The organism is Streptomyces sp. NPDC047022 (assembly GCF_040644155.1).
Taxonomy (GTDB): Bacteria; Actinomycetota; Actinomycetes; order Streptomycetales; family Streptomycetaceae; genus Streptomyces.
The window spans coordinates 1-57,671 of record NZ_JBEYVV010000007.1 but is presented as its reverse complement, the minus strand read 5'-3'; the positions used below and the strand labels follow the sequence as shown (position 1 = coordinate 57,671).

Below are 57,671 nucleotides of genomic sequence, written 5' to 3'. Positions count from 1 at the left end.
GGGCGGCACCCTCCGGGCGATCGAGGAGCTCGAGCCCGCCTACGCGGCCCCGCCTGCGGCCCGCCGGGATGCCTGACCGCCGAGGGCCGGCGCACATTCGTGGGCCGGTACGGCCGGTCAGCGGTGCGGCTCGGCCCGACGTGATCGCGGCTTTCCTGAAGTAAGCGGTCGTTAACTGGTGACTCGGTGCCTCCGATCGGGCATACTCCAAGCGCTACATTCGCTGGTCAGCCGCTTCCGAGACCCGGTGCGGCGAGCATCGGCGAGACCAAGTGAGACCCGGCGGCGCCACCCCACCCAAGGAGGCGTGCGCCGATTCCCCGAAAGGGAGGAGAGCGTCGCCATGCCCGACCGCGCCCCGCAGCCGGTGGACCGTCAACTGCCCACGGACGAGGCCCGGGATCTGATCTCGCTCGTACGTGACATCGCGCAGAACGAGATCGCCCCGAAAGCGGCCGAGGAGGAGGACGCCGGACACTTCCCGCGCGACGTCTTCCGACTGCTCTCCGAGTCCGGGCTGCTCGGCCTGCCCTACGACTCCGACTACGGCGGCGGCGACCAGCCGTACGAGGTCTACCTCCAGGTTCTCGAGGAACTGGCCGCGGCACGCCTCACCGTGGGCCTCGGGGTCAGCGTCCACACCCTGGCCTGCCACGCCCTCGCGCACTACGGCACCAAACAGCAGCAGGCCGAGCATCTGCCCGCGATGCTCGGCGGCGGCCTGCTGGGCGCCTACTGCCTGTCCGAGGCGTCCTCCGGGTCGGACGCGGCGTCCCTGCGCACCAGGGCCGCACGCGAGGGCGACGACTGGCTGATCAGCGGCACCAAGGCGTGGATCACCCACGGCGGGATCGCCGACTTCTACACCGTGATGGCGCGCACCGGCGAGGACGGCCCGCGCGGGATCAGCGCCTTCCTGGTCCCGGGTGACAGCGAGGGGCTCAGCGGAGCGGCGCCCGAGAAGAAGATGGGCATGAAGGGCTCGCCCACCGCGCAGGTCCACTTCGACGGCGTCCGGGTCGCCGACGCCCGACGGCTCGGCGAGGAGGGCCAGGGCTTCGCGATCGCCCTGTCCGCGCTGGACTCGGGGCGGCTCGGCATCGCCGCCTGCGCCATCGGCGTGGCCCAAGCGGCGCTCGACGAGGCCATCGCCTACGCCACGCAGCGGCGGCAGTTCGGGCGGCCGATCGCGGACTTCCAGGGACTGCGCTTCATGCTCGCCGACATGGCGACGCAGATCGAGGCGGGCCGGGCGCTGTATCTGGCAGCGGCGCGTCTGCGGGACGCCGGCCGGCCGTTCGCCAAGCAGGCCGCCATGGCCAAGCTGCACTGCACCGACACGGCGATGAAGGTCACCACCGACGCCGTCCAGGTGCTCGGCGGGTACGGATACACCGCCGACTTCGCCGTCGAGCGCTATATGCGGGAGGCCAAGGTGCTGCAGATCGTCGAGGGCACGAACCAGATCCAGCGGATGGTCATCGCCCGCCACCTCGCCGGCCCCGAGACGCGCTGACCCGGACTCCGTCCGGACGCGATTCAGCCCCCCGAGAGCCGGTCCAGGCCGGTCGGGGGTGCCGCGAGGCGTACCCATTCCGGGTCGTGGCGTCCGGGCAGGGTGCGCCCGTCATCGGCCCAGGTGCGCATCAGGGCGCGGTAGATGGGCGGGTCCGGGACCCGTGGCGGCGCGGGTGTTCCCGTGGGCGCCGGGACGAACACCCGTCTCGGCCGTTCGGCCGCTCCGTACATGGGAGCAATGGGAGTCATACCAGGGCAACGCCCTGGCCCGCGCACAGGTCACCGGTCCGGTCAATCGAGAGTGAGTTCCCCCGGGGCCCGTACGGGGCACGGAGCGCGTTCCTCGCGTGGAATTCCCGGCCTCACTCCTGCGGGTTCCGGGCGTACCGGCGCAGGTCGGACCGGCGGAACCGGCGCCTGGCGTACCGGCAGCGGCCGGACCGGCGAAACAGGTGTACGGCGTATCGGCGGGGACGCTCCGGCGGACCGTGCCGTCAGCCGGTCACGCGGCCTGGTGCCGCATCGCCGGCATCCGCACCGGGCGCGAGCCCGGGCCGCCGACGTGGGAGAAGGGCTGCGTCCGCCAGTCGAGCCCCAGAGGCAGCGTCAGCAGCAGCGCGGTGTCCTGCTCCTGGGGCGTGGCCGACGCGTCCGCGGGCAGGGCGTCGGACGCCGCCTGGCCCGTACCGGGGCAGACCGTGAGACCGAACGGGTCCCACGGCGAGGCGCACAGCGCGTGCTCGGGCAGTACGTCCTCGTCCGCGAGAAGCGCGATGGGCTGAGCGCAGTCCGGGCAGATCACGCGGTACATCTCGAAGGTGTCGTACTCGTCGAACTCGTCGTCGGCGGGTTCGACGCCCTCCGGCTCGGGCTCCGGGGCCTGCTGCCGTTTGGACGCGATTCGGCCAGGGCGCTTCGGACTCTGCATGGATTCTCCCCCTCGGACTGGGCCGGCCGGGCGCTGTGGCCTCGACCACAGCAAGCACTTCCCGCCTCGTCCCGGCGGTAATCACGAGGACGTCACGAAGGCCGGTGGCGCCCTGTGTCGTTCGTCACACGCCCTCCGCAGATGCCGGATGCCGCGGTCCGGCCCGCGGACGGCGCACAAACCTCTTCCCGGGACATCACAAACCGGGTGTGACCTGCGCGGCCGAGGTATCCGCGGGGAACCGGCGCACTGTAGGTTCTAGCGCCATGGAGGAGCTGGACCGACAGATCGTGCAACTGCTCGTCAAAGACGGGCGGATGAGCTACACCGACCTGGGCAAGGCCACGGGCCTGTCCACGTCGGCCGTGCACCAGCGGGTGCGTCGGCTGGAGCAGCGCGGTGTCATCCGCGGATATGCCGCGGTCGTCGACCCGGAGGCAGTCGGGCTGCCGATGACCGCCTTCATCTCCGTGAAACCGTTCGACCCCAGTGCCCCCGACGACATCGCCGAACGCCTCGCCGGTGTTCCGGAGATCGAGGCATGCCACAGCGTGGCGGGCGACGAGAACTACATCCTCAAGGTCCGTGTCGCGACACCCCATGAACTGGAGGAGCTGCTGGCGCGCCTGAGGTCGCTCGCGGGTGTCTCGACCCGCACGACGGTCGTGCTGTCCACGCCGTACGAGGCGCGACCGCCGCGCATCTGAGCGACCTGCGTGCGGGGCGGGCCCGGTGAGGCGCGAGACTGTTCCCATGAACGAGCGCACCGCCCCGCCGCAGACCGTTCTGCTGCGCCGAGGAGAAGTCCACAGCCCCGCCGATCCCTTCGCGACGGCCATGGTCGTCGAACGAGGACAGGTCGCCTGGGTCGGCTCCGAGGGCGCCGCGGACGCCTTCGCGGACGGTGTGGACGAGATCGTGGACCTGGACGGCGCGCTCGTCACCCCGGCGTTCACCGACGCGCACGTGCACACCACCGCCACGGGCCTCGCGCTCACGGGACTCGACCTGTCCGGCGCGCCCTCCCTGGCAGCCGCCCTCGCGCTCGTCCGTGACTTCGCCGCCGCCCGTCCCGCCGACCGCGTGCTGCTCGGCCACGGCTGGGACTCGGCCCGCTGGCCCGAGGGCCGTGCCCCCCGGCGGGACGAGCTGGACGAGGCCGCCGGCGGTCGTCCGCTCTATCTCAGCCGGATCGACGTGCACTCGGCCGCCGTGAGCACGGCCCTGCTGGATCTCGCGCCGGGCGTGCGCGACAGGGCCGGATTCACCGACGGGGAGCCGCTCACCCGCGACGCCCACCACGCCGTACGCGCCGCCGCGCTCGCCGCCGTCACCCCCGCTCAGCGCGCCGAGGCCCAGCGAGCCGCCCTCGCGCACGCCGTCTCGCTCGGCATCGGCTCGGTCCATGAGTGCGCGGGCCCGCAGATCTCCTCGGAGGACGACTTCACCGGACTGCTGCGGCTGGCCGCCGAGGAGCCCGGGCCCCGGGTGACCGGCTACTGGGCCCAGGACGGCGACGAGGGCGTCACCAGGGCGCGTGAGCTGGGCGCGGCCGGAGCGGCCGGCGATCTGTTCGTGGACGGCTCCATCGGCTCGCACACCGCCTGCCTGCACCAGCCCTACGCCGACGCCGCCCACACCGGCGCGGGCTACCTGGACGCCGACGCCGTCGCCGGGCATGTCGTCGCGTGCACCGAGGCCGGGCTGCAGGCCGGCTTCCACGCGATCGGCGACGCCGCCGTCACCACCGTGGTCGAGGGCGTGCGCGCCGCGGCCGAGAAGGTCGGCCTCGCCCGCGTCCGCGCGGCCCGGCACCGGATCGAGCACGCCGAGATGCTCACGCCCGGGACCATCGCCGGCTTCGCCGAACTCGGCCTCACCGCCTCCGTGCAGCCCGCCTTCGACGCGCTGTGGGGCGGTGACGACGGCATGTACGCCCAGCGCCTGGGAACAGGACGGGCCCGCTCCCTGAACCCGTTCGCGGCGCTGCTGCGCGCCGGCGTTCCGCTCGCCTTCGGGTCCGACAGCCCCGTCACCCCGCTGGACCCGTGGGGCACGGTGCGCGCGGCGGCCTTCCATCGCACCCCCGAGCACCGGGTCTCCGTGCGTGCGGCCTTCACCGCGCACACGCGCGGCGGCTGGCGCGCGATCGGGCGGGATGACGCGGGTGTACTCGTTCCGGGCGCACCCGCGGACTACGCGGTGTGGCGCACCGACGCGCTGATCGTCCAGGCCCCCGACGACCGGGTGGCGCGCTGGTCCACGGACCCCCGTTCCGGCACCCCCGGGCTGCCCGATCTGACCCCGGGCGCCACTCTCCCCGTCTGCCTGCGCACGGTGGTGGGCGGCCGGACGGTGTTCATGCGTCCGGGCGAGTGATCTCCCGGGGTGGCGCGCGTGCGACAAGCCCCCGCGGCGCTGTCGCGCGACCTGGGAATCCTCGGGCCTGACCAGGCCACCTGTTGAAAAACCGCAGGCCGGAGGGCTGTTGACAGCCAGCCGCAGGGGGCGGGTAGGTTCGGCCGGGTCCACCACCGGACGTCCGACCGGAGAACCTCCGCGCAGTCGCCGCAGCGCCGCTGGGTCAGGGTGGTGCGCCATACCGGCGCGCCGCCGCTGGGAGCCAGGCTCAGCGCCCGCGCCACGGCGAGGGCAACGTTCCGGCCGGTTGGGAGGGTGCGACCCGGGTGGGGCCCGGACGCTCAGTAGACAACGGCTTTTGGTCGACCCGCAGCCAGCGGGTCCCTGGTCGGCCCGAAGGGCGCCGGGCCCGATCCGCAGTCCGGCCGCGGTGGCAGGGCGCGGCGGGCTCGATGCGGATCAGGGCCCAGGATCTTGCCCGTACCGCCGGGACGCGGAACAAGAAGACGGGCACTCTTACTCGACTCTTGCCTAATCGACACCCCTGTACGAACCTCCGGACACGTCGGCGCAGATTGGGGCCACTAGGGTGGACCTCTGCGAACGGACCTGAAGGGGCAGTAGTGAACGACGGCGACGCGACCCGCACGGCAGGAGCCCAGGGGAGGCAGTTCGGCCCGCTCGGCACCGCCTTGGTGATCATTCCGACCTATAACGAGGCGGAGAACATCAAGACGATCGTCGGCCGGGTGCGGTCCGCCGTGCCCGAGGCGCACGTGCTCGTGGCCGACGACAACAGCCCCGACGGCACGGGGAAGCTCGCGGACGAACTGGCGGCCGACGACGACCACGTCCAGGTGCTGCACCGCAAGGGCAAGGAGGGCCTGGGCGCCGCCTACCTCGCCGGCTTCCGGTGGGGCCTTGAGAACGGCTACGGCGTCCTGGTCGAGATGGACGCCGACGGCTCGCACCAGCCGGAGGAGCTGCCGCGTCTGCTGACGGCGCTGGGGAGCGCCGACCTGGTGCTCGGCTCCCGCTGGGTGCCGGGCGGCCGGGTGGTCAACTGGCCCAAGTCCCGTGAGTTCATCTCCCGCGGCGGAAGCCTCTACTCGCGTCTCGCCCTCAGCCTGCCGCTGCGCGACATCACGGGCGGCTACCGTGCCTTCCGCCGCGAGACCCTCGAAGGGCTCGGCCTCAGTGAGGTCGCCTCCCAGGGGTACTGCTTCCAGGTCGACCTGGCCCGGCGCGCCGTCAAGGCCGGCTACCACGTGGTCGAGGTGCCGATCACCTTCGTCGAGCGTGAGCTGGGCGACTCCAAGATGAGCAAGGACATCCTCGTCGAGGCGCTGTGGCGCGTCACGGCGTGGGGCTTCGGGGACCGGGTCGCCAAGCTCAAGGGCGGCCGCAAGTCCTCCTGAGCGCACAGCGCTGCGTGTCAATCGCGGGCCGCTCCCTTCCGTCACTCGTACGGGTTCACAGGGAGCGGCCCGCGGTTTCACAGCCGAGGGTGATCGATCTCTTATCCCGTGCTGAGCGCGCCGTGTGCACACTGGGACCATGACGACTGGCGCACCCGCTTCTCCCTATCCCGCCCGCCCCCGGCGCTCCAAGCTGCGTACCTACCTGCCGCTGGGCATCGCCCTGTGGCTGGTGCTGGAGATCTGGCTGCTCACCCTGGTGGCGGGCGCGGCCGGCGGGCTCACGGTGTTCCTGCTGCTGGTTGCCGGATTCGTGCTGGGCTCCGTGGTCATCAAGCGGGCCGGCCGCCGCGCCTTCCGCAATCTGAGCGAGACGCTCGGGGCCCGCTCGTCCGGCCGGGCGACGGAGGGCGGGAGCGGCAACGGGCTGGCGATGCTGGCCGGTCTGCTTCTGATGCTGCCGGGCGTGATCTCGGACGCGGTGGGCCTTGTGCTCCTCATACCGCCGGTCCAGAAGGCGGTGAGCCGCTTCACCGAGCGGACCATCGACCGCAAGCTCAGCGCGGCTGCTCCGGGAAGCCTCGGCGACGCTTTCCAGCAGGCTCGTATGCGCCGTCCCGACGGAAAGGTCGTGCAGGGTGAGGTGATCAGGGACGAGCGGGGCGAGCCCTCGGGCGCCCCTCAGGAGCCCCGCCCGCCGCTGACCCCCTGACGCGCCGGGAAAGCGAAAAGCGGGCGCCGTACGTCGAAATGACGCACGGCGCCCGCTTTTGCCGATCACGGGCCCATAGCAACCCATTGGGCCCCATCGGGGGTCACGCGCACTTCCGGTGGGAACTACGCGGACTTGCGGCTGTCCCGCGGGTGGACCGCGATGTTCATCGCACCGGAACGGAGTACGGCCAGGCGCTCCTCGAGGACCTCTTCGAGTTCCTCACGGGTGCGCCGTTCCATCAGCATGTCCCAGTGTGTACGCGCGGGCTTGGCCTTCTTCTCTTCCGGGCCGTCGCCGTCCACGAGGAGTGCCTGGGCCCCGCAGACCTTGCACTCCCACTCCGGCGGGATCTCCGCCTCGACGGAGAAGGGCATCTCGAAGCGGTGCCCCTTCTCGCATGCGTACTCCACGGCCTGGCGCGGGGCCAGGTCGATGCCGCGGTCCGTCTCGTAGCTGGTCACCACGAGGCGCGTGCCGCGAAGAGCTCGCTCACTCATGAATCGTGCCTCCCGGGCTTGTCGCCCACAGGACAGGTGTCGCTGTCGTCGTCATCCGGTCAACGTCCGGTCGGCGGTAAAGATTCCCGTTCCGGGTCATGCGTCGCCGTCGTAGCCGCCCCTTGTTGTACCCACCAGCGCCCGGTTTGTCACATCTGCTAGCAGATGTCACCCAGCGTTTCGTCTCCTTTGACGCGCAGTAACGGTACGCCTGGCAGGCCAAACGCGTACACTACCGCCCTTTGCCGTCAGGTGCTAAATCCTTTCGGGGAGTGGATTGCCCGCGTCGAGCACCGCCTGCCGCACCGGGACCCGGGCCAGCAGCACGAACCCGATCGCGAAGAAGACCACCAGGGAGATGATCGAGTCCCGGTAGCTTCCGGTCAGCTGATAGGCGAGCCCGAACAGAAGGGGGCCCAGCCAGCTCATGCCGCGGTCGCTCAGCTCGTACGCCGAGAAGTACTCGGCCTCCTTGCCCGCGGGCACGAGATGCGAGAAGAGGGACCGGGACAGCGCCTGGCTGCCGCCCAGGACCATGCCGATGCAGGCCGCCAGGACGAAGAACCACACCGGCGCGCCCGCGGGCAGGAAATAGCCGGCGCCGAGCGTCGCGGTCCACGCTACGAGCGAGCCGAGGATGGTGCGCTTGGCTCCGTACCTGCGGGCCAGCCGCCCCATGCCCAGCGCTCCGCCCACCGCCAGCACCTGCACCAGCAGCACGGCGACGATCAGCGTGGACTGGCTCAGGCCCAGCTCGTCGGACCCGTACACCGACGCCTGGGAGATCACCGTCTGGATGCCGTCGTTGTAGATGAGATACGCGGCCAGGAAGGAGAGGGTCAGCGGGGTGCCGCGCATGTCCCGGAACGTGGCAACCAGCTGCCGCCATCCGTGTACCGCGGGACCCGTCGCCGTGTGCGCCGTACGGCGGTCACGCAGCCGCCTGAGCGGGATGACCGTGAACGCCCCCCACCAGACGCCGGCCGCGGCCAGGCAGATTCGGACCGCGGTGGCCTCCGAGAGGCCGAAGGAGCCGTGCTGCGTGTACAGGATCAGGTCCGCGATCAGCATCATGGAGCCCGCCCCGTAGCCGAAGGCCCAGCCGCGCGAGGAGACGGCGTCGCGCTCCTCGGGCAGTGCGATCTGCGGCAGATACGAGTTGTAGACGACCATCGAGACGGCCATCGCCGCGTTCGCGACGATCAGCAGGAGGCCGCCGAGCAGATAGCGGTTCCCGTCCAGGAAGAACATGCCCGCCGTGGCCGCGGCCCCCACATACGCGCACAAGGCGAGCAGGCCCTTCTTGCGGCCGCCGCGGTCGGCCGCCGCTCCCACGAGCGGCATCAGTACGATCGCGAGGATGACGGACGCCGAGACGCAGTAGGCGAAGAACGAGCCCGCCCGCACCGGGATGCCCAACGGGTGCACATAGCCGTGGGCGTCCGCCGCCGACTTGGCCACCGCCGTGAGGTACGGGCCGAGGAACACGGTCAGGACGCTTGTCGAGTAGACGGCGCAGGCCCAGTCGTAGAAATACCAGCCGCGCTGTTCGCGTCTGCGCTCGGCGGCCGAGTCGTCCGCCACTGACGGCATGGTGTCTATACCCACCTGTGCCCTCGCTTCCCCGGTAGTCGTGCGCGGGGCGTTCAGACCCAGGTGCCTCGTTCCTCAAGGACCTTGCGCAATGTGTCGATGTGGTCGGTCATAATGCCATCCACTCCTATGTCCAGCAGCCTGTGCATACGGTCAATCTCGTTGACCGTCCACACGTGTACCTGCAGGCCAAGGGCGTGGGCGGTGCGCACAAAGCGGCGGTCGACCACGGGAATGCCCGACTGGGCCTCGGGGACCTGCGCGGCGATGGCCGAGCGGCGCAGCGCCGCCGGTATGCCCCAGGAGCGAAGCCGCAGGCCGAGCACGCCGCGCGTGCCGTACGACGTCGCCAGGCGCGGCCCGGCCAGTTGCTGGGCGCGAGCCAGGCGAGCCTCGGAGAAGGACCCGACGCAGACCCGGTCCCAGGCGTTGCGGCGCTCGATCAGATCGAGCAGGGGGCGCAGCGCCGGCTCGGCCTTGGCGTCCACGTTCCAGCGGACCTCGGGGAGTTCGTCGAGCAGTTCCTCGAAGAGCGGCACGGGCTCGCTCCCCGCCACGCGCGCCTGCCGCACGTCCTGCCAGGGCAGATCGGCGATCCGCCCGGCGCCGTCCGTGACCCGGTCGAGCGTCGAGTCGTGGAAGGCCACCAGCTTGCCGTCCGCCGTGGTGTGGACGTCCGTCTCGATGTAGCGGTAGCCCGCCGCCACTGCGCGGCGGAACTGGGTCAGGGTGTTCTCGAGGCCGTCCGCGTCCCCGCCCCGGTGGGCGAAGGCGATGGGGCCGGGATGGTCGAGGTAGGGATGGCGAATCGCGGTGGTCACCCGGGCAGTATCGCTCCTTCCGGTTTCCCGGTGGCAACGATTGTGCTGCGGCCCGATGCCGGGGGAACGGCGAACACCCGCAGGAACAGCTGGGCGAGCGGTCCGATGGACAGCGCGTACAGGACGGTGCCGACTCCCACGGTGCCGCCGAGGAAGTAGCCGGTGGCCACGACGGCGATCTCCATCGCGGTACGGATCGCCCGGATCGAGCGGCCCGTGCGCCGGTGCAGCCCGGTCATCAGACCGTCGCGCGGGCCGGGGCCGAGGTCGGCCGCGATGTAGAGGCCGGTGGCCGCGCCGTTGAGCGCGACCCCCAGGAGGAGAAGGGGTATGCGCAGCGCGAGGGCCCGCACGTCGGGGAGTACGGCGAGGGTGGCGTCCATGGCGAACCCGATCACCAGGACGTTCGAGACGGTGCCGAGACGGGGTCGCTGGCGCAGCGGGATCCACAGCAGCAGGACGGCGGCGCCGACGATCGTCAGCACCACTCCCATGCTGAGGCCGGTCAGCTTCGCCAGGCCCTGGTGGAGGACGTTCCACGGCTCCAGTCCCAGACCCGCTCGTACGAGGAGGGCGGAACTGGCCCCGTACAGCACGAGACCCGCGTACAGCTGGACCAACCGCCGCCCGAGACGGTTCCTCATGGACAGGCCGGCAAACACAATTCATCCCCCCAGTGGTGACAGTGGACTGACGCATGTCACTCTGTGGCTTGGAAAGAGAAGTCATCCATGGCCAATTCGGGGAAGGTGGACTGGGAATCATGGCGCAGTGGACCTCGGCGATGGGGGCGGCGCAGCTCGCCCGTCTGCTCAACTCCCAGCAGGAGCGCCCCACGGGACCCGGCACCCGCCGCCCGGCCGCCTACCGAGCGCTGGCCGACGGCGTCCGGCTGCTCGTGCTGGAAGGCCGTGTGCCGGTCGCGGCCCGGCTGCCCGCCGAGCGTGAACTGGCACTCGCCCTGTCGGTGAGCCGGACGACGGTCGCCGCCGCGTACGAGGCCCTGCGCGCCGAGGGCTTCCTGGAGTCCCGGCGGGGAGCGGGCAGCTGGACGGCCGTTCCGGCCGGGAACCCGCTTCCGGCGCGCGGGCTCGAACCGCTCCCGCCCGAGGCGCTGGGCTCGGTGATCGACCTGGGCTGCGCGGCACTGCCCGCCCCGGAACCGTGGCTCACCCGCGCGGTGCAGGGCGCGCTGGAGGAACTGCCGCCGTACGCGCACACGCACGGCGACTACCCGGCGGGACTGCCCGCCCTGCGCGCCACCCTCGCCGACCGCTACACGGCACGCGGCATCCCGACCATGCCCGAGCAGATCATGGTGACCACGGGTGCCATGGGCGCCATCGACGCGATCTGTCATCTCTTCGCCCCGCGCGGCGAACGCATCGCGGTCGAGTCGCCGTCGTACGCCAACATCCTCCAGTTGATGAGGGAGGCGGGCGCCCGGCTCGTCCCGGTCGCCATGTCCGAGGGGCTCGGCGGCTGGGACCTGGACCGCTGGCGCCAGGTGCTGAGGGAGGCCGCGCCACGGCTCGCCTATGTGGTGGCGGACTTCCACAACCCAACGGGCGCGCTGGCCGACGAGAACCAGCGCCGCCGCCTGGTGGAGGCCGCACGCTCCGCGGGGACCGTCCTGGTCGTCGACGAGACGATGAGCGAGCTGCATCTGGAGGACGGTCTCGAGATGCCGCGCCCGGTCTGTGCCTTCGACCCGGCGGGCTCGGCCGTGATCACCGTGGGGTCGGCCAGCAAGGCGTTCTGGGCCGGCATGCGGATCGGCTGGGTACGGGCAGCGCCCGATGTGATTCGCAGCCTGGTCGCGGCCCGCGCCTACGCCGACCTGGGCACGCCCGTGGTGGAGCAGCTGGCCGTGAACTGGCTGCTCAGCGCCGGGGGCTGGGAGCAGGCGGTGGAGCTCCGGCGCGAGCAGGCCAGGGAGAACCGCGACGCCCTGGTGGCCGCGGTGCGCCGGGAACTGCCCTCCTGGGAGTTCACGGTGCCGCGCGGCGGCCTCACGCTGTGGGTGCGTTCGGGCGGACTGTCCGGGTCCCGGCTCGCCGAGGCGGGGGAGCGGGTCGGGGTCCGGGTGCCGTCGGGGCCTCGGTTCGGCGTCGACGGCGCTTTCGAGGGGTATGTCCGGCTGCCGTTCACGGTCGGCGGCGCGGTGGCGGACGAGGCGGCGGTGCGGCTGGCCGCCGCGGCGCGTCTGGTGGAGACGGGCGCGTCCGGTTCGGGGGAGGCCCCGCGCACCTTCGTGGCCTGACGCGAGCTGTTCCCGTCCGCTCCGTGTCATCCGTCCGGCGGCACCACCTGGACCGCGCCTGGCGCCGCGCGCTTCGCAGGGCCGGCGCCGCCCCCGAAGGGCGCGTCGTAGCCTGCGGGAGCGTCGTGGCTGGCCGCGCAGTTCCCCGCGCCCCCGAGCAGCATGCTTCGCGCGCAACCCCATGACGGCACGGATGGGGCCTCGGGACCCTTCGGACAGGGGCGCGGGGAACTGCGCGAATCGCGGCCACCGGCCCGCACCTGACCACGTTCGGTCGGTCGCTGGATGGGGGCGCGGGGAACTGCGCAAAAGCCCGCCACCGGCCCGCCCCGGCAAGGGGCCCGTCAGCTCTCCGCCGGTACCGCCTCGACCGCGACCGCCTCGGTCGCCTTGACGGCCTCGCTCCGCCGTGGCAGCAGCCCCAGGACCGCCTGCCGGTGCAGCTCGCTCGTCGAGTCGTCGTACGGGTCCGGGGTGGCGGGCACCTGGAGGCGGTGCACGGGGCCCGAGCCCAGCCGGGCGTAGCCCCGGCCCGGCGGGACGTCTCCGGTGGGCGTGGTGTGCGGCGGTGCGCCGAGTACGGCCTCCAGCTCGTCCGGGGCCGCCGGGCCGAGCGCGACGCGGGCACGGGTGTACCGGCGTACCGCATCCGACAGGCCGTCCACGCCGTCGAACTGCTCGGCGACGACGACCGTGACGCCCGCCGCCCGACCGTGCCGCAGCGGCACCTGCAGCAGGGCCTGGGGGTCCGGGCGCCCCGCGGCCACGGCGAGATGCCCGAGCGCGCCCGGCCGGTCCAGCAGGATCCACAGCGGGCGCCTGATGTCGTCCGGCGGTGGATGCCCGGCCTGCCGGGCGCGGTTCGCCGCGATCAGCCGCCGTTCCGTCTCGTTCGTCGCCCACTCCAGGCTCGCCACGGCTCCCGCGAGCCCCGACTCCACGGCCAGTACGCCGTGCCGGCCGGTCAGACAGGCGTACTCACCCGTGCCGCCGCCCTCGACGATCAGAACGTCCCCGTACTGCAGCGCCTGCAGGGCGATGGACCGCACCAGCGTCGTCGTACCGCTGCCGGGTCCGCCGACGATCAGCAGGTGCGGCTCGGTGGATCGGGCGCCCGTGCGCCAGACGACGGGAGGGACGTCCCGCTGCTCCTCGCCGTCCGTGAGGGGGAGGGTGCGCTGCACGCAGGTCGGGTCGGTGAAGCCGAGCACGGTCTCGCCCGGTGAGGTCACGAAGCGCTGCGCGGCGATGTCGGTGGGCAGGGGCGGCAGCACCTTCACCGTCAGCTCGTTGCCCTCCTCGTCCCACTGGAAGTGGTACTCGCGACCCCGGCCCGACTTGGCGTGCAGAAGCTGTTCGATCCGCGACCGGGACTCGGCCTCGCCGTCCCTGAAGTACGCGGGGTAGCGGATGCTCAGGTGTGAGACGCGGCCCGAGTCGTCGAAGTCGTACGAGGAGAACGCCTGGGTCCAGTCCCCGCCGTGCGCGTACAGCGGGGCCGGGTCCTCGGCGGCCGAGAAGTAGGGAACCAGGGCCTCGTAGAGCGACCGCAGGCGGGCGGTCTGCGCGTCGCTGGGCTCCTTGGTCGCGGGGGAGGTGCTCTCACGACCGTGCCAGGCCGCCGCGGCCATGAGACCGACGCCGGCCAGCAGCGGCCCGTACGGCACCAGTGCCACGACCAGGATCACCGAGGCGACCAGGAAGAAGAGCGGTCCCCGCCGGTCCTTCGGTGTGTCCGCCCACTTGCGCCGTCCGGCCCCCGCCAGTCGGCGCAGCCCGCGCGTGATCGTGATCAGCGGGTGGAGGATGTCGGTGGCCCCGCCGGCCGCCGTCCGCGCCAGCTCCCGGCTGCGGGCGATCCCCGCGCCGCCTGTGCTCAGGATGCGGGGGAGAGGGCGCCGGGCCACGTCGTTCTCCAGGGGGTGCGTGCGGACGGGAGCGGGGTCAGAAATTGAGCCCGCTGAGGAGTCCCGCGAGACTTTGGCCGCCGGCCTTGATGCTGGGCGCGATGGCCGTGCTCGAAAGGTAGAACCCGAAGAGCCCACAGACGGTGGCGTGATGGCCTTTGAGCCCGTCCTTGCGGCAGAAAAGGAAGACGCAGGTGCCGAGCAGGACGACGCTCGAGATGTTCAGAATCATGGGCTTTCTCCTGGTTCGTGGGGGCGGTCACCATGAGTTCTTCCAGATTCACAGAATGTATCCATACGATAAAAGGTGCAACTGGGTGAAATTGTTGACATTTCGCCCGTCCGGTCGAGTGGCCCTGCTTCCGTAGGCGGGTCCGGGGTGCCCGAGGGGTGTTGTGCCGATCTTTGCGTGGTGTGGTTCCTGTCATGTGGTGTCGGAGCCAGTACGCTGGCGATTCACCCGTACGGCGGCACCGCTCGCCGCCGTGGGTGTCCGGTGTACGACAGCCGCTCGCTGTCGTACGCTCCCGCAGTCCCCAGCAGTGGCACAGTTCCCGCTGGTCCAGCAGCAGTGCAGTCCCCGGTAGTGGTAGTGAGAGGCGGTCCGGCCGATGAGCGAAGCCCCCGACCCCGAGGTCGTGGAGCTGGCGACCAAGATCTTCGATCTTGCGCGCCGAGGCGAGACCGAGGCGCTCGTGGCCTATGTCGAGGCGGGCGTTCCGGCCAACCTCACCAACGACCGCGGCGACTCTCTGGTGATGCTCGCCGCCTATCACGGGCACGCCGGCGCCGTCCGGGCCCTGCTGGAACGCGGTGCCGACGCCGACCGGATCAACGACCGAGGCCAGACCCCGCTCGCCGGAGCGGTCTTCAAGGGCGAGGTTCAGGTCATCCGGGTACTGCTGGGCGCCGGCGCGGACCCGGCCGCGGGTACTCCGTCGGCCGTCGATACCGCACGCATGTTCGGTAAGAGCGACCTGCTCGAACTGTTCGGCGCACAGTGATCCGAATGCTCTGACCAGCAAAAACAACGAAAACGGGGGAGGCGGTACGGGGCCGCCCGAAATATGGTCGCGGCAGCGCAAGAGGCCGGGTCATCATGACGTCGTGATTCACGGACGCGATGGCTGGGCAGGTGTTGCCGCACCGCGCGGACCGTGATGCGGTCCGCAGGGCCACCGACGAGAGGCAGAGGAAGATGGTCTACAGCAAGCACGAGACGGCGGGCGCCCCGACGTGTTGTCACGCGGCCAGGTAGTGCGTGTCCCCCGGTTGCGTCAACGCTTGATGTGAGGCTTTTTCCCATGTTCGAACCGGTCATAGCGCCCAGCGGTACCCTGCTCGGCCTCCTCCAGCGGGGCCGTGGCGACGGCACCCTGCACGCGCTCACCGCACCGCGCGCCGAGGCGCTCGCGGCCCTCAACCACTGCGTGCTGAACGACCCGCGCCGAGACTGGCAGGTCGAGAACCGCTCTCTCTACTACGCCCGGCTCTACCTCGATCTGCACGGCGAGCTGGACGACATCGAGGCGCATCTCTTCAGCGCCGAGGACATCCTCGACACCGAGGACTGCCGCACCGGGCTCGCCCTCGCCGTCCTGGGACACCTCGCCTCGTACGGCAGGCGCGACGCGCTCGCACTGCTGCGCAGGTATGCCGCCTCGGGCAGCAACTGGGCGTGGGCCCTGGACGAGCTGGCGCTGAGGGACGACGACGCGGGGCTGCGTGCCCTCGCCGCCCCCGTGCTGGCCCGCTTCCCGGCCGACGCGGAGGGCGAGGCCGAACTCGCCCTCGCCGTGCGGGACGCTTTCGAGCCACGGCCGTGGCGGCTGTGGGCCGACGATCCACGCGAGTCCATCGCGGCACGTGTGCGTGCCGCCCGGGAAACCGGCTCCTTCGACCGCTGGCAGCGACAACTGCGGCCACAAGGGCCGCGGCCCGGCTGGAGCGTCCAGTCCGTCTTCGACTGGGCCCAGCAGGGCATCGAACGCGGTGCCATGCTCCATGTTCCCGCCGCCCGCTGCCTCGTCGCCGTGGCAGGCCCCGAGGACCGGCCCGAGATCATCGAGGCCGCCCGCAGCGGTGGCGACGGAGCCCGGTGCACGGCGCTGCGCTACCTCGCCGACAGCAACGATCCCGATGCCCTCGACCTGATCGAGGCGGCTGTGGCCGACGGGTCCGCTCTCGCCGGCGACGCGGCCGTGGACGCGTTCGAACGCATGCGCGGTGTCGCCGCCGTCGACCGGGCGCGCGGCTGGGCCCGTCGGCCCGACGCCCTCGGCTCGGCGGCCGGGCGCGTGCTCGCCTGCCGGGGCGGCACACAGGACCGCGACCTGGTGCTCGCGGCACTGCGTGAAGCCGTCCGGGGCGAGGGCCCCGACGCCACGACTCTCTGGACCCTGGTCGACGGCACCGGACGCCTCGGCATCGCCTGTGCCGCACCGGTGCTGCGCCACATCTACCGGGAGACCGCGTCGTCCCATCTGCGAGGCCGTGCCGCCCACGCCCTCGCCGCGACCGACCCCTCCTTCCCCGCAGGATTCGCCGTCGAATGCCTCTGGGACTGCGAGGAGTCGACCCGCGAGCTCGCCGCACGGCACGCCGAGACCGGGGATGTACGTGTCGTCGAGCGGCTGCGCCGGCTGGCGGCGGATCCGGCCGAGGAGGCCGAAGTCCAGACCGCCGTGCGCAGCCGGATCGGGCCGGATGCGCCGACCGTGTGAACGTTCGGTGACTCGGGAGTCAGGAACGCATGGACACGGGCTGACCTGCCAGGCGGTGCAGCCCAACGCTCATGGGACGTTTCCCGGCCGGAAAGATCCAAGTTGACGCGGCCACGTCCGGCACGGCGAGAACACGGGTATGCGTGTCGTCATCGTGACCGAATCCTTTCCCCCCGATGTGAACGGCGTGGCCCACTGCGCGCTCCAGACCGCCCGGCACCTCGTCGATCGCGGTCACGCTCCCCTCGTCGTCGCCCCGGCCACTCCCAAGTCCCTGGCTTCTTCGCCCGGGCAGGGAGCAGGCGCCATCAACGGCGGCGGGCCCGAAGCCCTCGCTCCGTGCCCGGTCGTCCACGTCCCCTCCCTTCCGCTCCCCGGCTACCCCCAGGTACGCGTCGCCCTGCCCAGCCGACGTGTCGCCGCGGCCATCACCGAGCACCGCGCCGACATCGTGCACCTGGCCAGCCCCTTCGTCCTCGGCGTCCGCGGAATGGCCGCCGCCTCCCGGCTGGGCATCCCGGCCGTCGCCATCTACCAGACCGACCTCGCCGGTTACGCCCGTACCTACATGGGTGCCGGAGAGGCCGCGGCCTGGCGGCGCATCCGCTCCGTGCACGCCGCCGCAGACCGGACCCTCGCGCCCTCCAGCGCGGCCCAGATGGACCTGGAGGCACACGGCGTGCCCCGGGTCCGGCTGTGGCCGCGCGGTGTCGACACCGTCCGCTTCCGCCCCGACCTGCGGGACGAGGCGATGCGCCGCGAACTCGCCCCGAACGGCGAACTGATCGTCGGCTACGTGGGCCGCCTCGCCCCCGAGAAGCACGTCGAACTCCTCGCAGGGGTCTGCGGCCTGGAAGGCGTACGCGTCGTCGTGGTCGGCGACGGGCCGAGCGAGACCACCCTCAGAGCCGCCCTGCCCGGCGCCGTCTTCCTCGGCCGCCGCACCGGCGGTGAACTCGCCCGGATCTTCGCCTCGCTGGACGTCTTCGCGCACACCGGCCCGTTCGAGACGTTCTGCCAGACCGTGCAGGAAGCCATGGCGAGCGGAGTGCCGGTCGTGGCGCCCGCCGCGGGCGGACCGCTGGACCTGGTGGACCACGGCCGCACCGGACTGCTCGTACCGCCCGGCGACGCCGACGCGGTGCGCGACGCCGTGCGCTCCCTCGTGGCCGACCCGGACAAGCGGATGATGTTCGGGGTCGCCGCGCGCACCACCGTCGAGGGCCGCACCTGGGCTGCCGTCGGCGACCAGCTCATCGCGCACTACACGGACGTGCTCGCCGAGCGCCGGACGGCGGTGGCCGTATGAGCTTCGCGACCGAACGGGGCTGCGGCGGTCTGCGGATCGTACGGCTCGCCAACTTCGTGGCGCCCGCGTCCGGCGGTCTGCGCACCGCCCTGCGCGAACTGGGCAAGGGCTTCAAGGAGGCGGGGCACGAGCCCGTCCTTGTCATCCCCGGCGAGCGCCACACCGACGAGGAGACCGAGCAGGGCCGGGTCATCACCCTGCCCGGCCCGCTGCTGCCCGGCACCGGCGGATACCGGGTCCTCACGGACAAGCGGCGGGTCGCCGCCCTCCTGGAGGAACTGGACCCCGACCGCCTGGAGGTCTCCGACCGTACGACCCTGCGCTGGACCGGGAAGTGGGCGCGGCGCGCCCGGATACCCGCGGTGATGGTCTCCCATGAGACCGCCGACGGCGTCCTGCGCACCTGGGGCCTGTCGGAGAACCTGTCCCGCCGAGCCGCCGACGCCCTCAACACCCGCACCGCGCACACCTACGCGCGCGTGGTGTGCACCACCGAGTTCGCCGAACGCGAGTTCGTGCGGATCGGGGCCCGCAATGTCGTCCGGGCGCCGCTCGGTGTCGACCTGGTGCAGCGGCACCCCGCACTGCGCGACTCGGGGCTGCGCGACCGGTACGCGCGCGCGGACGAAAAGCTGCTCGTGATGTGCTCCCGCCTCTCGGTGGAGAAGCGCCCCGGCACGGCCCTCGACGCCCTGGAGGCGCTGCTACGGCGCGGGCGGCGCGTGGTGCTGGTCGTCGCCGGAGACGGCCCGCTGCGGGTCCGGCTCGAACAGCGGGCACATGAGCGGGGGTTGCCTGTGACCTTCCTCGGCCATGTCGTCGACCGCGACCTGCTCGGCTCGCTCCAGGCCACCGCGGACGTATGCCTGGCCCCGGGACCCGCCGAGACGTTCGGACTGGCCGCCCTGGAGGCCATGGCCTGCGGCACGCCCGTGGTGGCCAGCGCCTTGTCCGCGCTGCCCGAGGTGATCGGCTCCGCCGGCGCCACCGCCGTGAACACGGGCGAGGCCTTCGCCGACGCCATCGAGCTGATCACGGAGCGGTCCGAGCGGGACCGCCGGGCTGCGGCACGCGCGCGTGCCGAGTGCTTCGGCTGGAAGACGGCCGTGGACGCGTTCCTCTCCGCGCACGACGCGCAGCCGTCCGGCACGCTCCATGTCCTGGACACCGCCCGGGAGGGCGCGGCATGACACCCCTGCGGTTCGTAGCGCTCGGCGACTCGCTGACGGAAGGCGTGGGCGACCCGGTCGGAGACACCTGGCGGGGCTGGGCCGAGCTCCTCGCCGGGGGACTCGCCCCCGACGGGGCTCCGGCCGGGTTCACCAACCTCGCCGTCAGCGGAGCCCAGACCCGGGACGTCCTGGAACGGCAGACCCCGGCGGCGCTGGAGCTGAGCCCGGACGTCGTCTCCGTCGTCATCGGCGTCAACGACACCCTGCGCTACACCTTCGACATCCACGCCGTCGCCGCACGGCTCGACAAGGTGTACGCGGCCTTCAGGGCACAGGGCGCGGTCCTGCTGACGGCCTGTCTGCCCGACCCCGGATCGATGCTCCGGCTGCCCGGGTCGCTGGCGCGTCCACTGGCACGGCGCCAGCGGGCTGTGAACACGGTCGTGCACGCGCTGTCCGAGCGGTACGGGGCGGTGCATCTGCACGCGGCGGAGGGCGGCTGGGTCACTGACCGCGCCATGTGGAGCGCGGACCGGCTGCACCCAGGGGAACGTGGGCACCGGCAGCTCGCCCTGCACTTCCACGCGCTGCTGGCTCAGGCGGGAGTCGCGACCGGCAGCGCGCCTGCGGCCGAGCCCGAGTTCCCCCCGCCCACCCGCTCGGCGAGCCTGTGGTGGCTGGCCACCGCCGGCACGGGCTGGGTGGCGAGACGGTGCACCGATCTCCTTCCGCAACTGCTCACCCTGGCCGCCTCCGAGGTACGCCACAAGGCCAGGGGGACCAGCGCCCGCCTGGACCTGACCGCCTCCCACGCGGTGGCATCCGCCCTGGCCGCCCTGACTCCGGCCGACCAGCCGGACCCGGCATGACCACCCCGGCGCACGGCCCCGCACCAAGGCCGTGCGCCGACCGCACCATATGCGCGCGAAGCGCGCCCTCAAGCGACGCGGGGAACCGCGCGAGAACCCGGACGCGCCCGCGGTCGACGACATACGGGGGGTGTGCTTGATGGGGGCGCGGGGAACTGCGCGAGAACCTCGACGCACCCGCGGCCGACGACGCACGACAGCGAGCTCGACAGGGGCGCGGGGAACTGCGCAATCCACCACGACGCACCCGCAGGGACCACCGCGGACCCGCCCGGTCACGACGAACCCCACCCAGCCCGCCCCACGGCCACAAACCGCACCGAGGTCCCCGCCACCGCCTGCGCCGCCCCCGCCAGATCCTCCTTCCGCACCACCGCGACCACCGGATACCCCCCAGTCGTCGGATGATCCGCGAGAAACACGACGGGCCTGCCGTCCGGCGGCACCTGCACCGCCCCCAACACCATCCCCTCACTGGGAAGTTCCCCCACCCGAGCACGAGCACGCTCCAGCGCGGGCCCCTCGGTGCGCAGCCCGACCCGGTTGCTCGCGGACGACACTCGGTACGCGCGCGTGACGAACGTCCGGACGGCGTCCGCGGTGAACCAGTCGTCGCGCGGCCCGAGCGTCACCCGCAGCACCAGCTCGGCGGGCGGCCCGGGCCACGGAACGACGTCCACGCCGGAGCCCACGCGCGCGTGGACACCCCCCTGGAACGGCCTGCCCAGCGGCAGCACGGCCCCGTCCGTGAGCGGCGCCGGGCCGAGTCCGGAGAGCAGGTCCGTGGAGCGGCTCCCGAGGACCGGCTCGACGGCAACTCCCCCCGCCACGCCCACGTAACTACGTACTCCCCACCGGGCGCGCCCGACGTCCAGGAGCGCACCCCCCGGTACGCGCACCGGCGCTCCCCACGCGACAGGGCGGCCGTCGACGGTCACCGGGCACGGCGCACCGCCGACCACCACGGTCACCTCGGAACGGGGCCGCACGGCGCAGCCGTCGAGCGTGGTCTCCAGAACCGCCGCCTCAGGAGGGTTGCCGGCCAGCCGATTGACCAGCGCCGCCGCAGGCGGGTCGAGGGCCCCCGAGCGCGGCACTCCCAGATGGGCATGGCCGGGCCGTCCGAGGTCCTGCACCGTGGTCAGGGCCCCGGCCCGTACGACGCACAGAGCCCGGTCCGCCATCAGAACCCCACCTGCATGAAGCGGACACGGGCACCCGGAGCGAGCAGCGCGGCCGGCACGCGTGCGTGGTCCCACAGGACCGCGTCGGTGCTGCCGATGAGCTGCCAGCCACCCGGCGACGAGCGCGGGTAGACACCCGTGTACGGGCCCGCGAGCCCCACCGCCCCAGCCGGGACGGCCGTACGCGGGGTTGCCCGGCGGGGCACCTGATACCGGTCGTGCAGACCGGTCAGATAGCCGAAGCCGGGCGCGAAACCACAGAACGCCACGCGGAATTCGGCCGCCGCGTGGATCCGCCCCACCTCCTGCGGTGCGACACCCCACAGGGCGGCCACCTCCGCCACATCGGGGCCGTCGTAGCGTACGGGGATCTCGACCGGATCCCCGGCACGCGCCGTGACCGGCGGGATGTCCCAGCCGGCGATGCGGGCCGCGAGCCGGGAGGGCTCGGACAGGCCGTCGAGCAGCACCGTACGGGCCGCAGGGACGATCTCACGTACCGACAGCTCACCGGCGGCCCTGCGGCGCAGCAGCTCGGCGTGCAGGGCCTGGGCCTCCCCGCCCGAGGGGAGCTCCAGGAGCAGCGCGTGGTCGCCCACCGGCAGAGCCCTCATGCGAAGGGCTCCACGCGGACGCCGGATGCCTCCAGCCCGGCACGCACCCGGCGGGCCAGTTCGACCGCGCCGGGTGTGTCGCCGTGCAGGCACAAGGAACGCGCCTGCACCGGGATGTCGCGTCCGGAGCGGGCGGCGACGACCCCTGAGCGGGCCAGACGCACCGACCGCTCCACGACGGCTCCCGGGTCGGTGACCACCGCACCGTCCTGGCCGCGTGGCACGAGAGTGCCCTCCTCGGTGTAGGCGCGGTCCCCGAACGCCTCGGTTACGACGGGGAGCCCGGCCTTCTCGGCCACCTCCAGGAACCGTGAACCGGGCAGTCCGAGCACGGGCAGCGCGGCGTTCGCGAGGAGCACACCGTCCACCACGGCCTCGGCCTGCCGCTCGTCGTGCACCACCCGGTTGTAGAGAGCACCGTGCGGTTTGACGTACGACACCCGGGAGCCTGCGGCGCGGGCGAAGATCTCCAGTGCGCCGATCTGGTAGGCGACCTCGGCCGTCAGCTCGCCGGGCGGCACGTCCATCGCGCGCCGCCCGAACCCGGCCAGATCGCGGTAGGAGACCTGGGCGCCGATCCGTACGCCCCGCTCGGCCGCCAGCTCGCACACCCGCCGCATGGTGGCCGGGTCCCCGGCGTGGAAGCCGCAGGCCACATTGGCGCTCGTGACGACGGACAGCAGCCGCTCGTCGTCGGTGAGCCGCCAGCGGCCGAAGCCCTCGCCGAGGTCGGCATTCAGATCGATCATGGTCTCTCCCGTTCGGCGACGTCAGGCGACGCGGTACTGCTCGTCGCGGGCGTCGGTGATGAACATCTGCCCCGGCGCGTGAGTGATGGCGAACGGCGGCCGTGAGGCCGTCACCGCGGCCTGCGGGGTCACGCCGCAGGCCCAGAACACCGGTATGTCGTCCGGCTCGGCGTCCACGGCGTCACCGAAGTCGGGCCGGCCGAGGTCTTCGATGCCGAGGGCCGACGGATCGCCGCAGTGCACGGGGCCGCCGTGCACCGCCGGGAGCAGACCGCTCTCCCGGATCGCGGCGGCCAGGTGCCGCTCCGGCACCGGGCGCATCGACACCACCATGGGCCCGTGCAGCCGCCCCGCCGGACGGCACTGGCGCCCGGTCACATACATCGGGACGTTGCGGCCCTGCTCGATGTGGCGCATGGGGACCCCCGCCTCGATGAGCGCCCACTCGAAGGTGAAGCTGCACCCGATGAGGAAGGACACCAGATCGTCGCGCCAGTACCTGAGCACATCCGTCGGTTCGTCGACCAGCTCGCCGTCCTGCCACACCCGGTAGCGCGGCAGATCGGTGCGCAGATCGGCGCCGTCGGCGAGGACCGTGGTGAAGGATCCGGCGTCGGTGACGTCCAGGACGGGGCACGGCTTCGGGTTGCGCTGGCAGAACAGCAGCGTGTCGTAGGCCCAGTCGGCCGGTACGGAGATCAGATTGGCCTGGGTGTGACCCGCGGCGGCACCCGCGGTGGCACCGGTGAGCCCCTTCCTCAGCCGGGCCCGGGCGTCCTCGGGGCTCCACGTGTGCGCGTTCTCGTCGATGACGCGCAGCGGGCGGTCCGCCGTCTGTCGGCCTTCCGCCGGGTTCACCGCAGCTCCGTCCCGCGCGTCTCCGGCAGCCCCAGCAGCGCGAGGGCCGCGAGGCCGTACCCGACGGCGCCGAAGACCAGCGCGCCGCCCACGCCCCAGCCATCGGCGAGGAAGCCCACCAGGGTCGGGAAGACGGCGCCCACGGCGCGGCCGGTGTTGTAGGTGAAGCCCTGCCCGGTGGCGCGCACCGCGGCCGGGTACAGCTCGCTCAGATAGGACCCGAAGCCGCTGAAGATCGCGGACATGCAGAACCCGAGCGGGAAACCGAGCACAAGGAGAAGCGCGTCCGCGCCGCTGGGGATGTTCGCGTACGCCAGCACGCAGACCGCCGACAGCAGGGCGAACAGCCAGATGGTCCGCCTTCGGCCGAGCAGGTCGGTGAGGTGGCCGCCGGTCAAGTAGCCGATGAAGGCCCCGGAGATGAGGAAGGCCAGGTAGGCGCCGGTGCCGACGACGGACAGCCCGCGTTCCGCCTTCAGATAGGTCGGCACCCACGTCGCCAGCGTGTAGTAACCCCCCTGCACACCGGTGGAGAGCAGGCTCGCGAAGAGCGTCGTGCGCAGCAGGCCGGGCGCGCCGGCCCTGCCCGGTGTGAAGATCGCCGCGAACGACCCCTTCCGCTCGCTCCGTTCGCGCTGGGCCGCCGCCTGCGGCGCGTCGTGCACCCGGCGGCGGATCCAGATCACCAGCAGAGCGGGCAGCGCTCCCGTCCAGAACATCACGCGCCACGCGAGGTCGTCGCCCAGGAAGGAGAACACCAGGGTGTAGACGACGGCGGCCAGCGCCCATCCGACTGCCCAGGAACTCTGGATCGCGCCGAGCGTCCGGCCCCGGTGCCTGCTGCTCGCGTACTCGGCGACCAGGACCGCGCCGACCGCCCATTCGCCGCCGAATCCGAGGCCCTGGAGGGCACGGAAGACAAGCAGCCACTCATAGGTGGGCGCGAAACCGCAGGCGACCGTGAAGACGGCGTAGGTGACCACCGTGATCATCAGGGCCCTGACCCGTCCGATGCGGTCGGCCAGCACGCCTCCGACGGCGCCGCCGACAGCCGAGACCACCAGAGTGACCGTCGTGAACAGTCCCGTCTGGCCGCTGTCCAGACCGAAGTACGCCGCCAGGGCGACCATGCTCAGGGGCAGGGTGAAGTAGTCGTACGAGTCGAGGGCATAGCCGCCGAAGGCGCCCGCGAAGGCCCGGCGGCCTCCCGGGCCGAGGGCGCGCAGCCAGCCGAACGGCCCCTCGTCGGCGACGTGTTCAATCGCTGCCGGGCGGGCGTCGGCGGCCGGGGGGCGGGAGGGAGGGGTCGTGCTCATGGGCACCTCGCAGGGAGAGACGGAGGGTGCTTTCGGGATGAGCCGTGAGTCGCGGTGCTCCGAGCGGGACACGGTGAGCGCCGTGCAGAGCACCGTAGAGGATTGTTGAACGATTCTTCAATACCCGTGTTGTCTCGCCCTCGTGTCTGCGCTTGAATTCCGGTCATGACGGAGCAGCTGACGGGACTGGCACAGGACCGCGCCCTGCTGGGGCGCACCAGCACCGCGGAGCGGGTCTCGGACATCCTCAGAAGCCGTATCGCCGAGGGCTACTTCCCGCCCGGCACCCGCCTCTCGGAGGACGGCATCGGCGGCGCGCTCGGCGTCTCGCGCAACACCCTGCGCGAGGCGTTCCGGCTGCTCACGCACGAGCGGCTGCTCGTCCACGAGCTGAACCGCGGGGTCTTCGTACGGGTGCTGACGGTCGAGGACGTCGAGGACATCTACCGCACCCGGGGCCTCGTCGAGTGCGCCGTCGTGCGCGGTCTGGGGGACCCGCCCTACGTCCTCGACGGCCTTGCCAGGGCCGTCGAGGAGGGGCGGCGGGCGGTGGAGGGCGGCGACTGGAACAGCCTGGGCACGGCCAACATCCACTTCCATCGGGAACTGGTGGCGCTCGCGGGCAGCGAACGCACGGACGAACTGATGCGCAGCGTCTTCGCCGAGCTGCGCCTGGCCTTCCATGTCGTGGACGACCCCCGACGGCTGCACGAGCCGTATCTCGAACGCAACCAGCAGATCCTCAAGGCGCTGCGGACGGGCGACCGCGCCGCGGCCGAGGCACAGCTGGAGATCTATCTCCGCGACTCGCTCCAGCGGGTCATCGAGGTGTACAGACGGCGCGTCGGCGGCGAGGAGTAGACGCTGCCGAGGAGCGCCCCACAGATACGGCCACCCAGAAGCGCCCCGACAGGGGCGCGGGGAACTGCGCGAAGTACCACGACGTTCCCGCAGGTATCGGCGCACAGGAGGGCCTCGGCAGGGGCGCGGGGAACCGCGCAAAGAACCACGACGCACCCGCAGGTGTCGCCGCACAGGAGCCCGCTCGATGGGGGCGCGGGGAACTGCGCGAAGAACCACGACGCACCCGCAGCGAACAGCGGACCGCACACCCCCACCCAGGCGCGGAGCGCACCGGCGCCGTTTGGTCCGATGTCAGACTCAGGACCTAATCTGTGCACCGTGACTTCGCCTGCAACGACGGACAGCGTTCCGCCCCAGCTCAGCGCGGGGCCGCGCCCGGCTCCGGGCCCGGCCGCCGACGAGGGGCTGGCGCGGCGGCTGCGCGCGCTCGCCTGCACGGCGCCGTTGCACGACCTGGACGCGCGCAAGGCGAACCTCGCGGGCGAGTACTCGGTGTACGGGATGTCCGAAATCGCCCTCGCCGCCATCGACCTGGTCACGCTGAACATGGACTTCGACACGGGTGCGGACCATGACCAGATAGTCGCCCGGCTCATCCCGCGCATCACCGCTCAGGCCCCGCGGCGCCCCGCCGAGGAACACGAACGCGTGGCCCGCTGGGTCCTGGAGAACCTGATCAACGTCGGCAGCGTCGACCGCGGCTTCCGTGCCGTCTACGGCATGTTCGCCCCGGATGGGACATATGTCCGCCGGGACTACGACTTCAAGCTGATCGAAGAGGTGCCCGGTTACGGCGGTGGCGTCTACCTCCGGACCACCGACGAAGCGGTCAACGTCCTCGTCGGAGCGCTCGACACGGACGTCACCAGCGCGCAGATCGCCGCCGAGGTCAAGCTGGAGGTGCTGATCAGCCGCGGACGCCTGGCCGACGCCCAGCTCGCCGCCGAGCAGGCGCGCTACCGCACCGTGCAGTACTCGGAGTCGCTGCGCAGGGCCCTGGAGGCGACTCGGCGCAACGTCCGCGCGGTGGACTGGCTGAACGCCGTGCCCGACATGATCGCCGAGGCACTCGACCACGTCGCCGACCGCTACCGGCACGAGAACGCGATCCTCACCAACATCCGCAAGGCCCGCGACGAATCCGAGGACCCCGAGCAGAAGCGGCGCGCCGCCGAGCTGGTCGACATCGTCAAGGACTGCATCCGCCGGCACACGCAGCTGCAGTCCCGGCTCCTGGAAGCGGGGCCGCTTTTCCGCGCAGAGCAGGACCGGCAGGCGTTCGCCGCACCCATGGCGACCTCGGGCACGGACCTCTACGGGCATCTCCTCGCGCCATTGCTGCCCCTCCCGATGGAGCAGGCGATCCGTGTCACGGACGCCTTCTTCGCGCACGGGACCGGCCTGCGTACCCCCGGGTCCGTGCGGATCGGGGACCTGGTCGAGCTGCTGCTGACGCCTCCGGTGGAGCGCGAGCACCTCGGGGCCGAGATGCCCGAACCCGATCTGATCGCCACGCCGGACGACAGCCGGTTCAGCGAGGAGCAGATGGCCGCCGCGACGGACCTGCTCGACCTGCCGGCGGACGCACCGCGCCGGCTGTCCGGACTGCTCGCCGAGGCACGCCGCCAGGATCCGGAGCTGCCGTACCTGGTGGCCCTGCTCGCCGTGCACGCGGCCAGCCCCCCGGTCGGCACGGCCTACCGGCAGGGCGAGGAGAAGCTGCTGTTCGCCGTGGACGACGGTACGGAACTGGACGACCCGGAGTTCGGCGGCGCGGACCTGATCGTCGGCACCGCGCTGCTGGACGCGGCGGGTATGGCGGCGGACCGTACGGAAGCGGCATGACCAGCAATCAGCACCCCTGCACCAAGGAGCCCCGACCGTGACCGAGCACGTCGAGTGGAGTGAGCCGGCGCCCGCCGCCGTGCCGGTGAGCACCGCCGTCACCCCCGCCGACGCCGCCGACGCGGCCCGGCTCGTCGCCTTCGGGCTGCAGCCCAAGCTCCAGCCGGCCCGCGACCAGGGGTACACGGAACTGCTGCGCCGCTACCGCGAGGACCCGCCGTTCGCGCGGCTCGCGGATGCCGTGGCGACCGGGCTGGGACTCGTCGTCCTGGAGGTGTCCCCGCGTGCGGGTATGGCGGTGACCGCCGCCGAGGACTCCGTGTTCGCCGTCCGCATGGGCGACTACGCGCGCCGCACCTCGGCCGACTCCGGCGACCGCTTCCTGCACGGCCTCGCCCATCTCGCCGTCGCCGCCCTGGCGTATCCGCGCCCCGAGGACCTGGCCGACGACGGATACATCGGACGCGTCAGCGTCAACGGAGTCGACGCCTTCGTACGCCAGGCATGCCGCCGTCTGGAGGAGCGGGCCGAGGAGCAGGGCGAGAACACCGACCCGGCGACTGACGCGCCGGGGCTGGAGACGGCCTGGCGGATCTGGGCCAGACGCAGCGCTACGGGTGCGACCAAGGACGCGCGCAGGCTGGCGGGTTCGACCACCGGAATCGTCAGCAAGGCCGTCGTGTTCCTCACGGACTCCGGGTTCCTCCAGCGCACGGGCGACGACAACGGTGGCACCTACCGCACGACGGCCCGCTACCAGCTCCAGGTGCGCGACATGGCGGGCAGCGCCGCCATGGCCGAACTCCTCGAACTGGGCGTCGTCCCGGTGACCGACGGCACCGCCAGCCTGCTGCCCGCCGAGGACACGGAAGACCTGGAGCTGGTGGCCGACGCCGGACTGCCGTTCCACTCCGGGAGCTCCTGAAGGCCCGTCGGCCTCAGAACCTCCCCGCGTTTTTGACGACTTACCAAGCCTTACTACGAGAGTCCGCCGCCATGTACGAGCTGTCCCGGGTCCGCCTCTACTCCATCGGGCCTGCCGGTGCGCGCTATGCCGACACCGTGCTGGACCTGCGAGGAGTGGGCGATCCGGTGCCCGACCCCGCGCCCGCCCAGGCGGAGTTCTTCGAGGAGGAGCCCCTCGGCCCGCCGCGCCGGCCCGCACCTGCCGGTGTGCTCTTCCTCGAGAACGGCGGCGGCAAGTCCGTCCTGCTCAAACTGATCTTCTCGGTGATGCTGCCGGGTCACCGCAACACGCTCGGCGGAGCCAGCTCCGGCGTGCTGCGCAAGTTCCTCCTCGCCGACGACTGCGGGCATGTGGCCCTGGAGTGGCAGCACACGCTGACCGGCGAGTGCGTCGTGGTCGGCAAGGTGAGCGAGTGGCGAGGCCGCCAGGTCTCCAACGACCCGCGGAAGTTCGCGGAAGCCTGGTACTCCTTCCGGCCGGGCCCCGGGCTCAGCCTGGACAATCTGCCGGTTGCCGAGTCCACCGCGGTTCGGCCGCCCGCCGAAGGCGCCTCGGGCGCGACGGGCCGCCGCCGGACGATGAAGGGCTTCCGGGACGCCCTCATGGAGTCCGGCAAGGCCTACCCGCACCTCGAAGTGCACTGGGAGGAGATCCACGACCGCTGGAACGAGCATCTGACGGAACTGGGCCTCGACCCCGAACTCTTCCGCTACCAGCGTGAGATGAACGCCGACGAGGGCGAGGCGGCAGGCCTCTTCGCGGTCAAGAAGGACTCCGACTTCACGGACCTGCTGCTGCGCGCGGTCACCGACACCAGGGACACCGACGGACTGGCCGACCTGGTCAGCGGCTTCGGCAACAAGCTGGGCCGGCGCGCCGAACTGATCGCCGAACGCGACTTCACCGCCGGGTCGGCGGACCTGCTCGGACGCATCGTGGACGCCGCCGGGACGAGGGCGCGGACACGGGACATCCACGCGGGCGCCGAGCGACGGACCCGCTCCCTCGCACGACGGCTCTCGGGGCGCGGGGTGCAGGAGCGGATGAGGGCCGCCGACCTGGCCCAGCGGGTCACCGCCGCCGCGTACGCGGTCACGCATGCCGAGGGCGCCCGCGAGCGCAGCTCCCTGGTCGCGGCGGAACTCGCCTACCGCCACGCCTCACTGGCGCTCGCCGGAGCGGAAAAGGCCGCCGCCGCGCAGAAGCGTGAACTCGCCGACGCCCGCCAGCTCTACTCCGCCTGGCAGGCCGCCGAAGCCGTGCTGCGTCATCGCGCCGCGGCCGACCGCTCAGCCCGCGTGGCCGCCGCCATCCGCGAGGCCGAGCGGGACGCGGCCCCGGCGCTCGCCGCCCGCGCCAAGGCGGCGGTCGATCTCGTAAGGGCTCTGCACGCCGCCGCCGGGAGCGCCGAGACGCTCGCCAATGAGGAGGAGGAGCGGTCCGCCGCCCTCCAGGAGTCCGGTGAGGCGGCCCACCGGGACTCGACCGCCGCCGCCACCCAGGCGCAGCGCGCCCGCAGCGAGGCCGGACACCTCCGCCAGCGTCTCGAGGAGGTGGAGCAGGAGACCGCCGAGGCCGTGCGTGCGGGCTGGCTCGACGACAGCGCGCCGGACGCCGACCCCGCACGGGCGGCGCTCGCGGCGAGCGACGCCGAGAAGACGGCCGTCGCGGCGTGGGACGTGGCGCGGGAGACGGCCCGCCGGACCTCCGAGCACGCGCGCGAGGCGGCATCCGCCGAGTCGCGCGCCGAACTGACCGCGGCCCGTGCGGCGGACGCGACCACGGCTGCCGAGCGCGCGTACGAGGCCGAGCGCGGTACCGCGCAGGTGCTGGCCGCGGAGGAGCGGCTCGCGGAGTTGCTGAGCCTGTCCGGCGGCGGCGCGCGGAACCGGGTTCCCGGCCCCCGCCGTGACGGGGAGACGGGCATGTCCGGCGCACCGGCACCGGAAGAGGGCGCCTTCGGCGCCGAGGAACTGGACGGCTTCGCCGACGAACTGCGAGAACTGCTCGACGACTCCGTCTCCTCCGCCGAGCGGCAGCTGTTCGAACTGCGGACCGCGGCGGCCGACGACGCGCGCATCCTGGGCGCCCTCGGTGACGGCGGACTGCTCCCGCCGGGCCCGGACGTACTGGCGACCGTCGAGTTCCTCGGCGAGCACGGCATTCCCGCCCTGCCCGGCTGGCGCTACCTCGCCCAGGCCGTCGACCCCGCCGACCACGCGCGCGTACTGGCCGCCCGCCCCGAACTGGTCGACGGTGTGATCATCACCGACCCGGACTCGCACGCCCGGGCCCGCCAGGCGCTCAGCGACGCCGCACTGCTGCCGCGCTCCGCCGTCGCCGTCGGCACGGCCGCCGCGCTGCTCGCCCCGGCTCCCGCCGCCGACACGGGCGGCGGCAGCGGCGATGTGTTCCTTGTGCCCCCGAACCCCGCCATGCACGACGAGCACGCCGCCGACGAGGAGCGGCAGGCACTGCGCGCCCGCGCCACCGAGCGGGACGAGGAGATCCGGGCACTGGCCGCGCGGCTCGGCAAGGACCGCGAACTGGCCGCCCGGCTGTCCTCCTGGCGCACCGGCTGCCCCCGGGGACGGCTCACCGAACTCACGACGGCCGCCCAGGAAGCGCGCGCGTTCGCCGAGGAGACCGAGCGTGAACTCGCCGAGGCCCGTACGGTCCGGGCCGAGGCCGACGAGGCGGCCGCCGAGGCGGCCCAGGTGCGAGACGAGCGGCAGGAAGCGGCCCAGAAGGCCAGACGCGCCGCCGACGCGCTCGCCGGGCTGGCCTTCCGGCTGCGCGAGCGCGCGGGATGGCAGGTCAAGCTGCGTGAACTCGCCGACGAGACAGCCCAGTCGGAGGCCCGCGCCCAGTCCTTCCTGGAGCGCGCCCGAGCCGCCGACGAGGACCGGCGCGCCGCCCAGCGCGCCGCCGACGACGCACGCCGCACCGCGCGTGCCCTGCGCGCCGAACGTGCGGAGATCGCGGGCGCTCCCGACGACGTACCGGCCGACGCGGCCGATGAGGGTGACGCGGGCGATGCGCCCAAGGCGGCCCTTCCCACCCTGCGCGAGGCATACCGCGCCGCCTCGCAGGTGTACGAGAAGGTAGGTGTCGGCGCCGACCTCCGTGCCGAGCAGGCGCGGGCGGAGAGCGACGACTCGGCCGCCGTGGCCGAACTGGAGCGGCTCAGCAACAAGGTGCGTACGCGCGCCGAGCAGCTCCTTCAGTCGCCGGACGGATCCGACGGGCCGTCCCGGCAGGCCGCCTCCGCGCGCGCGGAGGAGCTTGTCCAGCTGCTGGAGACACGTATGTCCACGGCGAGCGAACAACTCGGCCGGCTGCGCGGCGAGGCCGAGCGGCACGCCCCCACCAGCGGTGAGACCCACACCGAACTGCCCGGGGAACTGGAGCCCCGCGACACCGAGCACGCGCAAGTCCTGCTGCGCACGGCGACCGGTGAACTCGCCGCCCGCACCGAGGAACTCGACGCGGCGCGTGAGGCCCACTCCGGACTCCTCTCCGCCCACCGGGCCGCCGAGGACGCGGCCGGCGGATTCGACGAGATCGCCGCGATGCTCCGCGACCTGCTGCGCGAGCACGCTCCCGACGAGGAGCGGGAGGAACCGGAGCCCTACGCGGGCACCCTCGAGGAAGCCCGCCAGAGCGCCGCCGAGGTCCGCAGGTCCCTGCGCGGCTGTGCCGCCGACTTGTCCGCGGCCGATGCGGCCGTCCGTGAGGCCTCCGACGTACTCGTCCGGCACGCCAACTCCACACGCTACGAACAAGTCCGCACCCCGGCCCGCCAGCAGATCCGCGAACTGCCCGCGTCCGCGCTGCCGGAGCACGCCCAGAAGTGGGCGGATGCATTCGCGCCCCGGCTGCGTGTGCTGACCGACGAGCTGGCGCAACTGGAGCGCAACCGGGACTCGATCGTGGACCGGCTGCGGGGCCTGGTCGAATCGGCACTCGCCACGCTGCGTTCGGCCCAGCGCCTGTCCCGGCTCCCCGAGGGCCTGGGCGAGTGGTCAGGGCAGGAGTTCCTGCGCATTCGCTTCGAGGAGCCCGACCCGGCCACCCTCATCGAACGCCTGGGCGAGGTCATCGACGAGGCGACCAGGGCAGCCGTCAGGAAGAACTCCGACCTGAGACGCGACGGTATGTCACTGCTGCTGCGGGGCGTGAGCGCGGCCCTGGAGCCGAAGGGCGTGGCTGTCGAGATCCTCAAACCGGACGCCGTACTGCGTGCCGAGCGAGTCCCCGTCGGTCAGATGGGCGACGTGTTCTCGGGCGGCCAGCTGCTCACGGCCGCCATCGCCCTGTACTGCACCATGGCGGCGCTGCGCAGCAACGACCGCGGCCGTGACAAGCACCGCCACGCGGGCACACTGTTCCTGGACAATCCCATCGGACGAGCCAACGCCACCTACCTTCTGGAACTCCAGCGGGCCGTGTCGGACGCGCTCGGCGTTCAGCTCCTCTACACCACCGGTCTGTTCGACACGACCGCGCTCGCCGAGTTCCCGCTGGTGATCCGGCTGCGCAACGACGCCGACCTGCGCGCCGGACTGAAGTACATCCGTGTCGAGGAACACCTTCGGCCGGGACTGCCGGGGCAGGCTCAGGCCGGAGAGGCGGTACACAGCGAGATCACCGCGACCCGGATGTTCAAGCGGCCTGCCGTGGACGCCCCGTAAAGGAGGCGGGGGCGTGCCGTCGCGCGTCCCGTGGCCCTACGGCCCAGGAGTGACCGGCCGAGGGCCGGTGCCCACGGCGCCATGGCCGTCTCGCGCCCGATCGGTCGGGTGGGCGAGGGCCGCGGCGGTCAGGGGTGGGACAGCTGCCCGGCACCGCCCTGCCCGCGTATCCGCTCCCCGCGTCGCTGCGCGGGCCGGCCCTGGTCGCGCGCCGTACGGCGTTCGCGGCGCAGGGTCCGGGCCGTGCTGCTCGGGGCAGACACCACGCCGTGGCGCTGGTTCCACACCTGGCGCGTGATCCAGACGTCGAGCACGCCCCAGGTGGCCACCACCGTGCTGACGACGCTGCTGAGCACCATGGGGAACGCCAGCCAGGAACCCGCGAGCGTGCACAGGAATGCGGTCACCGCCTGGATCAGCGTCACCGCGATGATGAGCACCGCCCTCACCGCCGCCGTGCGCACGGGATCCGGCAGCCGCCGTCGCCGCGCCGGCTCCTCGACCCACAACGGCCGGTAGTACGGCCTCTCGTATGGCTCGTACCGCTTTTCCCGCGCGGCCGCACCCGGCCCGTCCGCGGGGCCGCGCCCCCGCGGAATCGCTCTGGTCCCGCTCGCCGGAATGCCGCGATCCCGTGCCCGCGGACCCCTTCGCGCTGTCTCATGCGCCGCCGCTCCCGTCCCGGGAGTCCCGCGTCGCTCCGCCGTGCTCATCAAGTCGTCACTCCCCACCGCCCGCAGACCGCTCGTCCCGGCGCCACCCGACCCCGGCTCATCTCTGGCTGCCCGGCTTACGCCCCTTTAAGCCACCTGAGTGCGGCATGCGGCGCCTGTGGCCGATTCCGCCCCCGATACCCGTACTGAGAAGACGAGCGAGGGGCCATGAAGATTCCCGGCGGACGAAGGTTTCCGGACAACCGGCTCGGCGCCCGAGCCGGATGGCCCGTGATGCCGTGACCGCCCCGGGCGGCAATCTCCCGTAATGGCAGGACAACTGCCCATGTCCTGGGCGCCGTCCGGGGACCCCGCGGCAGAACGCCCCTTCGAGATATTCACCAGTGAGTAGTAGGCTCGCGCCGTTTGTTGACGCACATGTGTGCCCCCGGTCCGGAGGGGGGTCGAGCTGGGGGAGGCCATGCGGTTTCGCGGGAAGTCGATCCGCCGGAAGATCGTGGCGCTGCTTCTCGTGCCGCTGCTGTCCCTCACAGCCATCTGGGCCTTCGCGACAGTGCTCACCGGCCGTGAGGCCCAGTCGCTCTTCGACGTGTCGCACACCATCGAGAGGATCGGCTACCCCACCGAGGACACCGTGCGCGTCCTGCAGCAGGAACGACATCAGACCCTCGTCTACCTCGCGGACCCGCGCGCATCCGAAGCTCTCACCGCGCTCCATCGCAGCCGCGCCGCCACGGATCAGGTCGTGGCCGAACTCCGCCGCCACGGCCAGGAGCCCGGCGTGCAGGGCGACATGGGGCCGGACACGGCCGAACACCTGACCTCCGTCCTGGACGCCCTCGACGGCATCGGTTCCCTGCGCCGCAGCGTCGAGGACGGCACCGTCGACCGCTCCCAGGCCCTCGACCTCTACGACCGCCTGGTCGACCCCTGTTTCACACTCCTGACCGGCCTGCACGTCCTGGACAACGTCGAGGTCGACGAGCAGGGCCGTGCGCTCGTGGGCGTCTTCCGCGCCCGTGAACTGCTCTCCCGAGAGGACGCGCTCCTCGGTTCCGCGCTGGTCGACGGCCGGATCACCCGCGCCGAGATCCGCGACATCTCCGACCTCGTCGCCCAGCGCAGCGTCATGTACGACGTCAGCCTGCCGCTGCTGCCGGAGTCGGAGAGCGACCGCTTCCAGCGTTACTGGAACGACGCCGACACCGCTGCTCTGCGCGTGGCCGAACAGAACGTCGTCTCCGCCGACGCCGGCACCCCGCACGGCGTGAGTGCCAAGGGCTGGGACGAGGCGGCCGGCGGAGCCCTCGACCAGCTCGACAGAATGAGCACACAGGCGGAGAAGCGATATCAGGAACGCGTCCACCCCTATGCCATGGACGTCATCGGCAAGGCCGTCGTCGTGGGCGTCCTGGGCCTGTTCGCCGTGCTCTTCTCGCTCTTCATATCCGCGCGCGTCGGCCGCGACCTCATCCGTGACCTGCGCCGGCTGCGCCGGGAGGCCCATGAGGCCTCCGGGGTACGGCTGCCCAGCGTGATGCGGCGGCTGTCGACCGGCGAACACGTGGACATCGAGACCGAGGTACCACGCCTCGAGTACGACAAGACCGAGATCGGCGAGGTCGGCCAGGCACTCAACACCCTCCAGCGCGCGGCGGTCGAGGCCGCGGTCAAGCAGGCAGAGCTGCGCGCGGGAGTTTCCGAGGTCTTTGTCAACCTCGCCCGGCGCAGTCAGGTCCTGCTGCACAAGCAGCTCACCCTGCTCGACATCATGGAGCGCAGGACCGAGGACACCGAGGAACTCGCCGACCTGTTCCGGCTCGACCACCTCACCACCCGCATGCGCCGGCATGCCGAGGGCCTGGTCATCCTCTCCGGCGCCGCCCCCTCCCGGCAGTGGCGCAAACCCGTCCAGCTCATGGACGTGGTACGAGCCGCCGTAGCCGAGGTCGAGGACTACGAACGCATCGAGGTGCGCCGGCTGCCCCGGGTGGCCGTCACCGGACCCGCCGTCGCCGACCTCACCCACCTGGTGGCCGAACTCCTCGAGAACGCCACGGTGTTCTCGCCCCCGCACACCGCAGTCCAGGTCATCGGCGAACGCGTCGCCAACGGGTTCACCCTGGAGATCCACGACCGCGGCCTCGGCATGACGGCGGAAGCGCTCCTGGACGCCAATCTGCGCCTCGCCGAAACCCCCGAGTTCGAACTCTCCGACACCGACCGACTCGGGCTCTTCGTGGTCAGCCGACTCGCACAACGGCAGAACGTCAGGGTCTCCCTCCAGCCGTCCCCCTACGGCGGCACCACGGCCATCGTCCTCATCCCCGAGCCCCTGCTGACGGACGAGATCCCCGACACGAACGGCATCGGCTTCCGTCTCGACCGTCCACTGCCCGAACCGGAATCCGGCACAGCGCTGGAGCGCGCCACGACGATCCCGCAAGCGCCCGGTGAACTTCCCGGTATGCCGGCCACGATCCTGGACGGCCCGGTCGAACTGGAGGCCCCCGTCGATCTGGACGCGCTCGACGGCTTCCCCGGCGCCCTCGACGACGAGGACAGCGAACGCGGCGGAATCTTCCGCCCCCGCCGCTCCCTCGCCGAGGCACCGGGCGAGGAGCACCAGTCGGCACACGGCACGCGCCGTGAACCGGCCCGCTCCGGAGACACCGGACATTCGGGTGCCCCGATCCCGCTTCCCCGGCGCGGTACCCCCAGACTCGTCAGCTCGCACGGCCGCCCGGTGACAGGCCCGGGACCGCGGCGCTCAGGAGGCGAAGTGGATCCTGACCCCGGCGAGCGCCGTCTCACGGGGCACCGGGAGGCCGGGCGTCCGCAGGGCCGCTCCGGGCACACTCCCGACGGCTCCGTAGGTCCGACGACCGGGAACCCCGAGATGCCGGCTCTGCCGCAGCGGCGCCGCCCCCGTCCCCCGGCCGCCCCCGACGAGGCCCCCTCGCACGAGAACGCCGCGAGCAGCCCGGCAGAATCGGACACGGGCGCACTGCCCCGCCGTGTACGGCAGGCCAGTCTCGCCCCGCAGTTGAAGGAAGACCCCGACCGGCACGCCGAACGTGATGGATCCCGCACCGCGAACCGGGCGGAAGTCACCGAGCGCGACGCCGACGAAGTACGAAGCCGCTTCGCCTCGCTGCAGCGGGGCTGGCAGCGCGGACGCGAGGAGAACGCCGCGGGCGACGACGCCCGGGACGGCTCAGCACGAGGAACGACAAAGGGAGACGGTCGATGACCGCACCGAAGGCCGCAGGGCCCAACGCCGCCGAAAAGGCGACGGGAGAGCTGAACTGGCTCCTCGACGACCTGGTGGAGCGTGTCGCCAATATCCGCAAGGCGATCGTGCTCTCCAGCGACGGTCTGCCCACAGGGGTCTCCAAGGAGCTGAGCCGGGAGGACAGCGAGCATCTGGCCGCGGTCGCCTCCGGATTCCACAGCCTCGCCAAGGGCGTCGGCCGGCACTTCGACGTCGGCGGCGTCCGCCAGACGGTCGTCGAACTCGACGAGGCTTACCTGTTCGTCACGGCCGCGGGCGACGGAAGCTGCCTCGCGGTCCTCTCGGACGCCGAAGCCGACATCGGCCAGGTCGCATACGAGATGACGCTGCTGGTCAGGCGGGTCGGCGTACATCTGGGCTCCGCGCCGCGCAGCGATGTGCCCTCGGGCGGGTAGTGAGATGGCATGAGCGGAGACGATCAGGGAAGCAGCCACTGGTTCGACGACGAGGCCGGGCCGGTGGTCCGGCCGTACGCGATGACACGGGGCCGCACCAGCCATGCGGCCCAGCACCGGCTCGACCTGATCGCGGTGGTCGTCGCCGAGCCCCATGAGGAAGGCCTGGGAGCCGACCCGACGCTGTCGCCGGAACACCTGGACATCGTCGACCTGTGCCGGGGCACCCCCCAGTCCGTCGCCGAGCTCGCCGCCGGACTCGACCTGCCCATCGGCGTAGTGCGCGTGATGGTCGGGGACCTCGTGGACGGAGAACTGGTGCATGTCACACGTCCCGTGCCGCCCGCGGAACTGGTGGACGAGAGCATCCTGCGCGATGTGATCAACGGCCTGCGGGCCTTGTGAGCCGGGGTCGCCGCGCGCTCCGGGGGAGCGCGCGGCAACCCCCGTACGCGGGACGGGTGGCGCGGCGCGGCCTTCTCGCGTGCGGGCCGCGAAGGCGATGGCCCGCCCGTTATGATCTGAGCGATCGTCGACGGCCGACCGCGGTGTGCCGGGCACCCCGCGGACATGGTGTGGGACAGCGCGATCGGAGAGACGGACGTGACCACGGGCTGGCAGTTCTGGGTCGACCGCGGCGGTACCTTCACCGACATCGTGGCGCGCCGCCCGGACGGCCGCCTGCTCACCCACAAGCTGCTGTCGGACAATCCCCACCGCTACGCCGACGCGGCCGTCGCGGGCGTACGCGAACTTCTCGACCGCGACGAGCCGATCGAATCCGTCCGCATGGGCACCACCGTCGCCACCAATGCCCTTCTGGAACGCAAGGGTGAACGCACCCTCCTCGTCATCACCCGCGGCTTCCGCGACGCCCTGCGCATCGCCTACCAGAACCGCCCGAGCATCTTCGCCCGTGCGATCCAGTTGCCCGAAGCGCTCTATGAACGGGTCGTCGAGGCCGATGAACGCATTCAGGCCGACGGCACGATCCTGCGCACACCCGACCTGAACGCCCTCACCGTCCCACTCCAGGAGGCGTACGACGACGGGATCCGCGCGGTGGCCGTCGTCTGCCTGCACAGCCATCTGCACCCTGCCCATGAGCAGGCGATCGGCGCGCTCGCCGCGCGCATCGGCTTCCCGCAGATCTCGCTCTCGAGCGAGGTCAGCCCCCTGATGAAACTGGTCCCGCGCGGTGACACCGCCGTCGCCGACGCCTACCTCTCGCCCGTGCTGCGCCGCTATGTCCAGCATGTCGCCGACGAACTCGCGGGCGTACGGCTGATGTTCATGCAGTCCAACGGCGGGCTCGCCGAGGCCGGGCAGTTCCGCGGCAAGGACGCAGTGCTCTCCGGGCCCGCGGGCGGCATCGTGGGCATGGCGCGGATGTCGGGGCTCGCCGGCTACGACCGGGTCATCGGCTTCGACATGGGCGGCACCTCGACCGATGTCTCGCACTTCGCCGGCGAGTACGAACGCGTCCTCACCACCCAGATCGCCGGCGTCCGGCTCCGCGCTCCCATGCTCGACATCCACACCGTGGCCGCGGGAGGCGGCTCGGTACTGCATTTCGACGGCTCCCGCTACCGCGTAGGGCCGGACTCGGCGGGAGCCGACCCCGGTCCCGCCTGCTACCGCGGCGGAGGCCCGCTCACCGTCACCGACGCCAATGTGATGCTCGGCCGTATCCAGCCCGGCCACTTCCCGGCGGTGTTCGGTCCCGACGGCGATCAGCCCCTGGACGACGCTCTCGTCCACGCGCGATTCACCGCGCTCGCGGAGAGGATCAGCGAACGGACCGGCGACGACCGCACGCCTGAACAGGTCGCGGAGGGCTACCTGCAGATCGCCGTCGCCAACATCGCCAACGCGGTGAAGCGGATCTCCGTGCAGAAGGGCCACGACGTCACCCGCTATGCGCTCACAACCTTCGGCGGGGCGGGCGGTCAGCACGCGTGCATGGTCGCGGACTCCCTCGGTATCCGCACCGTCCTCGTGCCGCCCATGGCGGGGGTGCTCTCCGCGCTCGGCATGGGGCTCGCCGACACCACGGCCATGCGAGAGCAGTCCGTCGAGGCTCCCCTGGAGCCCGGCTCGATGTCCGGCGTACTGGAGACGGCCGACGACCTGGAGCGCGCCGCCCGCACCGAACTCCTCGCCGAGCAGATCCCCGAGGACCGCATCCGGGTCACCCGCCGGGCGCACCTGCGGTACGACGGCACGGACACCACCCTGACCGTCGAACTGGCCGAGCCCGACACGATGAGACGCGCCTTCGAAGAACGTCATCGCGTCACGTACTCCTTCACGCTCGACCGCCCCGTCGTCGTCGAAGCCCTCTCCGTGGAAGCCACTGGCATCACCGAACCCCCCGATCTCTCCGCGCTCGCCCCCTACGAAGGCAGCTCAGCCGCAGCCGGGACCGCACGCCTCCACACGGGCGGCGTCCGGCGCGACGTACCCCTCCACCGCAGGGAACACCTGCCCCCCGGCGAAACGGTCACCGGCCCCGCGATCATCGCCGAGGACGGTGCTACGACCGTCGTCGACGACGGGTGGCGGGCCACGGCCACCGACGACGGGCATCTGGTCATGGAACGCACGGCGGTCACAGAGAGTTCCGAACTGGACACGGAATCCGACCCGGTTCTCCTCGAGGTCTTCAACAACCTCTTCATGTCCATCGCCGAACAGATGGGCGCCCGCCTCGAGTCCACGGCCCAGTCCGTCAACATCAAGGAGCGCCTGGACTTCTCCTGCGCACTCTTCGACCCCGAGGGCAACCTGGTCGCCAACGCCCCGCACATCCCCGTGCACCTCGGCTCCATGGGCACCAGCGTCAAGGAGGTCATCCGGCGGCGGGCGGGCCGGATGCGTCCCGGCGACACCTACGCGGTCAACGACCCGTACCACGGCGGCACCCATCTGCCCGATGTCACCGTCATCACGCCCGTGTTCGACACGGAGGGTGAGCGGATCCTGTTCCACGTCGCCTCACGCGGCCATCACGCGGAGATCGGTGGCATCGCTCCCGGCTCCATGCCCGCGCACAGCCGCACCATCGACGAGGAAGGCGTTCTCTTCGACAACTGGCTGCTCGTCGAGAACGGCCGCTTCCGCGAGGAGGAGACGTTCCGCCTGCTCACCGAGGCTTTCTGCCCGTCACGTAATCCCAGGACCAACCTCGCCGATCTGCGTGCCCAGATCGCCGCCAACCAGAAGGGCGTCGACGAGGTGGGCCGGATGATCGAGAACTTCGGGCTCGACGTCGTCCAGGCCTATATGCGGCACGTTCAGGACAACGCCGAGGAATCCGTCCGCCGCGTCATCGACGCCCTGGACGACGGCGAGTACGCCTACGAGACCGACTCCGGCGCCGTCATCCGCGTCCGCGTGCGGGTCGACCGCGACACCCGGTCGGCGACCGTCGACTTCACCGGTACGTCGGCACAGCTCGACACCAACTTCAACGCACCCTTCTCGGTCGTCAACGCCGCGGTCCTGTATGTGTTCCGTACGCTCGTCGCCGACGACATCCCCCTCAACGACGGCTGCCTGCGCCCCCTCCACATCGTCGTGCCGCCCGGTTCCATGCTCGCCCCCGAACCTCCGGCGGCCGTCGTCGCGGGCAACGTCGAGACCTCCCAGGCCATCACCGGCGCCCTTTACGCGGCACTCGGGATGCAGGCGGAGGGTTCCGGCACCATGAACAACGTCACCTTCGGCAACGACCGCCACCAGTACTACGAGACCGTGGCCTCCGGATCGGGGGCGGGAGACGGCTTCCCGGGCGCACCCGTCGTGCAGACCCACATGACCAACTCACGACTGACCGATCCCGAGATCCTCGAATGGCGACTGCCGGTCCTGCTGGACGAGTTCGCGGTACGGTACGGCAGCGGCGGTGCCGGGCACTGGCGTGGCGGGGACGGCGCTGTCCGCCGCATCCGGTTCCAGGAGCCCATGACCGTCTCCACGCTCTCCCAGCACCGCAGGGTCCCGCCGTACGGCATGGCCGGCGGGGAACCGGGGGAGCTCGGGGCCAACCGCGTGGAACGTGCGGACGGCACCGTGCTGCACCTCGAGGGCAGTGATGTGGCGGACGTGGGCCCCGGAGACGTACTGGTCGTCGAAACCCCCGGCGGCGGAGGCTACGGGCCTCCACCGCCCGACCCCCATCGAGCAGGAGAAGAGAACGATGATCTTCGGGCGCAGTGAGCGCGGCGAGCCCCCGGTCGAGCCCGTCACGCTCAAGATCCTCGTGGCCGGCGGTTTCGGCGTGGGCAAGACGACCCTCGTCGGCGCGGTGAGCGAGATCAGGCCGCTGCGCACCGAGGAGGTGCTCACCGAAGCGGGCCGCCCGGTCGACGACACCAGCGGCGTGGAGGGCAAGCGCACCACCACGGTCGCCATGGACTTCGGCCGTATCACCCTCCGCGAGGACCTGGTGCTCTACCTGTTCGGGACACCCGGCCAGGACCGCTTCTGGTTCCTGTGGGACGAACTGGCCACCGGCGCCCTGGGTGCCGTGGTCCTCGCCGACACCCGGCGTCTGGAGGACTGCTTCGCGGCCGTCGACTATTTCGAGCGTCGCTCCATTCCCTTCGTCGTCGGCGTCAACTGCTTCGAGGACATGCCCCGCTATCCCGCCGAGGCCGTACGCCAGGCCCTCGACCTGGACGACGGTGTGCCGGTCGTCCTGTGCGACGCCCGCGAGCGGGAGTCGGTCAAGGAGGTCCTGATCGAGGTCGTGGGCCACGCCATGGCGCACGCGGCGGGGCGCGGCGAGCGCGTCAGCACCTGAGCCCGCACCCGGGATACGCGCGCGTGCGTCGCGTGTGAGCCGCACGCGCGCGTGGAGGGCGTCGTCAGACCGTCCCGTCCTCCTGCCAGCCGAAGCTCTTCTCCACGGCCTTGCGCCAGTTGCGGTACTCGCCGTCGCGTTCCCCCGCCGCCATGGAGGGCGCCCACTCGGAGTCCTTGCGCCAGTGCGACGTGAGTTCGTCGAGGTCGTTCCACACGCCGGTCGCCAGGCCGGCCGCGTACGCGGCGCCCAGGCAGGTCGTCTCGGAGACCACCGGGCGGATCACCGGGACACCGAGCACATCGGCCTGGTGCTGCATCAGCAGACCGTTCTTCGTCATACCGCCGTCGACCTTGAGGGTGGTGATCTGCACCCCGGAGTCCTGGTGCATGGCGTCCACGACCTCGCGTGTCTGCCAGCTCGTCGCCTCCAGCACCGCCCGGGCGAGATGAGCCTTCGTGACGTACCGCGTCAGCCCGGTGATCACTCCGCGCGCGTCGGAGCGCCAGTAGGGCGCGAACAGCCCGGAGAACGCGGGCACGATGTACGCTCCGCCGTTGTCGTCGACGCTCGCCGCCAGTGCCTCGATCTCGTCCGCGGAGCGGATGATGCCGAGCTGGTCACGGAACCACTGCACCAGGGCACCGGTGATCGCGATCGAGCCCTCGAGGCAGTAGACCGGTGCCTCGTCGCCGATCTTGTAGCCCATGGTGGTCAGCAGCCCGTTCTTCGACGCGACCGGTCGGTTCCCGGTGTTCAGCAGCAGGAAACTGCCCGTGCCGTAGGTGTTCTTGGCCGTGCCCACGTCATAGCAGGCCTGTCCGAACAGAGCCGCCTGCTGGTCGCCCAGCGCCGAGGCCACGGGAACGCCCGAGAGCTGGCCGACGGCGCTCCCGTACACCTCGGCGGAGGACCTGATCCGAGGCAGCATCGCCTCCGGGATGTTCATGGCGGACAGGATCGCGGGGTCCCACTCGAGCGTCTCGAGGTTCATCAGCATGGTGCGCCCGGCGTTGGTGACATCGGTGACGTGCTGTCCGCCGTCCGTGCCTCCGGTGAGGTTCCAGATCAGCCAGGAGTCGATGGTGCCGAAGGCGATCTCGCCCCGCTCCGCGCGGGCCCTGAGGCCGGGCACGTTGTCGAGGAGCCAGACCGCCTTGGGCCCGGAGAAGTAGCTCGCCAGAGGCAGACCGGTCTGCTCGCGGAAACGGTCCTGCCCGTCGGAGCCGCCGAGTTCGCCGCACAGCGCGGCCGTACGGGTGTCCTGCCAGACGATCGCGTTGTGCACGGGCTTGCCCGTGGCGCGGTCCCACAGGACCGTCGTCTCGCGCTGGTTGGTGATGCCGAGGGCGCTCAGCTCGTCGGAGCGCAGCCCGGCCTTCGCCAGCGCACCCGCGACGACCGCCTGCACCTTGGACCAGATCTCCGTGGCGTCGTGCTCCACCCAGCCCGGCCTGGGGAAGATCTGGCGGTGTTCGCGCTGGTCGACGGCGACGATGGCGCCGCCGTGGTCGAAGATGATGCAGCGGCTGGACGTGGTGCCCTGGTCGATCGCGGCAACGTACTTCTGGGCGTTGTCCGTCATGGTGTCCCCTTCGTCAAAGGGTTCAGAAGGCTGCTTTGTACACGAGGGCCGATACAGCGCCGCCGATCAGCGGTCCGGCCACCGGTATCCAGGCGTAACCCCAGTCCGAGGTCCCCTTGTTGGGGATCGGCAGCAGGGAATGGGCGATGCGCGGACCGAGGTCGCGAGCTGGGTTGATCGCGTATCCGGTGGGCCCGCCCAGGGAGAGGCCGATCCCGACGACCAGCAGGGAGACGAGCAGGATCCCGATGCCCGAGCCGTACGCGGTGCTGCCGGGGATCGGGCCGATGCCGGTGCCGAGGTTCTTGCCGAAGAACAGGATGGGCAGCACCAGGCCCATGGTCGCGATGATCTCGGTGATCAGGTTGGCCGCCGGCTTGCGGATCTCCGGGGCCGTCGAGAAGATCCCGAGCGTGGGCAGCGCCTTGTCGTCCTCGGAGTTGGCCTGGAACTGGGCGAAGTAGAGCAGCCAGGTCAGCACGGCTCCGAGGATCGCGCCCGTCATCTGGCCCAGCAGGTAGTACGGAACGTCCCGCCATTCGGTGATGCCGGCCATGGCGAGTCCGAGAGTGACCGCCGGGTTGAGGTGCCCGCCGGACTTCGGGGCGGCGGTGTAGGCGCCCGCGAGGACGCCGAAACCCCAGCCGAAGGCGATGACGACCCAGCCGGCGTCCTTGGCTTTGGAGTAGTTGAGCGTGACAGCGGCGCAGACGCCCGCGCCGAACAGGATGAGGATTGCCGTACCGATCAACTCGCCGACGAAAATGCTTCCATGGGTCATGGCAGCTCCTGGGCGCTCGCGAGGGGCGGTTCCGCCCCGGGTCCGTCCTTTGCGCAGGGTGCTTTTCCTCTGGCGGCTTCAGCCGAAGGCAGGGGCGGGTCCCGCGCCCTGCCCGGCGTCCGCGACGAGTGTGCCTGTGCAGTGGAATCGCCCATGGGGATGACCCGGAGGCTGGCGTGGGTCTCGTGGCTCGCTGTCTGAAGAGGCCCGAATGCGGCGACGCCGACCGACATCCGGAAGTTTTCACCGCCGTCCGGAGAGCGTCAAGGTTGCGGACGGCACCCGTTGCCGCGACGCGTCCGTACGGGGAGGGGTGGCGGGTACCCGAGGGGAAGCCCGGCGTCCGCCGGTCCTCAGCCCCGCACCGGACCGCCCGCCTGGGCTCTCGCGGGCGAGGAACCACGCCGGATCTCGTGGCCCGGAAGCCCGGCGCGGCCCAGAACCCAACTGGCGCCCTTCAGCGCTTTCGCCGCCTGCTTCAGCGGTGCCAGGAACGCCGCTGCCTGACGGTGGTCGCTCACGCTGCCCGGTGCGCACAGGACCGTGGCCAGCGAAAGCGTGACGGCGTGGCCGCCGGCCGACCAGCGCGCGTCCAGCATCGAAGCGGCCAGCGGATCGAGCAGTTCCGCATCCGTCAGCACCAGGAAGTCGTCCCCGCCGATGTGACCCACGCGGGTGCTGCCCGATGCGGCGCCCTGCAACGCCCGTCCCACGGTGCGGATCAGTTCGTCGCCGGCGGCGAAGCCCGCGCCGTCGTTGACCCGCTTGAAATGGTCGACATCCAGCCAGCTCAGCGCGAACGTCCGCCCGTCCGCGATCCGCCGGTCCACCTCTTGGGTGATCGCATCCGAACCGGGCAGCCTGGTCAGCGGATTGAGCCCCGCGGCCTCCTCGACCCGGCTCTCCGCCAGAGCACGCACGAGATCCGCGAGCCGTACGACGCCCACGCACCGCCCGTACCGGTCGACCACCGCCACATCGTCCGAGGTGCGGTCGCGGCCCCCGTCCGCCACCACGTCGAGCACCTCCCAAGCGGTGGCGTCCAGCCCGACCGTACGGGGCGGATCGCCGAGCTTCGCGGCCGGCCGGTCGGCGTACAGCGCGTGCCCGTAGCGCCCCGACATCGACAGCAGAAAGCGCGAGCGGTGCACCGAACGGACGGGCACCCCGGCCAGGTCGACCAGGAGCACCCCGGACACCTCGGGCGAACCGGTGAGCAGCGCCCGGACCCGTGCGGCCGAAGCGGTGGCGGGCAGCAGGGCGGCGGGCCGTACGAACTGCCGCACGGACGGTCCTGTGAGAGGTGCCCCCGTCAGGGAGGACGGCTGGGGAGGAACGTATACGTCCGCGGTGGGCCGCCGGGACGGCGGGGCGAACAGGTCACCTTGCGCCAGTTGCGCACCCGCCGCCCGTACGGCCGCGCACTGCAGCTCCGTCTCCACGCCCTCGACCGACAGGAGGCCGCCCAACTGCTCGCACAGTGTCCGCATGGCGCGTACGGCGGCCGGCCGGAGCAGCAGGGAGACATCGAGTTTCACGAGGTCCGGGGCCATGTCGGACAGCAGTCGCAGCGGAGCGTCGCCGTCGCCGACGCCGTCCGCACAGATCCGGAAGCCTTCCTCGCGCAGCTGTCCGACGGCCTCCAGCAATGCCTGGTGCGGCACATGTGTGTACGGCGGGCCGATGTCGACCGTCACCTCCCACGGCAGCCGTCCCGCCTCCTGCACGGCGTTGCGCAGGGCGCCCAGTCCTCCGAGATCGGCGGGGGTACCGGCGAACACGTTCACGTGCAGCGGCAGTGGCGTCCCCCACTGCGCCGCCGCGCGGATCGCCAACGCGGCCAGATTCCCGTCGAGTCCGGGGTCCCGACGAGCTTGTGCGAGGATGTCGCCGGTCTCCGGGCGCGCGAGGACCTCCAGCGCCGCGACTCCTCCGGTCGTCAGATTGACCACCGGTTGGAAGGCGAAGCGGAGACTGTCCGTCCAGGAGGGCACGGGAGCATGATGGCGCCACCGGCGCACGCGGGCACCCAGTTCATAACCTGTTCACACAGGATTCCCGGGTGATCACAGAGCGTGCGAACGTCCGCCGCAGGTGAGGTGGCTCAGGCCGGTGTGTCCGGTCACCGCACGGCTATCACCGCTGATCCATGCCCGAAGAGTCCCTGGTTGGCGGTGATCCCGACGCGCGCACCAACCACCTGCCGGTCGCCCCCGTCGCCCCGCAACTGCCATGTCAGCTCGCACACCTGGGCGATGGCCTGAGCCGGAACCGCTTCCCCGAAGGAGGCCAGTCCTCCGCTCACATTGACGGGGATGCGCCCGCCGAGCGCGGTGGCACCCTCCCGCAGCAGCTTCGCCGCCTCACCCTCACCGCACAACCCCAGATCCTCGTACCACTGCAACTCCAGGGCGGTCGACAGGTCGTAGACCTCGGCGAGAGAGAGGTCCTCGGGGCCGACTCCCGCCTCCTCGTACGCCGTACGCGCGATGGACGCGCGGAAGGTCTCACCGGCCGGCGCCACCGCCACCGCGGAGTCCGTCGCGATGTCGGGCAGATCGAGCACCGTGTTGGGATAGCGAGGAGTCACCGTGGACACCGCCCGGATGCGTACCGGCCGCGACTGTCCGTGCCGGTGTGCGAACTCCATGCTCGACAGCACGAGCGCGGCACCGCCGTCCGATGTCGCACAGATGTCGAGCAGCCGCAGGGGGTCGGCCACCACAGCCGAGGCGGCCACCTCCTCGGCGGTCACCCTCCGGCGGTAGCGAGCGTTCGGATTGAGCGCTCCCAGCGCCGCATTCTTGACCTTGACCTGGGCGAAGTCGTCGGTGGTGTCCCCATGGACGGCCATCCGCCGGCGTGCGTACAGCCCGAAGTACACCGGATTCGTGGCTCCCAGGACCCTGAAGCGCAGCCAGTCGGGATCGTCGGGGCGGTCTCCGCCCAGGGGCCGGAAGAACCCCTTGGGCGCCGAGTCCGCCCCGACCACGAGCACCACGTCCGCGAGTCCCGAAAGAATCTGCGTCCGCGCCGTATTGATCGCCTGGGCCCCGGACGCGCAGGCCGCGTACACGCTCGTGACCCGCGCTCCCTGCCAGCCGAGGGCCTTGGCGAACGTCGCCCCCGCCACATATCCGGGGTAGCCGCCCCGGACGGTGTCGGCGCCGACCACCGAGCCGATGTCCCGCCAGGCGATCCGTGCGTCGGCGAGTGCCGCGCGCGCCGCCGCCGTCCCGTACTCGATGAAGCCGCGTCCCCACTTGCCCCACGGGTGCATACCCGCGCCGAGCACCGCCACATCGTCCGTCATATCGCCACCCCCGTCGGCCGCCAGTGCCATGTCGTCCAGGTCGTCGTCGCGTCCTCGTGCAGCACGCCGGGGACGAGTTCGGCCTCCATGCCCACCGCCAGATCGGCGACGGTCACTCCGGGCACCGCCTGCCCCAGGACCACGATGCGCTCCGCCGCCAGCTCCACCGCGACCAGCGCGTAGGGCTCCCAGGGAAGTTCCGGATTCGTCACATAGGGTGACGGTGGCTGGTAACACGCGTCCGTGTAGGACCAGATGCGCCCTCGCGCGGACAACCGCGTCTCGGCGAGGTCGCCGCCCTCGCATGCCGGATTGCGGCAGAAGGTGTCTTCACGTGGAAAGAACACCGAGCCGCACGCGGAGCACCGGGTGCCGATGAGGCGGAAGTCGTCCCCCTCGCCGCTGAACCACCCGGCCACCACAGGTGTACGCACACGTGACATGGCCCCTCCTGGCGCTAACTGACGGAACGTCAGAAGTTTGCCACGGGCTCTCGCAAATGGGCAGGCGTCTCGAAGAACCACCTGGCACCCCGATGCTGCCGTGACGGCCGCAGCGCACTGGAACGCCACGGACCGTCCAGGTCGGCCGCGATCGGATACAGTCCGCCCCGTGTCCGAATCCCCGTTCGTATCCACCAGCTCCGTGCCGGACTCACACTGTTCGAGCTGCGGAGCGCCCTACGGAGAGGGCGTCTCCGGCTGGCCCCGCACCTGCGCCGACTGCGGCTCGGTGGCCTACCGCAATCCGCTGCCGGTCGCCGTGGCCCTCCAGCCCGTGTACGACACCAGGGGAACCGCCTTGGTCGTCATCACCCGGACCATCCCTCCCGCCCGCGGCGGCGTCGCCCTGCCCGGAGGGTTCATCGACCACCGCGAGGACTGGCGGCACGCCGTCGTCCGCGAACTCGAGGAAGAGACCGGCATCGAAGCCGCCGCCCGCGATGTGCGGCTGGCCGACGCCATGAGCTCGCCCGACGGCCACCTCCTGCTGTTCGGGCTCCTGCCCGAACGTCCGGCCGCCGAACTGCCGCCGTCCGCGGGCACGGACGAGACGGAAGGCTGGCATCTCCTGCGCCGCCCCACCGAACTCACCTTCCCGCTGCACACGCTGGCGGTGCGGGGTTGGTTCGAAGGCCGCTACATGTGAGCTACGGGCGGGAGGCCACCCGAGACGTCCCGCAAGTGTCGGTCCTCCGCGACGGTCCACGAGCACTCCCACACGTGACCGCCACGCGCGCGTACCGACCGGACCACGTCCGGAGCGGCCACGCGCGCGTGCCGCCCGCCTCACTCACGCCCGAGGCCCCGTACGCGCACCGGACGCGAAGACGCTTCCCGGGTGCCCGATCCGTCTCTGTCCACCACCACCGTGCGGCCCTTCCACCGCGCCACATAGCGCTCGGCCTCCGGCTCGTCCCAGCCACCGCCCAGGTCCGGGATCACCAGCCCGCGACCGGAACGGCCCCGTGCCGGCGCCCACGCCTCCAGCTCGACCTCGCCGTCCTCGCCCCGCACGGGCAGAACGGCGCCCGCACGCGCGAACACCGGAATCCGCCCCACAGGCGCGTCGACCACGACCTGTCCCGGCCCCTGGTAAGCCTCCTCGGTCGCCGTGTCGTACCAGCGCCCCCGCGGCAGCGACACCGTCCGCCGGCGCACACCGGGGTCCAGGACCGGCGCCACCAGCAGGCTGTCGCCCAGCAGAAAGGCGTCCTCACAGTCCCGCAGGACCCTGTCCTCCGGCGAACCCCACCACAGCGGCCGCACATAGGGCGCTCCCGTGCGGCGCGCCAGATGCGCCAGCGTGACGAAATACGGCAGCAGGCGACGCCGTTCGGCCAGCACCACGCGCGCGTGCTCCAGGACCTCGTCGCCGAATTCCCAGGGCTCCCGGCGCCCGGCACGCAGACTCGCGTGCGTCCTGAACAGCGGCAGATACGAGGCGAGCTGGAACCACCGCAGATACAGCTCCGCTGACGGGCTTCCGTCGAAGCCGCCCACATCCGGCCCGGAGTACGGGACGCCGCACAGCCCGAGCCCGATCACCAAGGACAGCGAGGCACGCAGTCCCGGCCAGCCCGTGGCCACGTCCCCGGACCAGGTGCCTCCGTAGCGCTGCATGCCGGCCCACCCCGAGCGCGAGAAGAGAAACGGCCTCTCCTGCGGGACGAGGGCGCGCAGCCCCTCGTACGCGGCCCGGGCCATCCCCAGCGCGTACACATTGTGGGCCTCCCGATGATCACCGCCACGGCCCTCCAGCGCATGCCGGGCCGAGAGCGGGAGCGTGTTCTCCCCGAACGCCGTGAACGACACCGGCTCGTTCATGTCGTGCCAGAAACCCGCGAAACCCTCGGCGAGGCGCTCCTCGTAGAGCCCGCCCCACCACTCCCGCGCACGCGCGTCCGTGAAATCCGGGTAGACGGCCTCACCGGGCCACACCACCCCTTCGACCAGCCGGCCCGACGCGTCCCGCACGAACGCGTCGGCGGCACTCCCGCTGTCGTACACGGCGTTGCCCGGCTCGGCCTTCACCGCGGGGTCGACGATCGACACCAGACGGATCCCGTCCCGCCGAAGCTCCTGAGCCAGCTCTGGCAGCTTCGGGAAGCGCTCCCGGTCGACCGTGAACACCCGGTGGCCGTCGTAGTGGTCGATGTCCAGATGGACCGCGTCGAGCGCAAGACCCCGTTCCCGGTAGCCCGCGACGATCCGCCGGACCTCCTGCTCGCTGCCGAAGCCCCACCGCGCATGGTGATGCCCCAGAGCCCAGGCCGGAGGCAGGGCGGACGCACCGGTCAGTGACGCCCAGACGAGCAGCACGCGCGCGGGCGTGCCCACCATCACCCAGCAGCGCAGCGGACCTCCGTCCATCCGCGTCTCGCACACGCCCGGCCGGTCATGACCCGAGCCCGCGCCCTCCGCGCCCTCGCGCAAGGTCACCGTGCCGTCCCACGAGGTGTCGTGGAACACCAGGTGCGTGGCGGCGTCGGCGACCACCATCTGCACCGGCATCGTGATGTACAAGGGGTCGTCGCCGGGCCCGAACGGCTGCGCCGGATCCGTGTTCCACAGCCGGTACGTCCCGTCACGCAGCCGCGGCCCCGACGCTCGCCCGCCGAGCCCGAAGAACCGCCCGTCCGCCGCCACTTCGGACCGCTGCATCCAGCGGGCGCCACCACCGCCCACCGGTTCCCACCACCGGGGCGGGAGATCGTGACGCAGGGTCACCCCGCCCGGTGTGCGCACCTCGATGGCGCCGTGACGCGACACCGCGACCGTGACGCGCTCCGCCACGACCCGCCAGCCGCCGTCCTTGTCCGGCTCCAGCACGGCCCGCGGATCCGGCTCAGGACAGCGGCCCGCGAGCGCGTACGACGGCTCGGGCCCAGCTCCGTCCCACCCCCAGAACACGGCACCGTTCGCGGCGACCATGATCCGCAGCTCGGCTCTGGCGAAGCGGACGATCCCACCGCCGGGACCCGGCTCCACCTCCTCCACCAGGCCGGGCATCCGCGCCCGCTCCACCCCCCGCCGCGGCAGCCCGTCGGCGTCGGCGCGCCTTCTGCGCCACGCGGCCCGCACGGTGCGCAGACCCTGCGCAGCGCCCCCCGAACCGACCGCCTTCACCGAACGCACCAGGTCACGACCGTCCATGCTGCTCACCCTGCCATTGACATCCCCGAAGGGGGGCGCCGTTCAACTGTCGTTCACCCATGGCCTGAGCACATCTTCATGATGGCGACCATGTGAGGCGCACCCTGGTGCAGAAGTCGATCACATGGCATCGTCCCTGTCATCCGCGTGACGCGCACACCCCAGCTCGTGCGCGGACCACGCCCACGACGCGCACAGCCCGGGAGCCGCTCCATGACCTCAGCGAACGCCATGCCGCTCTGGCAGCCCGACGCCGACCGCGTCGCCCGGGCGCAGATCACCAGGTTCCAGTCCTGGGCCGCCGAGCACCACGGAGCACCCGCCGAGGGCGGCTACGCGACATTGCACCGCTGGTCGGTGGACGAGCTCGAGACCTTCTGGAAAGCCGTCACCGAGTGGTTCGACGTCCGCTTCTCCGCCCCGTACACGCGCGTGCTCGGCGACCGCTCCATGCCGGGTGCTCAGTGGTTCCCCGGGGCGACCTTGAACTACGCCGAACACGCTCTGCGCGCCGCGGCCACACGCCCCCACGAGCCGGCCCTCCTGGCCGTCGACGAGACCCACGAACCCAGCCCCGTCACGTGGTCCGAGCTGCGACGCCAGGTCGGCTCCCTCGCCGCCGAACTGCGCGCTCTCGGAGTACGACCGGGGGACCGCGTCAGCGCCTATGTACCCAACATCCCGCAGGCGGTCGTCGCCCTCCTCGCCACGGCGGCGGTCGGCGGCGTGTGGACCTCCTGCGCGCCGGACTTCGGCGCCCGCAGCGTCCTGGACCGCTTCCAGCAGATCGAACCGGTCGTCCTGTTCACGGTCGACGGCTACCGCTACGGCGGCAAGAAGCACGACCGGCGCCAGACCGCTGCCGAGCTGCGCCGCGAACTGCCCACCCTGCGCGCCGTCGTCCACATCCCGCTCCTCGGCACCGACGCCCCTGACGGCGCCCTGGAGTGGTCGGACCTGACCTCGGCGGACGTGGAGCCCGCCTTCGAGCAGGTCCCCTTCGACCACCCGCTATGGGTGCTGTACTCCTCGGGCACGACCGGCCTGCCCAAGGCCATCGTCCAGTCCCAGGGCGGCATCCTGATCGAGCACCTCAAGCAGCTCGGTCTGCACTGCGACCTGGGCCCCGACGACCGCCTGTTCTGGTACACCTCCACCGGCTGGATGATGTGGAACTTCCTCGTCTCCGGCCTCCTGACGGGCACCACGATCGTCCTGTACGACGGCAGCCCGGGCTACCCCGACACCGGCGCCCAGTGGCGCGTCGCCGAACGCACCGGAGCCACCCTCTTCGGCACATCCGCCGCCTATGTCATGGCCTGCCGCAAGGCAGGCGTACACCCGGCACGCGACTACGACCTCGCCCACGTGCGGTGCGTGGCCACGACGGGCTCGCCGCTGCCGCCCGACGGTTTCACCTGGCTGCACGACGAGGTGCGTGACGATCTGTGGATCGCCTCCGTCAGCGGCGGCACGGACGTGTGCTCCTGCTTCGCCGGAGCCGTCCCCACCCTCCCGGTGCACATCGGCGAACTCCAGGCGCCCGGCCTCGGCACCGACCTCCAGTCCTGGGACCCCAGCGGCCTGCCCCTCGTCGACGAGGTCGGCGAACTCGTCGTGACCAACCCGATGCCGTCGATGCCGATCCGCTTCTGGAACGACCCCGACGGCAGCCGCTACCACGACAGCTACTTCGACATGTACCCGGGAGTGTGGCGGCACGGCGACTGGATCACCCTCACCTCACGAGGATCCGTGATCATCCATGGCCGCTCGGACTCCACCCTGAACCGGCAGGGCGTCCGCATGGGCTCCGCCGACATCTACGAGGTCGTCGAGCGCCTCCCCGAGATCAAGGAATCCCTCGTCATCGGCGCCGAGCAGCCCGACGGCGGCTACTGGATGCCCCTGTTCGTCCAGCTGGCACCCGGAGCCGTCCTGGACGACGGCCTGCTGAACCGGATCAAGCAGACCATCCGCGAGCACCTGTCACCACGTCACGTCCCGGACGAGGTCATCGAGGTCCCGGGCATCCCGCACACCCTCACCGGCAAGAGGATCGAGGTCCCCGTCAAACGTCTTCTGCAGGGAACTGCGCTGGAAAAGGCCGTCAACCCGGGCTCCATCGACAACGTGGACCTGCTCCACTTCTACGAGGACCTCGCCCGCAAACGCGCCTGACCCCTCTCGGCAGACCCCGCCGAACGCCCGCGACGGCCCGGCCGCCGTCGCGGGCACGAGGCGTTGTCAGTGGACCCGGTTACTGTGAGTGACGAACGATCGACCGCACACAGGGGGACACATGCCGCACACCGACCAGACACTGCGACCCGACCTGCGCCGTGAGATCGCGGGCACCATCGGCCTGCTGACCGACGAACACGACTTCACCGCTATGCGGCGCTACCGCAGCTTCGCCTTCGACGACCACACGGCTTATCTCCATCAGGTGGAAGACCTGCTCAGGACCCTCTCCGCGCAGGGCAGCCACACCATGGTCGCGCTCTTCGACCCGGAGGAGTACGCGCAGTTCTGCGCCGAGAGCGGGCTGGAACCGGACACTCCGGTCAGTCGCACCCGCTTCACAGCGGAACTGGCGGCAACAGGACCGACCGTCCTGTACGAGGGCCAACCCCTGGCCGAACTCGTACCCGACCTCGTCGGCGAAGCCGTACGCCAGGTGACCTGGCAGTACGCGACCACGGTCCTGGCACGCCTCGGAGCCTGCGCCCGCTGCGGAGAGGACATCGGACGAGCCGCCTTCGCACACGCCTCCAGGCTCGTCACCCGCGTCCTGGACACAGCCGGCCCCGGCCACCGCCACCTGGTCTGCAGCGTCTCGACCGAACCCGAGACCCTGGTCGCAGTGCTCCGGTCCGACAAGGAACCGGACGGCACGGCCCGCCTGGACGAGACGGAGGCGCTCGAGTTCGCCAGTGTCCTCGCTCTGGGTATCGCCACCCACAGCCCCGGCGGACTCGTCATGCGGACCACCGCACCCGACGCGACGGAGCGCGTCTACGGCTGGCGACTGCGTGGAGAACGCCTGGAACCGCTCACCGCGGGGGAGGTCTTCGACGCCTACTGCACCGACATCGAGTCCGGAGACCTGATCTCCCCGGAATCCGGCGTGGACTACTGCGCCCCGCCCGACCTCGGGGACGACGGGCACCCGACGGGCCACGCCCATTGAGGGGACTCAAGAGACTGAGCGGGGCTCAGGAGACGCGGCAGGCCCCGCGGACCCACAGAGGCGAGCCGGGGGCGCTCCACCCGCGGAGGGAGCGCCCCTGACCGCACGACACCGGACGCGGACGCGTACGGATCACTCGCCGGACAGCACCACCTGGGCAGCCCGGCGTGCGTCGTCCGCGGAATCCGCCGCACGCGCCGCCGCCGCCGCGCGCTCACACTGGGCCAGCGTGTACTTCGCCAGCGTCGCCCGGACATAGGGGATCGACGCCGCACCCATGGACAGGGAGGTGACACCCAGACCGGTCAGCACACAGGCCAGAAGCGGGTCCGAGGCGGCCTCGCCGCAGACACCGCAGCTCTTGCCCTCGGCCTTCGCCGCCTCGGCGGACAGCGCGACCAGGTCGAGCAGCGCGGGCTGCCAAGGATCCTGCAGACGCGACACCGCACCGACCTGGCGATCGGCGGCAAACGTGTACTGCGCGAGGTCGTTGGTCCCCAGCGACAGGAACTCGACCTCCTGCAGAATCGAGCGCGCCCGCAAGGCCGCGGAGGGGATCTCCACCATGGCACCGAACTTCGCCTGCAGCCCGGCCTCACGACACGCGTCCGCGAACGCCTTCGCGTCGCTCCGGTCGGCGACCATCGGCGCCATCACCTCGAGATAGACCGGCAGCCCTTCGGCGGCCCTGGCGAGCGCGGCCAGCTGCGTCCGCAGCACCTCGGGGTGGACGAGCAGCGTCCGCAGGCCCCGTACGCCGAGCGCAGGGTTCGGCTCGTCCGCCGGAGTCAGGAATTCCAGGGGCTTGTCCGCACCCGCGTCCAGTACCCGCACGACGACACGGCCCTCGGGGAATGCCTCCAGGACCTGCCTGTATGCCTCGGTCTGCTTCTCCTCGGACGGCGCGTTCTTGTTGTCGTCCAGGAAGAGGAACTCCGTGCGGAACAGACCGACACCTTCGGCCCCGGCGTCGACCGCGGCCGGCACGTCCGCCGGGCCGCCGACGTTCGCCAGCAACGGCACCTTGTGACCATCGGCCGTGGCGCCCGGCCCGGTGGCCGCGGCCAAGGCCGCCTTGCGCTCCGCCGCCGCGGCTACGAGCTGTGCTTTCTTGTCGTCGGTCGGATTCACGAAGATCTCGCCTGTGCTGCCGTCCACGGCGATCTCGGTGCCCTCGGCGAGCTCACCCGCACCGGGCAGTGCGACCACGGCCGGCACGCCGAGGGCCCGCGCGAGGATCGCACTGTGACTGGTGGGTCCGCCCTCCTCGGTGACAAACCCGAGAACCAGGGCCGGGTCCAACAGCGCCGTGTCGGCGGGGGCGAGGTCGCGCGCGACCAGGACATACGGCTCGTCGCTGTCCGGGACGCCCGGCATGGGCACCCCGAGCAGCCGCGCGACGATCCGATTCCGCACGTCGTCGAGGTCTGCGACACGACCGGCGAGATATTCACCGGCGTTGGCGAGCAGCTCACGGTAGGCGGCGAACGCGTCGTACACCGCCCGCTCCGCCGTACTGCCGACGGCGACACGACGATCTACATCTGCCATCAGCTCGGGGTCCTGAGCCATCAGTGCCTGGGCTTCCAGCACGGCCTGAGCCTCACCCCCGGCCAGATTGCCGCGCGCGATCAGATCGGCCGCCACCGCGTCCACGGCCTGGCGGGCACGCCCCTGTTCGCGCTTCGCGTCCTGTGCCGGAATCTGCTTCGCCGGTGGCTCCAGCACCGCCGTGCCCATATGCCGGACCTCGCCGATCGCCACCCCGTGGCTTACACCGACGCCTCGCAGCGTTGCTTCCATCTCACCCGTCTCCGAATAAAGCGGCGGAATCCGCCACCGCGATGGTTGTGTGTGGTGCCGTTCGTCACGGCGTCGGCGTCACTGCCAGGCGAAGAGCTGGTCGCCCGCCTTCACTTCGCCGTCCTCGCGGAGACCAGTGAGAGAGTCGGCCGAGGCCTCGAGCGCGATGACCGGGCACACCGCCGACTTGCCGGCCCGTTCGACGGCGGCCGGGTTCCAGCGAACGATCACCTGGCCGCGTGCGACGGTGTCGCCCTTGTTGACGAGAAGCTCGAAACCCTCGCCGTTGAGCTGCACGGTGTCGATGCCGAGATGCGTGAGCACGCCGTGCCCGTCTCCGTCCACGACGACGAACGCGTGGGGGTGGAGCGAGACGATGACCCCGTCCACAGGAGAGACGGCCTCCAGGGGCTCGCGCGGGGGATCGATCGCCATACCGGGGCCGACCATCGCTCCGGAGAACACGGGGTCGGGCACTGCGGCCAGCGCGATCGCTCGTCCTGCGATAGGGGACGTCACGGTGGTCATGGGAAGCCTCCCAGGGTGGAGATCCAGATGGGCCGCCACTGCCTGTCCCGGGCGGCGCACTGAGCAGCAGCGTAGGTCATATGAAGTGCCGGTTCCGCATGAGACATAGGGGGTTGAGAGTCCTGGACACGCCGCCCCACCGATTTGCAACGGCTCCGTCGCTGCGGGTACAGTCGTACTCCTGCCTGGGAGCGAGTGACGCGGCCACGTGTCGTTGCTCCGGCAGCATCCACACTTGTCAGATCCTATCTCGGGGTCCTGTTCCGCATGTCTGCGGTGCGGTGGTCAGAGAGACAGAAACGCTCTGATAAAGTCGGAACCGCCGGAAAGGAAAAGCGCGGAAGCGCTGACCTGGAAAGCGCCGAGGAAATCGGATCGGAAAGATCTGATAGAGTCGGAAACACCGAAGGGAAGCGCCCGGAGGAAAGCCTGAGAGAGTCTCTCGGGTGAGTACGA

Annotated in this window: 46 protein-coding genes (1 of these 46 running past the window's edge); 24 read left to right on the top strand and 22 right to left on the bottom strand. The window is 71.6% G+C overall.

Annotated elements, in window-relative coordinates; all coding sequences use genetic code 11:
• Positions 1–76 carry the 3' end of a TetR/AcrR family transcriptional regulator gene (locus ABZ845_RS10555; RefSeq protein ID WP_360975934.1) on the top strand. The gene continues 572 nt to the left of window position 1, outside the view, so 76 of the gene's 648 nt are visible here — the last part of the coding sequence; its start codon lies beyond the left edge, outside the window; it ends in the stop codon at positions 74–76.
• A 267-nt stretch (positions 77–343) separates the two neighbouring features.
• Complete coding sequence (locus ABZ845_RS10550; protein ID WP_360975931.1) at positions 344–1,516, top strand: acyl-CoA dehydrogenase family protein; 1,173 nt, start codon at positions 344–346, stop codon at positions 1,514–1,516.
• Positions 1,517–1,539: 23 nt separating this feature from the next.
• On the opposite strand, the gene ABZ845_RS10545 is transcribed toward ABZ845_RS10550, so the two are convergent.
• Positions 1,540–1,749, bottom strand: coding sequence for a hypothetical protein (locus ABZ845_RS10545; protein ID WP_360975928.1), 210 nt, complete (start codon positions 1,747–1,749; stop codon positions 1,540–1,542).
• A gap of 271 nt (positions 1,750–2,020) precedes the next feature.
• On the bottom strand, positions 2,021–2,446 hold the full coding sequence (locus tag ABZ845_RS10540; protein WP_360975925.1) for a hypothetical protein: 426 nt from the start codon (positions 2,444–2,446) through the stop codon (positions 2,021–2,023).
• Between the two features lie 266 nt (positions 2,447–2,712).
• Here ABZ845_RS10540 and ABZ845_RS10535 point away from each other — a divergent pair, with 266 nt between their 5' ends.
• The 4 genes from ABZ845_RS10535 (at position 2,713) to fxsA (ending at position 6,937) form a co-directional block, all read left to right on the top strand.
• Positions 2,713–3,153 (top strand): Lrp/AsnC family transcriptional regulator, encoded by a 441-nt coding sequence (locus ABZ845_RS10535; RefSeq protein WP_030677853.1) that lies wholly within the window; start codon positions 2,713–2,715, stop codon positions 3,151–3,153.
• 46 nt (positions 3,154–3,199) lie between these two features.
• Positions 3,200–4,825: an amidohydrolase gene (locus tag ABZ845_RS10530; RefSeq protein ID WP_360975922.1), complete on the top strand. Its 1,626-nt coding sequence runs from the start codon at positions 3,200–3,202 to the stop codon at positions 4,823–4,825.
• Positions 4,826–5,430: 605 nt separating this feature from the next.
• On the top strand, positions 5,431–6,225 hold the full coding sequence (locus tag ABZ845_RS10525; protein ID WP_360975919.1) for a polyprenol monophosphomannose synthase: 795 nt from the start codon (positions 5,431–5,433) through the stop codon (positions 6,223–6,225).
• A 139-nt stretch (positions 6,226–6,364) separates the two neighbouring features.
• The gene (gene fxsA, locus ABZ845_RS10520; protein WP_360975917.1) at positions 6,365–6,937 is read left to right on the top strand and encodes an FxsA family membrane protein; all 573 of its coding nucleotides are present in this window, start codon (positions 6,365–6,367) and stop codon (positions 6,935–6,937) included.
• A gap of 125 nt (positions 6,938–7,062) precedes the next feature.
• Here the strand turns inward: fxsA and ABZ845_RS10515 are convergent, their stop codons facing one another.
• From ABZ845_RS10515 to ABZ845_RS10500, 4 genes are all read right to left on the bottom strand, one after another.
• Positions 7,063–7,437 (bottom strand): RNA polymerase-binding protein RbpA, encoded by a 375-nt coding sequence (locus ABZ845_RS10515; RefSeq protein WP_003977404.1) that lies wholly within the window; start codon positions 7,435–7,437, stop codon positions 7,063–7,065.
• Positions 7,438–7,692: 255 nt separating this feature from the next.
• A complete protein-coding gene (locus tag ABZ845_RS10510) occupies positions 7,693–9,045 on the bottom strand; it encodes an MFS transporter (RefSeq protein ID WP_360975914.1) in 1,353 nt (450 codons plus the stop codon).
• 38 nt (positions 9,046–9,083) lie between these two features.
• Positions 9,084–9,851: a glycerophosphodiester phosphodiesterase gene (locus ABZ845_RS10505; RefSeq protein WP_360975911.1), complete on the bottom strand. Its 768-nt coding sequence runs from the start codon at positions 9,849–9,851 to the stop codon at positions 9,084–9,086.
• Positions 9,848–10,501 (bottom strand): hypothetical protein, encoded by a 654-nt coding sequence (locus ABZ845_RS10500; protein ID WP_360976416.1) that lies wholly within the window; start codon positions 10,499–10,501, stop codon positions 9,848–9,850. The genes ABZ845_RS10505 and ABZ845_RS10500 overlap by 4 nt, the downstream gene beginning before the upstream one ends.
• Positions 10,502–10,614: 113 nt before the next feature.
• On the opposite strand from ABZ845_RS10500, the gene ABZ845_RS10495 reads away from it, so the two are divergent.
• Positions 10,615–12,114, top strand: a complete 1,500-nt coding sequence (locus ABZ845_RS10495) for a PLP-dependent aminotransferase family protein (protein WP_360975908.1) — start codon at positions 10,615–10,617, stop codon at positions 12,112–12,114.
• A gap of 344 nt (positions 12,115–12,458) precedes the next feature.
• On the opposite strand, the gene ABZ845_RS10490 is transcribed toward ABZ845_RS10495, so the two are convergent.
• Positions 12,459–14,021, bottom strand: a complete 1,563-nt coding sequence (locus tag ABZ845_RS10490) for an ATP-binding protein (RefSeq protein ID WP_360975905.1) — start codon at positions 14,019–14,021, stop codon at positions 12,459–12,461.
• Positions 14,022–14,058: 37 nt separating this feature from the next.
• The gene (locus ABZ845_RS10485) at positions 14,059–14,253 is read right to left on the bottom strand and encodes a hypothetical protein (protein ID WP_360975902.1); all 195 of its coding nucleotides are present in this window, start codon (positions 14,251–14,253) and stop codon (positions 14,059–14,061) included.
• Between the two features lie 379 nt (positions 14,254–14,632).
• On the opposite strand from ABZ845_RS10485, the gene ABZ845_RS10480 reads away from it, so the two are divergent.
• The 5 genes from ABZ845_RS10480 to ABZ845_RS10460 all read left to right on the top strand — a co-directional run bounded on the left by ABZ845_RS10480 (position 14,633) and on the right by ABZ845_RS10460 (position 20,094).
• The gene (locus ABZ845_RS10480) at positions 14,633–15,025 is read left to right on the top strand and encodes an ankyrin repeat domain-containing protein (protein WP_360975899.1); all 393 of its coding nucleotides are present in this window, start codon (positions 14,633–14,635) and stop codon (positions 15,023–15,025) included.
• A 300-nt stretch (positions 15,026–15,325) separates the two neighbouring features.
• The gene (locus ABZ845_RS10475) at positions 15,326–16,744 is read left to right on the top strand and encodes a HEAT repeat domain-containing protein (RefSeq protein WP_360975896.1); all 1,419 of its coding nucleotides are present in this window, start codon (positions 15,326–15,328) and stop codon (positions 16,742–16,744) included.
• Between the two features lie 139 nt (positions 16,745–16,883).
• Positions 16,884–18,053 (top strand): glycosyltransferase family 1 protein, encoded by a 1,170-nt coding sequence (locus ABZ845_RS10470; RefSeq protein WP_360975893.1) that lies wholly within the window; start codon positions 16,884–16,886, stop codon positions 18,051–18,053.
• Complete coding sequence (locus ABZ845_RS10465; protein WP_360975890.1) at positions 18,050–19,243, top strand: glycosyltransferase; 1,194 nt, start codon at positions 18,050–18,052, stop codon at positions 19,241–19,243. The genes ABZ845_RS10470 and ABZ845_RS10465 overlap by 4 nt, the downstream gene beginning before the upstream one ends.
• Positions 19,240–20,094 carry an SGNH/GDSL hydrolase family protein gene (locus ABZ845_RS10460; protein WP_360975887.1) on the top strand — a complete coding sequence of 285 codons (855 nt, stop codon included), beginning with the start codon at positions 19,240–19,242 and terminating at the stop codon, positions 20,092–20,094. The genes ABZ845_RS10465 and ABZ845_RS10460 overlap by 4 nt, the downstream gene beginning before the upstream one ends.
• Positions 20,095–20,369: 275 nt before the next feature.
• Here ABZ845_RS10460 and ABZ845_RS10455 read toward each other — a convergent pair whose 3' ends face one another.
• Genes ABZ845_RS10455 through ABZ845_RS10435 form a run of 5 tightly spaced genes read right to left on the bottom strand, consistent with a single transcriptional unit; the run spans position 20,370 to position 24,815 of the window.
• Positions 20,370–21,278, bottom strand: coding sequence for a biotin-dependent carboxyltransferase family protein (locus tag ABZ845_RS10455; RefSeq protein ID WP_360975884.1), 909 nt, complete (start codon positions 21,276–21,278; stop codon positions 20,370–20,372).
• The gene (locus ABZ845_RS10450) at positions 21,278–21,892 is read right to left on the bottom strand and encodes an allophanate hydrolase subunit 1 (protein WP_360975881.1); all 615 of its coding nucleotides are present in this window, start codon (positions 21,890–21,892) and stop codon (positions 21,278–21,280) included. Before ABZ845_RS10450 ends, ABZ845_RS10455 begins: the two co-directional genes overlap by 1 nt.
• Positions 21,889–22,641 carry a 5-oxoprolinase subunit PxpA gene (locus ABZ845_RS10445; protein WP_360975879.1) on the bottom strand — a complete coding sequence of 251 codons (753 nt, stop codon included), beginning with the start codon at positions 22,639–22,641 and terminating at the stop codon, positions 21,889–21,891. The genes ABZ845_RS10450 and ABZ845_RS10445 overlap by 4 nt, the downstream gene beginning before the upstream one ends.
• A gap of 21 nt (positions 22,642–22,662) precedes the next feature.
• Complete coding sequence (locus tag ABZ845_RS10440) at positions 22,663–23,499, bottom strand: putative hydro-lyase (protein ID WP_360975876.1); 837 nt, start codon at positions 23,497–23,499, stop codon at positions 22,663–22,665.
• A complete protein-coding gene (locus tag ABZ845_RS10435) occupies positions 23,496–24,815 on the bottom strand; it encodes an MFS transporter (protein WP_360975873.1) in 1,320 nt (439 codons plus the stop codon). The genes ABZ845_RS10440 and ABZ845_RS10435 overlap by 4 nt, the downstream gene beginning before the upstream one ends.
• A 165-nt stretch (positions 24,816–24,980) precedes the next feature.
• On the opposite strand from ABZ845_RS10435, the gene ABZ845_RS10430 reads away from it, so the two are divergent.
• The 4 genes from ABZ845_RS10430 to ABZ845_RS10415 all read left to right on the top strand — a co-directional run bounded on the left by ABZ845_RS10430 (position 24,981) and on the right by ABZ845_RS10415 (position 33,185).
• Complete coding sequence (locus tag ABZ845_RS10430; protein ID WP_360975870.1) at positions 24,981–25,676, top strand: GntR family transcriptional regulator; 696 nt, start codon at positions 24,981–24,983, stop codon at positions 25,674–25,676.
• 321 nt (positions 25,677–25,997) lie between these two features.
• Positions 25,998–27,524, top strand: coding sequence for a hypothetical protein (locus tag ABZ845_RS10425; protein WP_360975867.1), 1,527 nt, complete (start codon positions 25,998–26,000; stop codon positions 27,522–27,524).
• Positions 27,525–27,561: 37 nt separating this feature from the next.
• Positions 27,562–28,449 (top strand): hypothetical protein, encoded by an 888-nt coding sequence (locus ABZ845_RS10420; protein ID WP_360975864.1) that lies wholly within the window; start codon positions 27,562–27,564, stop codon positions 28,447–28,449.
• A 71-nt stretch (positions 28,450–28,520) separates the two neighbouring features.
• Complete coding sequence (locus ABZ845_RS10415; protein ID WP_360975861.1) at positions 28,521–33,185, top strand: hypothetical protein; 4,665 nt, start codon at positions 28,521–28,523, stop codon at positions 33,183–33,185.
• Between the two features lie 128 nt (positions 33,186–33,313).
• Here ABZ845_RS10415 and ABZ845_RS10410 read toward each other — a convergent pair whose 3' ends face one another.
• Positions 33,314–33,898 (bottom strand): hypothetical protein, encoded by a 585-nt coding sequence (locus ABZ845_RS10410; protein WP_360975858.1) that lies wholly within the window; start codon positions 33,896–33,898, stop codon positions 33,314–33,316.
• A gap of 421 nt (positions 33,899–34,319) precedes the next feature.
• Here ABZ845_RS10410 and ABZ845_RS10405 point away from each other — a divergent pair, with 421 nt between their 5' ends.
• From ABZ845_RS10405 to ABZ845_RS10385, 5 genes are all read left to right on the top strand, one after another.
• Positions 34,320–37,112: a nitrate- and nitrite sensing domain-containing protein gene (locus tag ABZ845_RS10405; RefSeq protein ID WP_360975855.1), complete on the top strand. Its 2,793-nt coding sequence runs from the start codon at positions 34,320–34,322 to the stop codon at positions 37,110–37,112.
• Complete coding sequence (locus ABZ845_RS10400; protein WP_360975852.1) at positions 37,109–37,549, top strand: roadblock/LC7 domain-containing protein; 441 nt, start codon at positions 37,109–37,111, stop codon at positions 37,547–37,549. The genes ABZ845_RS10405 and ABZ845_RS10400 overlap by 4 nt, the downstream gene beginning before the upstream one ends.
• A 9-nt stretch (positions 37,550–37,558) precedes the next feature.
• Entirely contained in the window at positions 37,559–37,954 is a 396-nt protein-coding gene (locus ABZ845_RS10395) for a DUF742 domain-containing protein (protein WP_360975849.1), read from the top strand.
• 165 nt (positions 37,955–38,119) lie between these two features.
• On the top strand, positions 38,120–41,770 hold the full coding sequence (locus tag ABZ845_RS10390) for a hydantoinase B/oxoprolinase family protein (RefSeq protein WP_360975846.1): 3,651 nt from the start codon (positions 38,120–38,122) through the stop codon (positions 41,768–41,770).
• On the top strand, positions 41,751–42,356 hold the full coding sequence (locus ABZ845_RS10385; protein WP_360975843.1) for an ATP/GTP-binding protein: 606 nt from the start codon (positions 41,751–41,753) through the stop codon (positions 42,354–42,356). The genes ABZ845_RS10390 and ABZ845_RS10385 overlap by 20 nt, the downstream gene beginning before the upstream one ends.
• 64 nt (positions 42,357–42,420) lie before the next feature.
• Here the strand turns inward: ABZ845_RS10385 and glpK are convergent, their stop codons facing one another.
• The 5 genes from glpK to ABZ845_RS10360 all read right to left on the bottom strand — a co-directional run bounded on the left by glpK (position 42,421) and on the right by ABZ845_RS10360 (position 48,457).
• Entirely contained in the window at positions 42,421–43,941 is a 1,521-nt protein-coding gene (gene glpK / locus ABZ845_RS10380) for a glycerol kinase GlpK (protein ID WP_360975840.1), read from the bottom strand.
• A gap of 22 nt (positions 43,942–43,963) precedes the next feature.
• Positions 43,964–44,722: an MIP/aquaporin family protein gene (locus ABZ845_RS10375; protein ID WP_360975837.1), complete on the bottom strand. Its 759-nt coding sequence runs from the start codon at positions 44,720–44,722 to the stop codon at positions 43,964–43,966.
• A gap of 353 nt (positions 44,723–45,075) precedes the next feature.
• The gene (locus tag ABZ845_RS10370; protein WP_360975834.1) at positions 45,076–46,716 is read right to left on the bottom strand and encodes a GGDEF domain-containing protein; all 1,641 of its coding nucleotides are present in this window, start codon (positions 46,714–46,716) and stop codon (positions 45,076–45,078) included.
• A 128-nt stretch (positions 46,717–46,844) separates the two neighbouring features.
• Complete coding sequence (locus ABZ845_RS10365; protein ID WP_360975831.1) at positions 46,845–48,035, bottom strand: lipid-transfer protein; 1,191 nt, start codon at positions 48,033–48,035, stop codon at positions 46,845–46,847.
• A complete protein-coding gene (locus tag ABZ845_RS10360) occupies positions 48,032–48,457 on the bottom strand; it encodes a zinc ribbon domain-containing protein (protein ID WP_360976413.1) in 426 nt (141 codons plus the stop codon). Before ABZ845_RS10360 ends, ABZ845_RS10365 begins: the two co-directional genes overlap by 4 nt.
• A 190-nt stretch (positions 48,458–48,647) precedes the next feature.
• Here ABZ845_RS10360 and ABZ845_RS10355 point away from each other — a divergent pair, with 190 nt between their 5' ends.
• Positions 48,648–49,184, top strand: a complete 537-nt coding sequence (locus ABZ845_RS10355) for an NUDIX domain-containing protein (RefSeq protein WP_360975828.1) — start codon at positions 48,648–48,650, stop codon at positions 49,182–49,184.
• Positions 49,185–49,324: 140 nt separating this feature from the next.
• Here ABZ845_RS10355 and ABZ845_RS10350 read toward each other — a convergent pair whose 3' ends face one another.
• The gene (locus ABZ845_RS10350) at positions 49,325–51,691 is read right to left on the bottom strand and encodes a TIM-barrel domain-containing protein (protein WP_360975825.1); all 2,367 of its coding nucleotides are present in this window, start codon (positions 51,689–51,691) and stop codon (positions 49,325–49,327) included.
• A gap of 213 nt (positions 51,692–51,904) precedes the next feature.
• Here ABZ845_RS10350 and ABZ845_RS10345 point away from each other — a divergent pair, with 213 nt between their 5' ends.
• Together ABZ845_RS10345 and ABZ845_RS10340 are read left to right on the top strand one after the other, a co-directional pair.
• Positions 51,905–53,872, top strand: a complete 1,968-nt coding sequence (locus ABZ845_RS10345; RefSeq protein ID WP_360975822.1) for an acetoacetate--CoA ligase — start codon at positions 51,905–51,907, stop codon at positions 53,870–53,872.
• A gap of 121 nt (positions 53,873–53,993) precedes the next feature.
• Positions 53,994–54,884 (top strand): hypothetical protein, encoded by an 891-nt coding sequence (locus ABZ845_RS10340; protein WP_360975819.1) that lies wholly within the window; start codon positions 53,994–53,996, stop codon positions 54,882–54,884.
• A gap of 132 nt (positions 54,885–55,016) precedes the next feature.
• Here ABZ845_RS10340 and ptsP read toward each other — a convergent pair whose 3' ends face one another.
• Both ptsP and ABZ845_RS10330 read right to left on the bottom strand, forming a co-directional pair.
• On the bottom strand, positions 55,017–56,687 hold the full coding sequence (gene ptsP / locus ABZ845_RS10335; RefSeq protein WP_360975816.1) for a phosphoenolpyruvate--protein phosphotransferase: 1,671 nt from the start codon (positions 56,685–56,687) through the stop codon (positions 55,017–55,019).
• Between the two features lie 78 nt (positions 56,688–56,765).
• The gene (locus tag ABZ845_RS10330; protein WP_360975813.1) at positions 56,766–57,215 is read right to left on the bottom strand and encodes a PTS glucose transporter subunit IIA; all 450 of its coding nucleotides are present in this window, start codon (positions 57,213–57,215) and stop codon (positions 56,766–56,768) included.
• Positions 57,216–57,671 lie beyond the last annotated feature (456 nt).

Excerpts from the sequence above, each read along its gene's own strand:
- ABZ845_RS10550 (WP_360975931.1), top strand. The coding sequence starts at position 344 with ATGCCCGACCGCGCCCCGCAGCCGGTGGACCGTCAACTGCCCACGGAC.
- ABZ845_RS10545 (WP_360975928.1), bottom strand. The coding sequence starts at position 1,749 with ATGTACGGAGCGGCCGAACGGCCGAGACGGGTGTTCGTCCCGGCGCCC.
- ABZ845_RS10540 (WP_360975925.1), bottom strand. The coding sequence starts at position 2,446 with ATGCAGAGTCCGAAGCGCCCTGGCCGAATCGCGTCCAAACGGCAGCAG.
- ABZ845_RS10535 (WP_030677853.1), top strand. The coding sequence starts at position 2,713 with ATGGAGGAGCTGGACCGACAGATCGTGCAACTGCTCGTCAAAGACGGG.
- ABZ845_RS10530 (WP_360975922.1), top strand. The coding sequence starts at position 3,200 with ATGAACGAGCGCACCGCCCCGCCGCAGACCGTTCTGCTGCGCCGAGGA.
- fxsA (WP_360975917.1), top strand. The coding sequence starts at position 6,365 with ATGACGACTGGCGCACCCGCTTCTCCCTATCCCGCCCGCCCCCGGCGC.
- ABZ845_RS10515 (WP_003977404.1), bottom strand. The coding sequence starts at position 7,437 with ATGAGTGAGCGAGCTCTTCGCGGCACGCGCCTCGTGGTGACCAGCTAC.
- ABZ845_RS10495 (WP_360975908.1), top strand. The coding sequence starts at position 10,615 with ATGGCGCAGTGGACCTCGGCGATGGGGGCGGCGCAGCTCGCCCGTCTG.
- ABZ845_RS10485 (WP_360975902.1), bottom strand. The coding sequence starts at position 14,253 with ATGATTCTGAACATCTCGAGCGTCGTCCTGCTCGGCACCTGCGTCTTC.
- ABZ845_RS10480 (WP_360975899.1), top strand. The coding sequence starts at position 14,633 with ATGAGCGAAGCCCCCGACCCCGAGGTCGTGGAGCTGGCGACCAAGATC.
- ABZ845_RS10475 (WP_360975896.1), top strand. The coding sequence starts at position 15,326 with ATGTTCGAACCGGTCATAGCGCCCAGCGGTACCCTGCTCGGCCTCCTC.
- ABZ845_RS10470 (WP_360975893.1), top strand. The coding sequence starts at position 16,884 with ATGCGTGTCGTCATCGTGACCGAATCCTTTCCCCCCGATGTGAACGGC.
- ABZ845_RS10465 (WP_360975890.1), top strand. The coding sequence starts at position 18,050 with ATGAGCTTCGCGACCGAACGGGGCTGCGGCGGTCTGCGGATCGTACGG.
- ABZ845_RS10460 (WP_360975887.1), top strand. The coding sequence starts at position 19,240 with ATGACACCCCTGCGGTTCGTAGCGCTCGGCGACTCGCTGACGGAAGGC.
- ABZ845_RS10455 (WP_360975884.1), bottom strand. The coding sequence starts at position 21,278 with ATGGCGGACCGGGCTCTGTGCGTCGTACGGGCCGGGGCCCTGACCACG.
- ABZ845_RS10450 (WP_360975881.1), bottom strand. The coding sequence starts at position 21,892 with ATGAGGGCTCTGCCGGTGGGCGACCACGCGCTGCTCCTGGAGCTCCCC.
- ABZ845_RS10445 (WP_360975879.1), bottom strand. The coding sequence starts at position 22,641 with ATGATCGATCTGAATGCCGACCTCGGCGAGGGCTTCGGCCGCTGGCGG.
- ABZ845_RS10435 (WP_360975873.1), bottom strand. The coding sequence starts at position 24,815 with ATGAGCACGACCCCTCCCTCCCGCCCCCCGGCCGCCGACGCCCGCCCG.
- ABZ845_RS10430 (WP_360975870.1), top strand. The coding sequence starts at position 24,981 with ATGACGGAGCAGCTGACGGGACTGGCACAGGACCGCGCCCTGCTGGGG.
- ABZ845_RS10415 (WP_360975861.1), top strand. The coding sequence starts at position 28,521 with ATGTACGAGCTGTCCCGGGTCCGCCTCTACTCCATCGGGCCTGCCGGT.
- ABZ845_RS10410 (WP_360975858.1), bottom strand. The coding sequence starts at position 33,898 with ATGAGCACGGCGGAGCGACGCGGGACTCCCGGGACGGGAGCGGCGGCG.
- ABZ845_RS10405 (WP_360975855.1), top strand. The coding sequence starts at position 34,320 with ATGCGGTTTCGCGGGAAGTCGATCCGCCGGAAGATCGTGGCGCTGCTT.
- ABZ845_RS10400 (WP_360975852.1), top strand. The coding sequence starts at position 37,109 with ATGACCGCACCGAAGGCCGCAGGGCCCAACGCCGCCGAAAAGGCGACG.
- ABZ845_RS10395 (WP_360975849.1), top strand. The coding sequence starts at position 37,559 with ATGAGCGGAGACGATCAGGGAAGCAGCCACTGGTTCGACGACGAGGCC.
- ABZ845_RS10390 (WP_360975846.1), top strand. The coding sequence starts at position 38,120 with ATGGTGTGGGACAGCGCGATCGGAGAGACGGACGTGACCACGGGCTGG.
- ABZ845_RS10385 (WP_360975843.1), top strand. The coding sequence starts at position 41,751 with ATGATCTTCGGGCGCAGTGAGCGCGGCGAGCCCCCGGTCGAGCCCGTC.
- glpK (WP_360975840.1), bottom strand. The coding sequence starts at position 43,941 with ATGACGGACAACGCCCAGAAGTACGTTGCCGCGATCGACCAGGGCACC.
- ABZ845_RS10375 (WP_360975837.1), bottom strand. The coding sequence starts at position 44,722 with ATGACCCATGGAAGCATTTTCGTCGGCGAGTTGATCGGTACGGCAATC.
- ABZ845_RS10365 (WP_360975831.1), bottom strand. The coding sequence starts at position 48,035 with ATGACGGACGATGTGGCGGTGCTCGGCGCGGGTATGCACCCGTGGGGC.
- ABZ845_RS10350 (WP_360975825.1), bottom strand. The coding sequence starts at position 51,691 with ATGGACGGTCGTGACCTGGTGCGTTCGGTGAAGGCGGTCGGTTCGGGG.
- ABZ845_RS10345 (WP_360975822.1), top strand. The coding sequence starts at position 51,905 with ATGACCTCAGCGAACGCCATGCCGCTCTGGCAGCCCGACGCCGACCGC.
- ABZ845_RS10340 (WP_360975819.1), top strand. The coding sequence starts at position 53,994 with ATGCCGCACACCGACCAGACACTGCGACCCGACCTGCGCCGTGAGATC.
- ptsP (WP_360975816.1), bottom strand. The coding sequence starts at position 56,687 with ATGGAAGCAACGCTGCGAGGCGTCGGTGTAAGCCACGGGGTGGCGATC.
- ABZ845_RS10330 (WP_360975813.1), bottom strand. The coding sequence starts at position 57,215 with ATGACCACCGTGACGTCCCCTATCGCAGGACGAGCGATCGCGCTGGCC.